Annotated in this window: 48 protein-coding genes, 1 pseudogene and 1 riboswitch (1 of these 50 running past the window's edge); of the genes and pseudogenes, 34 read left to right on the top strand and 15 right to left on the bottom strand. The window is 71.9% G+C overall.

Annotation, left to right across the window (positions count from 1 at the left end; all coding sequences use genetic code 11):
• From QT381_RS00245 to QT381_RS00200, 10 genes are all read left to right on the top strand, one after another.
• Nucleotides 1-663: the 3' portion of an ABC transporter ATP-binding protein gene (locus QT381_RS00245; RefSeq protein ID WP_289246563.1), read on the top strand. 60 nt of this gene lie to the left of the window's left edge; only the last 663 of its 723 coding nucleotides appear in the window; its start codon lies beyond the left edge, outside the window; the stop codon is at nucleotides 661-663.
• A 117-nt stretch (nucleotides 664-780) separates the two neighbouring features.
• Nucleotides 781-2298 (top strand): IMP dehydrogenase, encoded by a 1518-nt coding sequence (guaB, locus tag QT381_RS00240; RefSeq protein WP_289246562.1) that lies wholly within the window; start codon nucleotides 781-783, stop codon nucleotides 2296-2298.
• A gap of 195 nt (nucleotides 2299-2493) precedes the next feature.
• Nucleotides 2494-3423 carry a type IV toxin-antitoxin system AbiEi family antitoxin domain-containing protein gene (locus QT381_RS00235; protein WP_289246561.1) on the top strand — a complete coding sequence of 310 codons (930 nt, stop codon included), beginning with the start codon at nucleotides 2494-2496 and terminating at the stop codon, nucleotides 3421-3423.
• A 134-nt stretch (nucleotides 3424-3557) separates the two neighbouring features.
• Nucleotides 3558-4679 (top strand): GuaB3 family IMP dehydrogenase-related protein, encoded by a 1122-nt coding sequence (locus QT381_RS00230; protein ID WP_289246560.1) that lies wholly within the window; start codon nucleotides 3558-3560, stop codon nucleotides 4677-4679.
• A gap of 98 nt (nucleotides 4680-4777) precedes the next feature.
• The gene (locus tag QT381_RS00225) at nucleotides 4778-5305 is read left to right on the top strand and encodes a cation:proton antiporter regulatory subunit (RefSeq protein WP_289246559.1); all 528 of its coding nucleotides are present in this window, start codon (nucleotides 4778-4780) and stop codon (nucleotides 5303-5305) included.
• A 6-nt stretch (nucleotides 5306-5311) separates the two neighbouring features.
• Nucleotides 5312-6718, top strand: a complete 1407-nt coding sequence (locus QT381_RS00220) for a cation:proton antiporter (protein ID WP_289246557.1) — start codon at nucleotides 5312-5314, stop codon at nucleotides 6716-6718.
• A 16-nt stretch (nucleotides 6719-6734) separates the two neighbouring features.
• Nucleotides 6735-7637 (top strand): SURF1 family protein, encoded by a 903-nt coding sequence (locus tag QT381_RS00215; protein ID WP_289246556.1) that lies wholly within the window; start codon nucleotides 6735-6737, stop codon nucleotides 7635-7637.
• A 29-nt stretch (nucleotides 7638-7666) separates the two neighbouring features.
• The gene (locus tag QT381_RS00210) at nucleotides 7667-8116 is read left to right on the top strand and encodes a DUF3817 domain-containing protein (protein ID WP_289246554.1); all 450 of its coding nucleotides are present in this window, start codon (nucleotides 7667-7669) and stop codon (nucleotides 8114-8116) included.
• Complete coding sequence (gene guaA / locus QT381_RS00205; protein ID WP_289246553.1) at nucleotides 8113-9693, top strand: glutamine-hydrolyzing GMP synthase; 1581 nt, start codon at nucleotides 8113-8115, stop codon at nucleotides 9691-9693. The genes QT381_RS00210 and guaA overlap by 4 nt, the downstream gene beginning before the upstream one ends.
• Before the next feature lie 54 nt (nucleotides 9694-9747).
• Nucleotides 9748-10203, top strand: a complete 456-nt coding sequence (locus QT381_RS00200) for a nitroreductase/quinone reductase family protein (RefSeq protein WP_289246552.1) — start codon at nucleotides 9748-9750, stop codon at nucleotides 10201-10203.
• 19 nt (nucleotides 10204-10222) lie between these two features.
• Here QT381_RS00200 and QT381_RS00195 read toward each other — a convergent pair whose 3' ends face one another.
• Nucleotides 10223-11044: a Bax inhibitor-1/YccA family protein gene (locus tag QT381_RS00195; protein ID WP_289246550.1), complete on the bottom strand. Its 822-nt coding sequence runs from the start codon at nucleotides 11042-11044 to the stop codon at nucleotides 10223-10225.
• 115 nt (nucleotides 11045-11159) lie between these two features.
• Here QT381_RS00195 and QT381_RS00190 point away from each other — a divergent pair, with 115 nt between their 5' ends.
• The 6 genes from QT381_RS00190 to QT381_RS00165 all read left to right on the top strand — a co-directional run bounded on the left by QT381_RS00190 (nucleotide 11160) and on the right by QT381_RS00165 (nucleotide 18170).
• The gene (locus QT381_RS00190) at nucleotides 11160-12158 is read left to right on the top strand and encodes a glycerophosphodiester phosphodiesterase family protein (protein ID WP_289246548.1); all 999 of its coding nucleotides are present in this window, start codon (nucleotides 11160-11162) and stop codon (nucleotides 12156-12158) included.
• A 52-nt stretch (nucleotides 12159-12210) separates the two neighbouring features.
• On the top strand, nucleotides 12211-14628 hold the full coding sequence (locus tag QT381_RS00185) for an ATP-dependent helicase (RefSeq protein ID WP_289246546.1): 2418 nt from the start codon (nucleotides 12211-12213) through the stop codon (nucleotides 14626-14628).
• A 147-nt stretch (nucleotides 14629-14775) separates the two neighbouring features.
• Nucleotides 14776-15291: a hypothetical protein gene (locus QT381_RS00180; protein ID WP_289246544.1), complete on the top strand. Its 516-nt coding sequence runs from the start codon at nucleotides 14776-14778 to the stop codon at nucleotides 15289-15291.
• A gap of 138 nt (nucleotides 15292-15429) precedes the next feature.
• Nucleotides 15430-16593 (top strand): ADP-forming succinate--CoA ligase subunit beta, encoded by a 1164-nt coding sequence (sucC, locus tag QT381_RS00175; protein WP_289246541.1) that lies wholly within the window; start codon nucleotides 15430-15432, stop codon nucleotides 16591-16593.
• A 56-nt stretch (nucleotides 16594-16649) separates the two neighbouring features.
• Nucleotides 16650-17552: a succinate--CoA ligase subunit alpha gene (gene sucD, locus QT381_RS00170; protein ID WP_289246540.1), complete on the top strand. Its 903-nt coding sequence runs from the start codon at nucleotides 16650-16652 to the stop codon at nucleotides 17550-17552.
• Between the two features lie 57 nt (nucleotides 17553-17609).
• On the top strand, nucleotides 17610-18170 hold the full coding sequence (locus QT381_RS00165; RefSeq protein ID WP_289246539.1) for a GNAT family N-acetyltransferase: 561 nt from the start codon (nucleotides 17610-17612) through the stop codon (nucleotides 18168-18170).
• 102 nt (nucleotides 18171-18272) lie between these two features.
• Here the strand turns inward: QT381_RS00165 and glpK are convergent, their stop codons facing one another.
• From glpK to QT381_RS00150, 3 genes are all read right to left on the bottom strand, one after another.
• On the bottom strand, nucleotides 18273-19787 hold the full coding sequence (gene glpK, locus QT381_RS00160; protein ID WP_289246538.1) for a glycerol kinase GlpK: 1515 nt from the start codon (nucleotides 19785-19787) through the stop codon (nucleotides 18273-18275).
• Between the two features lie 89 nt (nucleotides 19788-19876).
• Entirely contained in the window at nucleotides 19877-20617 is a 741-nt protein-coding gene (locus QT381_RS00155; protein ID WP_289246536.1) for an MIP/aquaporin family protein, read from the bottom strand.
• A gap of 82 nt (nucleotides 20618-20699) precedes the next feature.
• On the bottom strand, nucleotides 20700-22424 hold the full coding sequence (locus QT381_RS00150) for a glycerol-3-phosphate dehydrogenase/oxidase (protein WP_289246535.1): 1725 nt from the start codon (nucleotides 22422-22424) through the stop codon (nucleotides 20700-20702).
• Nucleotides 22425-22574: 150 nt separating this feature from the next.
• Between QT381_RS00150 and QT381_RS00145 the strand changes: the two genes are divergently transcribed.
• Complete coding sequence (locus QT381_RS00145) at nucleotides 22575-23546, top strand: sugar-binding transcriptional regulator (protein WP_289246534.1); 972 nt, start codon at nucleotides 22575-22577, stop codon at nucleotides 23544-23546.
• An 81-nt stretch (nucleotides 23547-23627) separates the two neighbouring features.
• Here the strand turns inward: QT381_RS00145 and QT381_RS00140 are convergent, their stop codons facing one another.
• Together QT381_RS00140 and QT381_RS00135 are read right to left on the bottom strand one after the other, a co-directional pair.
• Nucleotides 23628-24416, bottom strand: coding sequence for an IclR family transcriptional regulator (locus QT381_RS00140; RefSeq protein ID WP_289246533.1), 789 nt, complete (start codon nucleotides 24414-24416; stop codon nucleotides 23628-23630).
• Nucleotides 24413-24586 (bottom strand): hypothetical protein, encoded by a 174-nt coding sequence (locus tag QT381_RS00135; RefSeq protein WP_289246532.1) that lies wholly within the window; start codon nucleotides 24584-24586, stop codon nucleotides 24413-24415. Before QT381_RS00135 ends, QT381_RS00140 begins: the two co-directional genes overlap by 4 nt.
• Before the next feature lie 41 nt (nucleotides 24587-24627).
• Here QT381_RS00135 and dhaK point away from each other — a divergent pair, with 41 nt between their 5' ends.
• From dhaK to QT381_RS00085, 10 genes are all read left to right on the top strand, one after another.
• Nucleotides 24628-25626: a dihydroxyacetone kinase subunit DhaK gene (gene dhaK, locus QT381_RS00130; protein ID WP_289246531.1), complete on the top strand. Its 999-nt coding sequence runs from the start codon at nucleotides 24628-24630 to the stop codon at nucleotides 25624-25626.
• 4 nt (nucleotides 25627-25630) lie between these two features.
• On the top strand, nucleotides 25631-26263 hold the full coding sequence (dhaL, locus tag QT381_RS00125; protein WP_289246530.1) for a dihydroxyacetone kinase subunit DhaL: 633 nt from the start codon (nucleotides 25631-25633) through the stop codon (nucleotides 26261-26263).
• On the top strand, nucleotides 26260-27066 hold the full coding sequence (dhaM, locus tag QT381_RS00120; RefSeq protein WP_289246529.1) for a dihydroxyacetone kinase phosphoryl donor subunit DhaM: 807 nt from the start codon (nucleotides 26260-26262) through the stop codon (nucleotides 27064-27066). The genes dhaL and dhaM overlap by 4 nt, the downstream gene beginning before the upstream one ends.
• A gap of 116 nt (nucleotides 27067-27182) precedes the next feature.
• Complete coding sequence (locus tag QT381_RS00115; RefSeq protein WP_289246528.1) at nucleotides 27183-28388, top strand: cell division protein PerM; 1206 nt, start codon at nucleotides 27183-27185, stop codon at nucleotides 28386-28388.
• A gap of 29 nt (nucleotides 28389-28417) precedes the next feature.
• Entirely contained in the window at nucleotides 28418-29056 is a 639-nt protein-coding gene (purN, locus tag QT381_RS00110; protein ID WP_289246526.1) for a phosphoribosylglycinamide formyltransferase, read from the top strand.
• A complete protein-coding gene (purH, locus tag QT381_RS00105; RefSeq protein WP_289246525.1) occupies nucleotides 29053-30639 on the top strand; it encodes a bifunctional phosphoribosylaminoimidazolecarboxamide formyltransferase/IMP cyclohydrolase in 1587 nt (528 codons plus the stop codon). The genes purN and purH overlap by 4 nt, the downstream gene beginning before the upstream one ends.
• Before the next feature lie 73 nt (nucleotides 30640-30712).
• Nucleotides 30713-31924 carry a dimethylargininase gene (gene ddaH / locus QT381_RS00100; protein WP_289246524.1) on the top strand — a complete coding sequence of 404 codons (1212 nt, stop codon included), beginning with the start codon at nucleotides 30713-30715 and terminating at the stop codon, nucleotides 31922-31924.
• Nucleotides 31925-32279: 355 nt separating this feature from the next.
• The gene (locus QT381_RS00095) at nucleotides 32280-32438 is read left to right on the top strand and encodes a hypothetical protein (RefSeq protein ID WP_289246522.1); all 159 of its coding nucleotides are present in this window, start codon (nucleotides 32280-32282) and stop codon (nucleotides 32436-32438) included.
• A gap of 236 nt (nucleotides 32439-32674) precedes the next feature.
• Complete coding sequence (locus tag QT381_RS00090) at nucleotides 32675-34372, top strand: ABC transporter ATP-binding protein (RefSeq protein WP_289246855.1); 1698 nt, start codon at nucleotides 32675-32677, stop codon at nucleotides 34370-34372.
• On the top strand, nucleotides 34369-36174 hold the full coding sequence (locus QT381_RS00085; RefSeq protein WP_289246521.1) for an ABC transporter ATP-binding protein: 1806 nt from the start codon (nucleotides 34369-34371) through the stop codon (nucleotides 36172-36174). Before QT381_RS00090 ends, QT381_RS00085 begins: the two co-directional genes overlap by 4 nt.
• A 451-nt stretch (nucleotides 36175-36625) precedes the next feature.
• Here the strand turns inward: QT381_RS00085 and QT381_RS00080 are convergent, their stop codons facing one another.
• Together QT381_RS00080 and QT381_RS00075 are read right to left on the bottom strand one after the other, a co-directional pair.
• A complete protein-coding gene (locus QT381_RS00080) occupies nucleotides 36626-37042 on the bottom strand; it encodes an MGMT family protein (RefSeq protein WP_289246520.1) in 417 nt (138 codons plus the stop codon).
• A complete protein-coding gene (locus QT381_RS00075) occupies nucleotides 37039-37491 on the bottom strand; it encodes a GNAT family N-acetyltransferase (protein ID WP_289246518.1) in 453 nt (150 codons plus the stop codon). Before QT381_RS00075 ends, QT381_RS00080 begins: the two co-directional genes overlap by 4 nt.
• A gap of 108 nt (nucleotides 37492-37599) precedes the next feature.
• Here QT381_RS00075 and QT381_RS00070 point away from each other — a divergent pair, with 108 nt between their 5' ends.
• Nucleotides 37600-38814 carry an NADP-dependent isocitrate dehydrogenase gene (locus tag QT381_RS00070; protein WP_289246516.1) on the top strand — a complete coding sequence of 405 codons (1215 nt, stop codon included), beginning with the start codon at nucleotides 37600-37602 and terminating at the stop codon, nucleotides 38812-38814.
• Nucleotides 38815-39085: 271 nt separating this feature from the next.
• Nucleotides 39086-43330, top strand: a complete 4245-nt coding sequence (locus QT381_RS00065) for a S8 family serine peptidase (RefSeq protein ID WP_289246515.1) — start codon at nucleotides 39086-39088, stop codon at nucleotides 43328-43330.
• A gap of 269 nt (nucleotides 43331-43599) precedes the next feature.
• On the opposite strand, the gene QT381_RS00060 is transcribed toward QT381_RS00065, so the two are convergent.
• From QT381_RS00060 to QT381_RS00050, 3 genes are read right to left on the bottom strand one after another with little or no spacing between them, the layout of a single operon-like run.
• Nucleotides 43600-45087: an FAD-dependent oxidoreductase gene (locus QT381_RS00060; protein ID WP_289246514.1), complete on the bottom strand. Its 1488-nt coding sequence runs from the start codon at nucleotides 45085-45087 to the stop codon at nucleotides 43600-43602.
• Entirely contained in the window at nucleotides 45084-46025 is a 942-nt protein-coding gene (locus tag QT381_RS00055; RefSeq protein ID WP_289246513.1) for an FAD:protein FMN transferase, read from the bottom strand. Before QT381_RS00055 ends, QT381_RS00060 begins: the two co-directional genes overlap by 4 nt.
• Nucleotides 45985-46452, bottom strand: coding sequence for a hypothetical protein (locus tag QT381_RS00050; protein ID WP_289246512.1), 468 nt, complete (start codon nucleotides 46450-46452; stop codon nucleotides 45985-45987). Before QT381_RS00050 ends, QT381_RS00055 begins: the two co-directional genes overlap by 41 nt.
• 163 nt (nucleotides 46453-46615) lie before the next feature.
• On the opposite strand from QT381_RS00050, the gene QT381_RS00045 reads away from it, so the two are divergent.
• Nucleotides 46616-47749, top strand: coding sequence for a Na+/H+ antiporter NhaA (locus QT381_RS00045; RefSeq protein ID WP_289246854.1), 1134 nt, complete (start codon nucleotides 46616-46618; stop codon nucleotides 47747-47749).
• A 113-nt stretch (nucleotides 47750-47862) separates the two neighbouring features.
• Nucleotides 47863-49002, top strand: a complete 1140-nt coding sequence (locus QT381_RS00040) for a carboxylate-amine ligase (RefSeq protein ID WP_289246511.1) — start codon at nucleotides 47863-47865, stop codon at nucleotides 49000-49002.
• Here the strand turns inward: QT381_RS00040 and nagA are convergent.
• Together nagA and purU are read right to left on the bottom strand one after the other, a co-directional pair.
• Nucleotides 48992-50140 carry an N-acetylglucosamine-6-phosphate deacetylase gene (gene nagA, locus QT381_RS00035; protein ID WP_289246510.1) on the bottom strand — a complete coding sequence of 383 codons (1149 nt, stop codon included), beginning with the start codon at nucleotides 50138-50140 and terminating at the stop codon, nucleotides 48992-48994. The two genes, QT381_RS00040 and nagA, sit on opposite strands and share 11 nt — an antisense overlap.
• Nucleotides 50137-51012 (bottom strand): formyltetrahydrofolate deformylase, encoded by an 876-nt coding sequence (gene purU / locus QT381_RS00030; protein WP_289246508.1) that lies wholly within the window; start codon nucleotides 51010-51012, stop codon nucleotides 50137-50139. The genes nagA and purU overlap by 4 nt, the downstream gene beginning before the upstream one ends.
• Before the next feature lie 104 nt (nucleotides 51013-51116).
• Between purU and QT381_RS00025 the strand changes: the two genes are divergently transcribed.
• The 3 genes from QT381_RS00025 to QT381_RS00015 all read left to right on the top strand — a co-directional run bounded on the left by QT381_RS00025 (nucleotide 51117) and on the right by QT381_RS00015 (nucleotide 54647).
• Nucleotides 51117-52337 carry an MFS transporter gene (locus QT381_RS00025; RefSeq protein ID WP_289246506.1) on the top strand — a complete coding sequence of 407 codons (1221 nt, stop codon included), beginning with the start codon at nucleotides 51117-51119 and terminating at the stop codon, nucleotides 52335-52337.
• Nucleotides 52335-52418: riboswitch (ZMP/ZTP riboswitch) on the top strand. Its footprint overlaps the gene before it by 3 nt.
• A gap of 34 nt (nucleotides 52419-52452) precedes the next feature.
• Entirely contained in the window at nucleotides 52453-53736 is a 1284-nt protein-coding gene (gene glyA, locus QT381_RS00020; protein ID WP_289246505.1) for a serine hydroxymethyltransferase, read from the top strand.
• A 2-nt stretch (nucleotides 53737-53738) separates the two neighbouring features.
• Nucleotides 53739-54647, top strand: a complete 909-nt coding sequence (locus QT381_RS00015) for a bifunctional methylenetetrahydrofolate dehydrogenase/methenyltetrahydrofolate cyclohydrolase (protein ID WP_289246503.1) — start codon at nucleotides 53739-53741, stop codon at nucleotides 54645-54647.
• A gap of 1138 nt (nucleotides 54648-55785) precedes the next feature.
• Here QT381_RS00015 and QT381_RS00010 read toward each other — a convergent pair.
• Together QT381_RS00010 and QT381_RS00005 are read right to left on the bottom strand one after the other, a co-directional pair.
• Nucleotides 55786-56524 (bottom strand): annotated as a pseudogene (locus QT381_RS00010) (ISL3 family transposase); the annotation flags it as partial.
• A 117-nt stretch (nucleotides 56525-56641) separates the two neighbouring features.
• Nucleotides 56642-57328 (bottom strand): hypothetical protein, encoded by a 687-nt coding sequence (locus QT381_RS00005; RefSeq protein WP_289246502.1) that lies wholly within the window; start codon nucleotides 57326-57328, stop codon nucleotides 56642-56644.
• Nucleotides 57329-57671 lie beyond the last annotated feature (343 nt).

Raw genomic sequence — 57671 nt, 5'->3', positions numbered from 1 at the left:
GACATCTCGTTCTCCGTCGAGCAGGGCACGATCACGACCCTCATCGGCGCGAACGGCGCGGGCAAGACCACGACGCTGAAGACCATCTCGGGGCTGCGAACGGTGCGCGCCGGCCGGATCGTGTTCGACGGCAGGGACATCACGCGCGCGCGCCCCGACGAGCGGGTGCGGATGGGCCTGACGCAGTCGCCCGAGGGACGCCGGTGCTTCCCCGGCATGACCGTGATGGAGAACCTCGACATGGGCGCGCTGCTGCGCACCGACCGGCGCACCGGCGGCGTCGCCCAGGACGTCGAGCGCGTGTTCACGCTCTTCCCGCGCCTCAAGGAGCGCTCCGGGCAGTACGCGGGCACGATGTCCGGCGGCGAGCAGCAGATGCTCGCCATCGGCCGGGCGCTCATGGCGAGGCCGAAGCTCGTGCTGCTCGACGAGCCGTCCATGGGTCTCGCGCCCAAGCTCATCCGTCAGATCTTCTCGATCATCGACGAGATCAAGGACCAGGGCACGACCGTGCTGCTCGTCGAGCAGAACGCGAACCAGGCGCTCAAGCGCTCGGATGTCGCGCACGTGCTCGAGACCGGCGAGATCGTGCGCAGCGGCACCGGCCCCGAGCTCGCGGTCGACCCCGCGGTCAAGGCGGCCTACCTCGGCGGCGACGTCTGACCCTCCCGCAGCGCGCGGAATCGTGACGGAGGGCGAGCGGAATAGCCGCTCGCCCTCCGCCGGTTAACATGGAGACCCGGGGCACGCCCGGCACGATTCGCCTGCGCGAGGGGACCCATGGATCAGTACGACGCGACCCAGTTCGACCCGTTCGGATTCGTCGGCCTCACCTACGACGACGTCATGCTGCTGCCCGGTCACACCGACGTCATCCCGAGCGAGGCGGACACCACCTCGCGCCTGACCAGGCGCATCCGGGTGAGCGCGCCGCTGCTCTCGGCCGCGATGGACTCCGTCACCGAGTCGCGGATGGCCATCGCGATGGCCCGCCAGGGCGGCATCGGCGTGCTGCACCGCAACCTCTCCATCGCCGACCAGGCCGCGCACGTCGACAAGGTCAAGCGCTCCGAGTCGGGCATGATCTCGAACCCGGTCACGACGACGCCCGACGCGACCGTCGCCGAGGTCGACGCGCTGTGCGGGCAGTTCCGCGTCTCGGGCCTGCCGGTCGTCGAGGGCGACGGCCGCCTCGTCGGCATCATCACCAACCGCGACATGCGCTTCGTCTCGCCGTTCGAGAAGTCGACCACGCTCGTGCGCGACGTCATGACCTCCGACGGGCTCATCACCGCGCCCGAGGGCATCGACCCGGATGCGGCGGTCGCCATCTTCGCGCAGCACAAGGTCGAGAAGCTGCCGCTCGTCGACGCCGCGGGGCGCCTCACGGGCCTCATCACGGTCAAGGACTTCGAGAAGACGGAGAAGTACCCGAACGCGACGAAGGACGACGAGGGCCGGCTGCGCGTCGCGGCCGCGATCGGGTTCTTCGGCGACGCCTGGGACCGTGCCAACGCGCTGCGTGAGGCGGGCGTCGACGTCATCGTCGTCGACACCGCGAACGGCGACTCGAAGGGCGTGCTCGACATGATCGAGCGCATCAAGGGCGACGCGGCGTTCGCGGCCGTCGACGTCATCGGCGGCAACGTCGCGACCCGCTCGGGCGCCGAGTCGCTCGCGAAGGCCGGCGCGGACGCGATCAAGGTCGGCGTCGGCCCGGGCTCGATCTGCACGACGCGGGTCGTCGCGGGCGTCGGCGTGCCGCAGGTCACGGCGGTCTGGGAGGCGTTCCAGGCGGCGCGCGAGCACGACGTTCCGGTCATCGCGGACGGGGGGCTGCAGTACTCGGGCGACATCGCCAAGGCGCTCGTCGCCGGCGCCGAGACCGTCATGCTCGGCTCGCTGCTCGCCGGCACCGACGAGAGCCCCGGCGACCTCATCTTCGTGGGCGGCAAGCAGTTCAAGACCTATCGCGGCATGGGCTCGCTCGGCGCGCTGCAGACCCGCGGCAAGAAGACCTCCTACTCGCGCGACCGCTACTTCCAGGCGGACGTGCCGAGCGACGAGCAGCTCATCGCCGAGGGCATCGAGGGCCAGGTGCCGTACCGCGGCCCGGTCGGCTCGGTCGTCTACCAGCTGCTCGGCGGGCTGCGCCAGTCGATGTTCTACACCGGCTCCCGCACCATCACCGACCTGCGCGCGAACGGCCGGTTCGTGCGCATCACGCCCGCCGGCCTGAAGGAGTCGCACCCGCACGACATCCAGATGGTCGTGGAGGCCCCGAACTACCGCCGCTGACCCGCGCCCCCCGCCCCCGCCCTCCCCTCCGGTTGGCGGTAGTTCGACGCACCATCGGACGGCGCTACCGCATCCGGACGCCGCTGCACCGCTGTCCGAGTGCAGTTAGTCCGTCCAATCCTCCCCAGGCCGACGGATGCCGTGGTTGTTCCATCGAGCCTCGCGGGCACCGCGGCGCGTGCGCATCATCCGCGCATGACGACATACCGAGAGCAGATCATCACCACGGCCGCCTTCGCGCGCGCCAACCCCGACACGCGGGCGCTCACGCGCGCCCTGGCACGCGGGGAGCTCGTCAAGCTGCGACGCGGTGCCTACGTCGCGCGCGAGGTCTGGGACGCCGCCGACGCGCGGGACCGCCACCTGCTGCGGGCCCACGCGGCGGCGAGTCAGATGCAGAGCGAACCGGTCCTGGCCGGATTCTCCGCCGCGGCCGTGTGGGGCATGCCGGTGTTCGAGCTCCCCGAGACCGTGACCCTCGCGGAGGCCTGGGGCGGCGGCGGCCGCTCGGCGCCGGGAGTGCGCCGCACCGCGGCCGCCTTCCCCACGACGGAGGTCGTGGAGCGCGACGGGCTGCGCGTGACGACCCTCGCTCGCACCGCCCTCGAACTGACGCGCGTCGAGCCGTTCGCCCGCGCAGTCGCCTCGATGGACTGGGCGCTCTGGCGTCGCAATCCGCTGCGCATCCCGATGGAGGAGCTGGCGGACGAGGCGGATCGGCTCACGGTGCGCTTCGGCATCGTGCGCGCCCGACACTGCGTCGCGTTCGCGTCGCACCTGTCCGACTCGTACGGAGAATCGCTGTGCCGCGCACTCATGCACGAGCTCGGGTTCGCGCCTCCGACGCTCCAGCTCGAACTGCGCGACGCTCGCGGGCGGATGCTGCCGGACTTCGCGTGGCGGCGCGAGCGGGTCCTGGCCGAGTTCGACGGCAAGGGGAAGTACTTGCGGGGGATGCGGGACGGCGAGGACCCGGGCGAGGTCGTCTGGCGCGAGAAGAAGCGCGAGGATCGACTGCGTGCCCTCGGCTGGTCGGTGGTGCGCGTGGTGTGGGCCGACCTGCTCGACCGCGACCGTCTCATCCGTCTGCTCGTCGACGCGGGGGTGCCGCGCGAGCGTCGTTGACGAGGGCACGGGCAACGGACGGCGCAACCGCACACGGATGCCGTCGCTGCGCCGTCCATGTGCGGTTACGCCGTCCGATGGTGCGGCGATCTACCGCCAACCGGCGGCCGGGCGGGGCTCGGTAGGCTGATCGCGTGAGCGACATCGAGATCGGACGGTCCAAGCGCGCCCGGCGGGTGTACGCCTTCGACGACGTCGCGATCGTGCCAAGCCGGCGCACGCGCGACCCGCGCGACGTGAGCGTGAGCTGGACGATCGACGCGTTCACGTTCGACATCCCCGTGCTCGCGGCGCCGATGGACTCCGTGGTCAGCCCCGCGACCGCGATCCGGATCGGGCAGCTCGGCGGCCTCGGCGTGCTCGACCTCGAGGGGCTGTGGACGCGGTACGACGACCCCGAGCCGGTGCTCGCCGAGATCCGCGCGCTGCCCGTCGAGACCGCGACCGCACGGATGCAGGAGCTGTACCGCGAGCCGGTCAAGCCCGCGCTCGTCACGCAGCGCCTCGCCGAGATCCGCGCCTCGGGGGTGCCGGTCGCCGGTGCGCTGAGCCCGCAGCGCACCCAGGAGCTGTACCAGACCGTCGTCGACGCGGGCGTCGACCTGTTCGTCATCCGCGGCACGACGGTGAGCGCCGAGCACGTCTCCAGGACGACCGAGCCGCTCAACCTGAAGGAGTTCATCTACGAGCTCGACGTGCCCGTGATCGTCGGCGGCGCGGCGACCTACACGGCCGCGCTGCACCTGATGCGCACGGGCGCCGCGGGCGTGCTCGTTGGCTTCGGCGGCGGGGCCGCGTCGACCACCCGCACGACCCTCGGCATCCACGCGCCGATGGCCACCGCGGTGGCGGATGTCGCGGGGGCGCGCCGCGACTACCTCGACGAGTCGGGCGGCCGCTACGTGCACGTCATCGCCGACGGCGGGCTCGGCACGTCGGGCGACATCGTCAAGGCGATCAGCGTCGGCGCCGACGCCGTCATGCTCGGCTCGACCCTGGCCCGTGCCAGCGAGGCGCCCGGCGGCGGGTTCCACTGGGGACCCGAGGCGCACCACCCGGAGCTGCCGCGCGGCAACCGCGTCGAGGTCGGCACGCTCGGCGGCCTCGAGGAGATCCTGTTCGGGCCGAGCGGCACGGCCGACGGCCGCTCGAACCTCATCGGCGCGCTCCGGCGCTCGATGGCGACGACGGGATACTCCGACCTCAAGGAGTTCCAGCGCGTCGAGGTCGTCGTGAGCGAGTACACGCCGAGTTAGCGACGGATGCCGGGCGCGCTCAGCCGTGAGCGGACGACCCGGTGCCGCACCCATCCGCTTCCTAGAATGGAGGCAGTCAAGAGAAGGCAGGTAGCCCGATGGTCGACGTGCGGCGCGTCAAGCTCCCCGGTGTCGGGGTGCTGCACACCTTCGTGACGGATGACGGCGGCAAGGTCGGCGTGATCACCCACCGCTCCGGCCACAGCGACCTCATCTCGTTCGCGGACGCCGACGACCAGGACCACGCCCGCAAGGTCTCGCTGCGCCTCGACGAGGATGAGGCGCACACGCTCGCCGAGCTGCTCGGCGGCACGAAGATCACCGAGTCGCTGTCGAGCCTCGACCAGATCCCGGGACTGTCCATCGACTGGTTCACGGTCGACTACGAGGACTACATCGCCGGCCAGCCGCTCGGCAACCTCGCGAGCAAGGGCGTCGTGGGTCTCACGGTCGTCGCGGTCGTGCGCGGGGACTCCGCGAACCCGGCGCCCGCCGCCGACTTCAAGGTCTTCCCGGGCGACACCCTCGTCGTCGCGGGCAGCCCGGAGAAGGTGGCGAGGGCGTTCTCGTTCTATCGCACCGGGGAGATGAAGAAGGCCCCCGTCGACGCCTCACCCGGAAGCTAGCCGCGCGTGGGCGAAGAACTCGTCATCCTCGGCGTCCTCTTCCTGATCGCCTGGGGCCTCGGTCGCCTCGGCAAGCTCATCGGGCTCCCGGCCATCCCGATCTACATGGTCGTGGGGCTGCTCGCGAGCCCGCACACCGGATGGTTCCCCCTCAACTACGAGGCGGCCGACGTCGAGCTCGTGGCCATCTTCGGCCTCATCCTGCTGCTGTTCAACCTGGGCCTGGAGTTCGACCAGGACGAGTTCTTCGGCAACGCCCGCACCCTCATCGTGTCCGGCGGAACCCGCCTCGTGATCAACCTCGCGACGAGCTTCGCGTTCGCCTGGCTGCTCGGCTGGGGCACGCGCGAGGCGATCGTCATCACGGGCATGATGGCGACCTCGTCGAGCGCGATCATCACGAAGCTGCTCATCGAGCTGCGCCGCCTCGCCAACCGCGAGACGCCGACGATCCTCGGCATCGCGGTCATCGAGGACGTCTTCGTGGCGATCTACCTGTCGATCGTCTCGGTCGTCGTGGGCGGCAAGACGGACGTCTGGCCCGTCGTGCTCGAGCTCACGATCTCGTTCGCGTTCCTCATCGCGATGTTCGCGATCGCCCGCTGGGGCGGGCGCATCGTGTCCCGGGTGTTCGACACGCGCGACGACGAGCTCTTCACGATCATGTTCTTCGGCCTCGCGGTCGCGTTCGGCGGCATCGGCGAGCTCATCGGGGTCTCGGACGCCATCGGCGCGTTCCTCATCGGCCTCGTGCTCGGCGCGAGCCGGTTCCGCAATCGCGTCGAACAGCTCGCGCTGCCGATGCGCGACGTGTTCGCGGCGTTCTTCTTCCTCAACTTCGGGCTCGCGCTCGACGTCTCGACGTTCGGGGCGGTCGTCGTGCCGGTCGCGGTCGCGATCGTGCTCACGCTCGTCGTGAACACGCTCGGCGGGCAGCTCATCGCGTGGCAGTCGGGCCTCACGAGGGCCGAGGGCTTCAACGTGAGCGCCATGCTGCAGACCCGCGGCGAGTTCGCGCTCATCCTCGCGACGCTCGCCGTCGGCGCGGGACTCGACAACCGCCTCGCGCCGTTCGCCGGGCTCTACGTGCTCATGATGGCGATCATCGGACCGGTGCTCGCCGTCAACTCGGAGCGCGCCGGCCAGCGGCTGTTCCGCCCGCGTGCGGTGCCGGTCCCCGCGGCCGTCGCGGCGGAGGAGGGCGAGCGCCGTCGCATCGAGGACGAGAACATCGCCCTCGTCGAGGCGGCTCTCGCCGGCGAGTCGGTTCCCGCCGAGGAGGGCGACGAGAACGACGAGGAGCCGCCGCCGCCGCCGAGCGGCATCGACCCGCTCGTCGAGCAGGCGATGGCGCAGTCCGACTCGGGCGAGGGCGCCGCCGAGTCACCCCGTCAGCGAGATCCCGAGTATTGACGGGCACACTGAACGGATGAACGCACCGGCATCCGTCGATCCGCGCGCCGCGACCGCCCCGGCCCCGCCGCACGCGTCGGTGTGGGCGCTCGCGCGCACGCCGCGCTGGATCCTCGCGCTCGTCGGCGCCCTCGCGGTCGCCTGCGTCTTCGGCGCCCTCGGCCAGTGGCAGATCTCCCGGGCGATCGCGACCGCGACGGTCGAGACCCGTCCGACCGAGGCGGTCGTGCCGCTCGACTCGATCGCGCGACCGCAGAGCGCCGTCACCAACGCCGAGAACGAGCGGATGGTGAGTGTGACGGCGGTCGACGAGGGCGACTACGCGCTGCTCGGCGGGCGCTACAACGGCGGCGAGAGGGGCTACTGGGTCGTCGCGCACTACCTCACCCGCGACGGCGTGAGCCTCGCGGTGGCGGCCGGCTGGACCGCCGATCGCTCGACGGCCGAGACTCTCGTCGCCTCGGGGGCCGCGGTGCGGGAGTCGCAGGGCAACCTGCCCGTCGAGCTCATCGGCCGCTATCTCGCGAGCGAGTCGCCCGTCGACGACGAGGACCCGGAGGCCGCCGAGCGCACCGCGCTGAGCGTTCCCACGCTCGTCAACCAGTGGGCCGAGCCCGCGACGCCCGTCTACGGCGGCTACCTCGTCGCGAGCGAGCCGACGCTGCGCGGGCTCACGGCGATCGACTCGCCGGTTCCCGAGGAGAACGCGACCCTCAACTGGCTCAACGTGTTCTACGCCGTCGAGTGGGCGGTGTTCGCGCTGCTCGCGTTCTACCTCTGGTACCGCCTGCTCCGGGACGCGCACGAGCGCGAGCTCGAGGACGCGGAGGACGCCGCCGCGGAGGAGGCCGAGGCCGCCGCCGCACGAGGGGCCGCGGCATCCGTCGCCTCCGTCGCGCCCGCGACCGGTCGCGAGTAGTGCGCAGCCCGCGCGAGTAGGCTGGAGTCATGCCCGCGCGCCCCAAGCTCAAGGACGTCCCGAGCATCCGCGGGGCCCTGAGGCTCTACCGCGTGACCTCGATCGTGACCGGCACGTTCCTGCTGCTGCTCGTGCTCATGATGATCTCGCGCTACGGGTTCGGCAACGACATCGGCTACGGCGGCACGTACGGCGGCTTCTACTTCCTGCCGCGCGACGTCATCACGGATGCCGGCGGCTTCAACATCTCGACGCTCATCCTCATCCTGCACGGCTGGTTCTACGTCGTGTACCTGTTCAGCGACTTCCGGCTGTGGAGCCTCATGCGCTGGAGCTTCGTGCGCTTCCTGCTCATCGCCGCCGGCGGCGTCGTGCCGTTCCTGTCCTTCATCGTCGAGCGCCACTACCACCGGACCGCCACGGCGCAGCTCGCGGCGCTCGAGACCGCATCCGTCCCCCAGGAGACCGCCGCCCCGTGAGCGAGACCGCCGCCCGTCCCGTGCTCGTCGTCGACTTCGGCGCCCAGTACGCCCAGCTCATCGCCCGCCGCGTGCGCGAGGCGAGCGTCTACTCCGAGATCGTGCCGCACACGATCACCGCCGAGGAGGTCGCCGCGAAGGCCCCGGCCGGCATCGTTCTCACCGGCGGCCCGTCGAGCGTCTACGAGGAGGGCGCGCCGAGCCTCGACCCCGGCATCCTGCAGCTCGGGCTGCCCGTGCTGGGCATCTGCTACGGCTTCCAGGTGATGGCGCAGCAGCTCGGCGGCGAGGTCGCGAAGACCGGCGAGCGCGAGTACGGATCGACGGATGTGGTGGTCGCCGACACGGACAACGTGCTGCTGCACGGTCAGCCCGACGCGCAGATCACCTGGATGTCGCACGGCGACTCGGTGACGCGCGCGCCGGAGGGCTTCGACGTGCTCGCGTCGTCGACCTCGACCCCCGTCGCGGCGTTCGCGAACGACGAGCGCCGGCTCTACGGCGTGCAGTGGCATCCCGAGGTGAAGCACTCGGAGTTCGGCCAGCGGGTCATCGAGAACTTCCTGCACGACGCGGCCGGCATCGATGCGTCCTGGAACGCGGGCAACGTCATCGCCGAGCAGGTCGAGCGCATCCGCGAGCAGGTCGGCGACGCGCGCGTCATCTGCGGCCTGTCCGGCGGCGTCGACTCGGCGGTCGCCGCGGCGCTCGTGCAGAAGGCGGTCGGCGACCAGCTGACCTGCATCTTCGTCGACCACGGCCTGCTGCGGCAGGGCGAGCGCGAGCAGGTCGAGCAGGACTTCGTCGCCTCGACGGGCGTGCGACTCGTGACGGTCGACGCGGTCGACCAGTTCCTCGACGCGCTCGCCGGGGTCACCGATCCGGAGACGAAGCGCAAGATCATCGGCCGCGAGTTCATCCGCTCGTTCGAGGGCGCCGCCGAGGCGCTGGTCCTGGAGGCGCGCGGCGACGAGGACGCGGCACCGGTCCGGTTCCTCGTGCAGGGCACGCTCTACCCGGATGTCGTCGAGTCCGGCGGCGGCACCGGCACCGCGAACATCAAGTCGCACCACAACGTCGGCGGACTGCCCGAGGACCTGCAGTTCGAGCTCGTCGAGCCGCTGCGCGCCCTGTTCAAGGACGAGGTGCGCGCGATCGGCCGGGAGCTCGGGCTGCCCGAGGTCATCGTCGGCCGCCAGCCGTTTCCGGGGCCCGGCCTCGGCATCCGCATCGTGGGCGAGGTCACCCGTGATCGCCTGGCTCTGCTCCGTTCCGCGGACGCGATCGCGCGCGAGGAGCTGACCGCCGCCGGGCTCGACGGCGAGATCTGGCAGTGCCCGGTCGTGCTGCTCGCCGACGTGCGGAGCGTGGGCGTGCAGGGGGACGGCCGCACCTACGGCCACCCGATCGTGCTGCGCCCGGTCAGCTCGGAGGATGCCATGACCGCCGACTGGACGCGCCTGCCCTACGACGTGCTCGCCCGCATCTCGAACCGCATCACGAACCAGGTGCCGGGGGTCAACCGCGTCGTGCTCGACGTCACGTCGAAGCCCCCGGGCACCATCGAGTGGGAGTGAACGGGTGACGCGACCCCCTCGCCGGGTCCGCGGCCGCGTGGTTGACTACCGGTCATGACCGAGCCGGTGCGCTTCATCCGCCCGACGCGCGTCGACGCCGTGTTCAACGGCGTGGTCGGCACGCTCACCCGGCTCGGGCTGCCGCTCGCGGGCAGCCGCGTGCTCGCGGTGCGGGGGCGGGCATCCGGCGAGTGGCGCACGACGCCCGTCAACCCGCTCCGGCTGCACGGCGAGCGCTACCTCGTGGCGCCGCGTGGCGAGGCGCAGTGGGTGCGCAACCTGCGCGTCGCCGGCACGGGCGAGCTGCGCGCCGGACGCCGGGCCGAGGCGTTCACCGCGTCCGAGGTCGCCGACGCCGACAAGCTCCCCGTCCTGCGGGAGTACCTGCGGGTCTGGGGCTGGGAGGTCGGCCGGTTCTTCGACGGCGTCACCGCGGATGCGGCCGACGACGAGCTCGTCGCCATCGCGCCGGGGTTCCCGGTGTTCCGGATCGTCGCGGCATCCGTCTGACCCGCGGTGCGACGGGGCGTCAGTTGCTGCGCGCGAGCCCGAGGATGCGGAGGATCTCGAGGTACAGCCAGACGACGGTGACCATGATGCCGAACGCGGCCTGCCAGCCGTAGACCCGCGGGGCGCCGCGGCGCACCCCGGTCTGCACCGAGTCGAAGTCGAGCACGAGCGAGTAGGCGGCGAGGATGACGATGAGCGGCGCGAGCACGAGGCCGAGCGGGATGCCGAAGATCGTGACGTCGCCGCGCAGGCCGAACATCGAGTCGGTCGTGCCGAACACCATGAGCCCGAGGTTGATGAGCGAGAACACCCCGTAGCCGACGAGCGCGACGAGGAAGATCTTCGTCGCGCGCGCCGAAGCGCGGATCCTGCCGCTCGCGAACAGCGCGAGCGTCACGCCGACGACGCCGAGCGTGCCGAACACGGCCTGCGGCACGATGCCGTCCCACTGCGTCGCGAACACGCCCGAGATGGCGCCGACGAACACGCCCTCGACCGCGGCGTAGGCGAGCACGAGCGCCGCCGACGGGCGCTTCTTGAACGTGTTGACGAGCGCGAGCGCGAACCCGACGATCGCCGCCGGGATCGCGAGCGGCCAGGCGAACCAGCCGATCGCCGCGCCCGCGACGAGCACGGCGAACGAGATGACCGTCTTGACGATGGTGTCCTCGTACGTCATCCGGTCCGTCTCGGCGGGGGTCGCGGAGGGGCGGCCGTACAGGTCGTCGAGCTGCTCGGCGCTCGGCGTCGCGACACTGGACGTCTGCAGACGCGACGCGACGGCGCGGCGGTCGGAGAACGCGGGGGAGTTCGAGAATGCGGGGTTGCTGTTGGCGGCCATGACGTCCTTCCAAGGGCGAGGTGGAACCGGAATGCCAGTGTATGGGCGGGTGCCGGGCGCGCGCCTGGGAGGGCGCTATGAGATTCGCGAGGAGGCGGGGCGATAGCGTGACCCCGTGAGCCGTCCCCTCGTCATCGGCCACCGCGGCGCATCCGGGTACCGCCCCGAGCACACCCGCGCCGCCTACGCGCTCGCGATCGCCCAGGGCGCGGATGCGATCGAGCCCGACATCGTCGCCACGCGAGACGGCGTGCTCGTCGTGCGGCACGAGAACGAGATCTCCGGCACGACGGATGTCGCGGCGCGCCCCGAGTTCGCCGGCCGCCGCACGACGAAGGAGGTCGACGGCCACCGGCTCACCGGCTGGTTCACCGAGGACTTCGACTGGGCGGAGCTCGCGGGCCTGCGCTGCCGGGAGCGCATCCCCGGGGTGCGGCCCGCGTCCGCCGCGCACGACGGCGCCGAGCCGATGCTCCGGCTCGGCGACGTGCTCGAGCTCGCGAGCGCGTCGGGCGTCGGCGTCGTCGCCGAGATCAAGCACCACAGCTACTTCGCGTCGATCGGCCTGCCGCTCGACGAGCTCGCGGCGCCCCTGCTCGCCGGGTTCGGCGGCCGCCTCTGGGTCGAGAGCTTCGAGCAGAGCGCGCTCGCCGCGCTGCGCGCCCGCGGACTCGACGCCCCGACGGTGTACCTCGTCGAGGCGCAGGGCGCCGCCTTCGACCTCGTCGCGCGGCACGGCTCGTCGGCGACGACGTACGCGGAGCAGCTGACGGATGCCGGTCTCGCCCGCCTCGCGACGGGCGCGGGGGCGGCATCCGTCGACGGCATCAGCGTGGACAAGTCGCTCCTGCTGGCCGGCCGGCGGGCGACGGACCTCGCCGGCCGCGCGCACAGCGCGGGCCTCTCCGTGTTCACCTGGACGCTCCGGCCGGAGAACCGGTTCCTGTCCGGGCCGTTCCGCGGCGGCGGCGGTGCCGCGGCGTTCGGCGACTGGCGCGGGGAGTGGGACGTCATCCTCTCCTGCCGCGTGGACGGGGTCTTCGCCGACCACCCGGACCTCGCCCGCGGGCTCGTCGACGCGCGCCGGCGGTCCGACGACCCGAACGGCGACTGAAGCGGGCGCGCCGACCCGGGCGTCGCAGGTCGCGCCTAGACTCGTTCGCGCCATGAGCCTGACCCCCCGGATCGTCGACGACAACGCCGGACCGTCGAGCGCGCCCGGTGCCGACCCGCTGCTCGACGGCCTCAACGAGCGACAGCTCGAGGCCGTCACGTACCGCGGCCGGGCGCTGCTCATCGTCGCGGGCGCGGGCTCCGGCAAGACGAGCGTGCTCACGCGCCGCATCGCGAGCCTGCTGCGGAACCGGGAGGCGTGGCCGAGCCAGATCCTCGCGATCACGTTCACGAACAAGGCCGCCGCCGAGATGCGCGAGCGCATCGGCGCGCTCGTCGGGCGCGAGAACGCCGACGGCATGTGGATCTCGACGTTCCACTCGGCGTGCGTGCGCATCCTGCGGCGCGAGGCCGAGGTGTTCGGGATGCGCAGCGGCTTCACGATCTACGACACCGCCGACAGCCGCGCGCTCATCAAGCGCATCGTCAAGGAGCTCGACGCCGACACCATGGGGCTGAGCGTCGCCGGTGTCGCCGGCCGCATCTCGCGCATCAAGAACGAGCTCGGCGACGTCGACACGACGGCGCGCCAGGTCAACTCGCGCGACCCGAAGGACGTGGCGTTCCTCGAGATCTTCCGGCGGTACACCGAGGGCCTGCGCCGCGCGAACGCGATGGACTTCGACGACCTCATCGGCGAGACCGTGCACCTGTTCCGCGCGTTCCCGAAGACGGCCGCGCTCTACCAGCGCCGCTTCCGGCACGTGTTCGTCGACGAGTACCAGGACACCAACGCGGCGCAGTACGCGCTCATCCGCGAGCTCGTCACGGGGGTGAGGGCGGATGACGTGCCCCCCGACACGCGCACCGCGCTCGAGCCCGACGGCTCGATCGCCCCCGCGACGCTCACCGTCGTGGGCGACAGCGACCAGTCGATCTACGCGTTCCGCGGCGCCGACATCCGCAACATCACCGACTTCGAGAAGGACTTCCCGGCGGCGCACGTCGTGCTGCTCGAGCAGAACTACCGCTCGACGCAGAACATCCTCGACGCGGCGAACGCCGTCATCGCGGGCAACTTCGACCGCAAGGACAAGAACCTCTTCACGACGATCGGCGCGGGCGAGCCGATCGTCGGCTTCACGGGCTACACGGCCTACGACGAGGCGCAGTTCGTGGCCGACGAGATCGACGCGCTGCACGCCCGGGGCATCGCGTACAGCGCGATGGCGATCTTCGTGCGCACCAACGCCCAGTCCCGCGCGCTGGAGGACATCCTCATCCGCTCCGGCATCCCGTACCGCTTCCCGGGCGGCACGAAGTTCTACGACCGCGCCGAGATCAAGGACATGATGGGCTACCTCATCCAGGTGGCCAACCCCGCGGACGACCTCGCCCTGCGCCGCATCATGAACTCGCCCAAGCGCGGCATCGGCCCGGCCACCGAGGCGGCGCTGCAGGCGTACGCCGACCGCACGGGCGTCACGCTGCGCGACGCGCTGACGGATGCCGCCCAGCTGGGACTCGGACCGAAGGTGACGAGAGCGATCACCGACCTCGGCGCGCTGCTCGACACCGTGACCGATCTCGCCGCACCCGTCGGCGTGGACGGCGTGCCGCGCCGCCCGGCGCCGCCCGCCGAGATCCTGCAGCGGCTCGTCGAGGGCTCCGGGTACGTGAAGGCGCTGCGCGCGACGGGCGACGCGCAGGACGAGGCGCGCGCGGAGAACGTCGAGGAGCTCCTCGCGCTCACCAAGGAGTACGGCCGCCGCAACCCCGACGGCACGCTCGTCGAGTTCCTCACCGAGGTCGCGCTCGTCGCGGCCGCCGACGAGATCGAGGACGAGTCGGGCACCGTCACGCTCATGACGCTGCACACCGCGAAGGGACTCGAGTACGACACCGTGTTCCTCACCGGGGTCGAGGAGGAGCTGCTGCCGCACCGGATGAGCGCGAACGAGCCCGGCGGCGTCGCCGAGGAGCGCCGGCTGTTCTACGTCGGCATCACGCGCGCGCGTCGTCGGCTCTACCTCTCGCTCGCGATGAGCCGCGCGCAGTTCGGCGACATCGGCGCGTCGGCGCCGAGCCGGTTCCTGCAGGAGATCCCCGCGGGCCTCGTCGACTGGCGGCAGGAGCCCGGGGCGCTCATGATCCGGCGCGGGCCGGGAGTGAGCAGGCCGCAGCGCGGATCGTCGCCGCGGTTCGACATCGGCGACTCGATGCGCGAGCTGCCGAAGCTGCCGCCCGCTCAGCGACCCAAGACCCAGTGGACGAGCCAGGTCACCGGAACCGTGCGCGACAACGGCGACCTGGAGCTCGCGGTCGGCGACCGCATCCGTCACGCCGATTTCGGCGAGGGGCGCGTCACGCAGGTCTCCGGCCAGGCCGCCAAGCGCATCGCCGAGGTGGTGTTCGACACCGCGGGGCGCAAGCGACTCCTCATCAAGATAGCTCCGATCGAGAAGCTGTGACTCCGTCCCACCCCCGGACGGGGGCCGGGGCTCCCGTTCGCCCGGGCGGCGCGGGCTGGTAACTTTCCACGGAAGGGCTCGACGATTGCGCGGGGGCGCACGGGCTTCAGGGGGCACATCGCGATGGCACGTCCATACCGTTCCGCGTTGACCGCGGCGCTCGTCGCCGGGGTGCTCGCATCCGCGCTCGCCGGATGCTCGGGCGACGACGGCGGCCTCTCGCTCGCCGACACCAAGGGCCCGGCGCAGCTGCTGCGCAACTCGGTCGCGGGCAAGATCCCGACCGACATGGTGGCGAGCCAGGGCGCGACGGAGGACGCCTCGCAGTCGTGCGGCGACAACGGCGTGAAGCGGTCGTGGCGCTCGAGCGTGCTGCTCAACATGACCCCGGACCACGGCTCGCAGGTCTTCGAGGTGCTCGAGAACCTGGGCCGGAACCTCGCCGACGAGGGCTGGACCGGCGAGGAGAGCTCGCCGAGCTCGAAGATCCACGAGCTCCTGCTCAAGAGCACGAAGTCGCAGAGCGTCGTGCGCCTGACCGCCACGCTCCCCGCCGACAGCGCGGGCAACGGCGCGGCGGTGCAGGTCGCCGTGAACGGTCCGTGCGTGGAGACCGACGGGCCCGACTCCGACGAGGTCAAGCACCTCGACGACTCCGACTGATCTCCCGGCGCTCGCGCGGCGGGTAGAGTGACGGTGGCCCCCACCTCTCTCGACATCGAGACAGTTCCCTCACCGTAGAACAGCTGGCTCGGCGTGGAGACGGCCGTCCTCCACTCCAACCACGACCAGGAGACGTACGTGGATCTTTTCGAGTATCAGGCCCGGGATCTGTTCGAGAGGTACGGCGTCCCCGTGCTCGCGGGCATCATCGCGGACACCCCCGCCGAGGCGAAGGCCGCGGCCGAGACGATCGGCGGCACCGTCGTCGTCAAGGCGCAGGTCAAGGCCGGCGGTCGCGGCAAGGCGGGCGGCGTGAAGGTCGTGCACGATCCGGACGCGGCTGCCGCCGCCGCGGAGCAGATCCTCGGCCTCGACATCAAGGGCCACGTGGTGCGCCGCGTCATGGTCGCCCAGGGCGCCCGCATTGCGCGCGAGTTCTACTTCTCGGTGCTGCTCGACCGCGCCAACCGCTCCTACCTGTCGCTGTGCAGCGTCGAGGGCGGCATGGAGATCGAGGAGCTCGCCGTCGAGCGCCCCGACGCCCTCGCCCGCGTCGAGGTCGACCCGGCCGAGGGCATCACGCTCGACAAGGCGCGCGAGATCGCGGCGGCTGGCCACTTCGACGCCGAGCTGATCGAGAAGGTCGCGCCCGTCATCCGGAAGCTCTACGACGTCTACACCGGCGAGGACGCGACGCTCGTCGAGGTCAACCCGCTCGTGCTCACCGAGGACGGCCAGGTGCTCGCCCTCGACGGCAAGGTCACCCTCGACGAGAACGCCGGCTTCCGCCACCCCGAGCACGCCGAGCTCGAGGACGCGGCATCCGCCGACCCGCTGGAGGCCGCGGCCAAGGAGAACGACCTCAACTACGTCAAGCTCGACGGCGAGGTCGGCATCATCGGCAACGGCGCCGGTCTCGTGATGAGCACCCTGGACGTCGTGGCCTACGCGGGCGAGAAGCACGGGGGCGTGAAGCCGGCCAACTTCCTCGACATCGGCGGCGGCGCGTCCGCGACCGTGATGGCCGCGGGACTCGACGTGATCCTCGGCGACAGCCAGGTGAAGAGCGTGTTCGTCAACGTCTTCGGCGGGATCACGTCGTGCGTCGCGGTCGCGAACGGCATCGTGCAGGCCCTCGAGATCCTCGGGGACGCGGCCACGAAGCCGCTCGTCGTGCGCCTCGACGGCAACCAGGTGGAGGAGGGGCGCGCGATCCTCGCCGCCGCGAACCATCCGCTCGTCACCATCGCCTCGTCGATGGACGACGGGGCCGACAAGGCCGCCGAGCTGGCCGCCGCCTGAGCGCGCCCTTCGACGAGCTCAGGGACCACGAGAAGCGCAGGGACAAGGATTCAAGAATGTCGATCTTCCTGAACAAGGACAGCAAGGTCATCGTGCAGGGCATCACGGGCGGCGAGGGCACCAAGCACACCGCGCTCATGCTCAAGGCGGGCACGCAGGTCGTCGGCGGCGTCAACGCGCGCAAGGCCGGCACCACCGTCTCGCACACGGACCGGGACGGCGCCCCCGTCGAGCTGCCGGTGTTCGCGACCGTCGCCGAGGCCATCGCGGCCACCGGAGCGGATGTGTCCATCGCCTTCGTGCCGCCGGCCTTCGCCAAGGACGCCATCATCGAGGCCATCGACGCCGAGATCCCGCTGCTCGTGGTGATCACCGAGGGCATCCCCGTGCAGGACTCGGCCGAGGCCTGGGCGCACGCGAAGGCGAAGGGCAACACGACGCGCATCATCGGCCCGAACTGCCCCGGCATCATCACGCCGGGGGAGTCGCTCGTCGGCATCACGCCGGCGACCATCGCGGGCGCGGGCCCGATCGGCCTGGTGTCGAAGTCGGGCACGCTGACCTACCAGATGATGTACGAGCTGCGCGAGTACGGCTTCTCGACCGCGATCGGCATCGGCGGCGACCCGATCATCGGCACGACCCACATCGACGCGCTCGCCGCGTTCGAGGCCGATCCCGAGACGAAGGCGATCGTCATGATCGGCGAGATCGGCGGCGACGCCGAGGAGCGCGCCGCCGACTTCATCAGGGCCAACGTGACGAAGCCCGTCGTCGGCTACGTCGCGGGGTTCACGGCCCCGGAGGGCAAGACGATGGGCCACGCCGGCGCGATCGTGTCCGGCTCGGCCGGCACCGCGCAGGCGAAGAAGGAGGCGCTCGAGGCAGCGGGCGTCCAGGTCGGCAAGACCCCGAGCGAGACGGCCGCGCTCATGAAGGCCATCATCGCCGCGCTGTAGCCCGCCGGCTGAGGAGGCCGTTGACGGCCCGCTCCCCGCCCGTCGTATCGTCGAGCGGTGCACTCCTTGACGACAGATCGCCTCACCCTGCGACCGTTCACGCCCGACGACGCCGACTTCGTGCTCGACACCTACTCGCGCTGGGAGGTGCAGCGCTACATCGGACGCGTGCCGCGCGTGCTCGCCGACCGCGAGGAGGCGCTCGGGCTCATCACCCGCTGGCGGGCGATCGGCGAGCACCCGGTGCACGGCGTCTGGCTCGCCGTCGACACCGCGTCCGGGGAGCGCCTGGGTACGCTGCTGCTCAAGGACATCCCGGCATCCGGCACCGACCGCGCGCCGTCGGGCGACACCGAGATCGGCTGGCACCTGCATCCGGATGCCTGGGGCCGCGGTATCGCGACGGAGGGCGCCCGCGCCGTGCTCGCGCGAGCGTTCGCGGGCGGGCTCGACCGCGTCGTGGCCGTCACGCACCCCGACAACCTCGCCTCGCAGCGGGTCGCCGAGCGCATCGGCCTGCGCTCGCTCGGGCTCTCCAGCGCCTACTACGACACGGAGTGCGCGCTCTTCGCCGCGGATCGCGCGGAGTCGGCGGCCGCATCCGGGGCTCCGGCGTAGCGCCGCGACGACGCAGCGCGACGACGCAGCGCGACGACGGAGCGAGACGACGGAGCGCCGGCCGGCGCCCACCACGGTGCCGACCGGCGCGTCGTCGGCCGGCTACTTCGTGTCGGCGTCCTCCCAGTCGAAGGTCTTCGTGACGGCCTTCTTCCAGTTGCGCAGCAGACGCTCGCGCTCGGCGTCGTCCATCTGCGGCTCCCAGCGGCTGTCCTCCTGCCAGTTGGCGCGGAGGTCGTCGAGGTTGCTCCACACGCCGACGGCGAGGCCGGCCGCGTAGGCCGCGCCGAGCGCCGTGGTCTCTGCGACGACCGGCCGGATGACCGGCACGCCGAGGATGTCCGCCTGGAACTGCATGAGCAGGTTGTTGGCGATCATGCCGCCGTCGACCTTGAGCTCGGTCAGCGGCACGCCCGAGTCGGCGTTGACCGCGTCGATGACCTCGCGGGTCTGGAACGCGGTCGCCTCGAGCACGGCCCGGGCGATGTGGCCCTTGTTCACGTAGCGGGTGAGGCCGACGAGGGCGCCGCGGGCGTCGGAGCGCCAGTACGGCGCGAACAGCCCCGAGAAGGCCGGCACGAAGTACGCTCCGCCGTTGTCGTCGACGGTCTCGGCGAGCCGCTCCACCTCCGGCGCGGACGAGATCAGCCCGAGGTTGTCGCGCAGCCACTGCACGAGCGAGCCGGTCACGGCGATCGAGCCCTCGAGCGCGTAGTGCGCCGGCTCGTCGCCGAGCTTGTAGCCGAGGGTCGTGAGCAGGCCGTTCTTCGAGTGGACGATCTCGGTGTCCGTGTTGAAGATGATGAAGTTGCCGGTGCCGTACGTGTTCTTGGCCTCGCCCTTGTCGTACGCGGCCTGGCCGAACGTCGCGGCCTGCTGGTCGCCGAGGATGCCCGCGATGGGCGTCTCGCGCAGCAGGCTGCGCGACTCGGCCGTGCCGTAGACCTCGGACGAGCTGCGGATCTCGGGCAGCATCGACCGCGGCACGCCGAACACCTCGAGGATGTCGTCGCGCCAGCTGAGCGTCTCGAGGTCCATGAACAGCGTGCGCGACGCGTTCGTCACGTCGGTGGCGTGCACGCCGCCGTCGACGCCGCCGGTGAGGTTCCAGAGCACCCAGGAGTCGGTCGTGCCGAACAGCAGGTCGCCGGCCTCGGCCTTCTCGCGCGCGCCCTCGACGTTCTCGAGGATCCACACGATCTTCGTGCCGGAGAAGTAGGTCGCGAGCGGGAGGCCGACGATGTCCTTGAACCGCTCGACACCGCCGTCGGCCGCGAGACGGTCGACGATGTCCTGGGTGCGGGTGTCCTGCCAGACGATCGCGTTGTACACCGGCTCACCCGTGGTCTTGTCCCACACCACCGCGGTCTCGCGCTGGTTCGTGATGCCGATCGCGGCGATGTCGTGCCGGGTCAGGTTCGCCTTCGAGAGCGCCTGGCCGATGACCTCGCGCACGTTGCGCCAGATCTCCTGGGGGTCGTGCTCGACCCAGCCGGCCCTCGGGAAGATCTGCTCGTGCTCGAGCTGCCCGGTCGAGACGATCGAGCCCTTCGTGTCGAAGATGATGGCACGCGAGCTCGTCGTGCCCTGATCGATGGCGATTACGTAGTCAGCCATGGTGACTTCCTTGTCTGTAGCGGGGGTGGATCTGGAGCGGGGTGGCGCCGGCGCGCGGCCGGCACCGGGTGCGGGGCGGCGCGGTCGCGTCAGCCGATGTTGAGGGCGAACGTCGACGCCCCGGCGGCGAGCAGACCGCCGACGAGCGGGCCGACGACCGGAACCCAGGAGTACGACCAGTCGCTAGATCCCTTGCCCTTGATCGGCAGGATGGCGTGCGCGATGCGCGGGCCGAGGTCACGGGCCGGGTTGATGGCGTACCCGGTCGGGCCACCGAGGGAGGCGCCGATGCCGACCACGAGCAGGGCGACCGCGAGGGCCGAGAGCGGGCCGAGCGCCGCGACCTCGCCGAAGTGGGCGTCGCTGAACGCGAGGATGCCGAACACGAGCACGAACGTCGCGATGATCTCCGTGATGAGGTTCCAGCCGTAGGAACGGATGGCGGGTCCCGTGGAGAAGACGGCGAGCTTGGCGCCCGGGTCGGGCTCCTCGTCGAAGTGGTTGCGGTACGACAGCCAGCACAGCACGGCGCCGAGGATCGCGCCGACGAGCTGGGCGAGCACGGCGATGAAGAACTGCGCGACCGTGATGTCGCCGAGCACGAGGAGCGCGATCGACACGGCGGGGTTCAGCTGCGCGCCCGAGTACTGCGACGCCACCACGCCCGCGAACACCGCGAGGCCCCAGCCGAAGTTGACGAGGAGGAAGCCCCCGCCGTTGCCCTTCGTCTTGGCGAGCAGCACGTTCGCGACGACGCCCGTTCCGAGCAGCAGCAGCAGTGCCGTGCCGACGACTTCGGACAGGAAATACAAACCGAGATTGGTGTCCACGTTGACCTTCCTTCTGTTCGATGGTGCGGGCCCCCACCGTGGCGGCCCCGTATCGGTCGGCCCGCGCGGCGGGCGGCCGCGCTCAGGTCAGCGCGAGCCTTTCGACCGTCACGTTGTGATCGCGCGCGAGCACCTCGACGGTGTCGGCGACTTCCTGTGCGCGGCGCGCGGCGTCCCAGCCGAGGCCCGCGCCGAGCGCGTCGGCGAGCTCCTCGAGCAGGTCGAGCGTGACGCCGCCGACGAACGCGGCGTTCGTGCGGCGCAGCACGACGTCCTGCAGGTGCACGGCCTGCTCGTGCTCGGCGAAGTAGGCCACCTCGCCGCGGGTGAGCTCCGGGTCGGTCGCGAGCGGGCGGTCCTCGATCTCGCCGAGGTAGTCGATGACCTCCTCGGCGCGCGTGCCGTAGCGGTCGAGCAGGCGATCGACGGCCGCCTTCGTGATGCCGTCGGCGTGCGCGGCGATCCACGTGGTTCGTTCGGCGTCGGTGCGCGGGAAGCCCTTGCCCCCGCCGATCGCGAGTCCCGCGGTGGACACCGTGCGGGGGCGCCCGAGCTTGCCGAGCACCTCGGTGGCCAGGTGCTCGCTGAGCGCGCGGAACGTCGTCCACTTGCCGCCGACGAGGCTGAGCACGTGCGTGCCGGCGAGGCCCGGGATGGCCGTGTCGACGATGCGGTAGTCGCGGCTCACGAAGCCCGGCGCGGTGTCCTCGTGGCGCGGCAGCGGGCGGATGCCGGCGTAGCTGTACACGATCTGGTCCTTCGACAGCGCGATGTCCGGGTAGACGTGGTGCACGAGGTCGAAGAAGTACTGCACGTCGTCGTCGGTCGCGGCCTGGGGCTCCCGCGGGTCGGCGTCGACATCCGTCGTCCCGATGAGCACGCGCCCCTTGAGCGGGTAGATGAGCACGATGCGCCCGTCGGAGTTCTCGAAGAAGATCTCGCGGCCCTTCGTGGCCTCGAGCAGCTCGGGGTTGTCGACGACGATGTGCGAGCCCTTCGTGCCGCCCATGAACGCCGTCTCGTCGCCGAGCGCGCCGTTCGTGAGGTCCGTCCACGGACCGGAGGCGTTCACGACGACGTCCGCGTGGAACACGAACTCGGTGCCGGTCTCGCGGTCGCGCAGCACGACGCCGCCGTCCCGCACGCCGGTCGCCTCGACGTAGTTCGCGGCGCGCGCGTTTCCGGTCGCGAGGGCATCTTTCAGCACGTCGAGCGCGAGTCGCTCGGGCTCGTGCACGGACGCGTCGAAGTACGTGCCCGTGTACTTGATGCCCTTGTTGAGCGCGGGCATGTCGGCGAGAGCGGCGCTGCGGCGGCGGAACCGGTGCCGCGGCACCTGGCCGCCGTCGCGCGAGAACGAGTCGTAGATCGACATGCCGATCTCGATGAGCGCGGCGCCGCGCTCCTTCGTCGAGCGCTGCCTGTGGGTCAGCATCCGCAGCGGAGCGTTCAGGATGCCGGAGAACGTGTGGAAGATCGGCATCGTGGTCTCGAGCGGCTTGACGTAGTGCGGGGCGATGCGGATGAGGCCGTTGCGCTCCTGCACGCTCTCGCGCACGAGCCGGAACTCGCCGTTCTCGAGGTAGCGGATGCCGCCGTGGATCATGTGGCTCGACGCGGCCGACGCGCCCGACGCGTAGTCGTTGCGCTCGACGAGGGCGACGTCGACGCCCTGCAGGGCGAGGTCGCGGAGCGTGCCGATGCCGTTGATGCCGCCGCCGATGATGAGCACGGCGGCGGTGGGCCGATCCGAGAGCGTCGTCACGGTCTCGCGGGGCGCGGGGGTGTTGTTCGCGGGCTTCGACATGCTGTGCTCCATCCATCCAGCCGTCCGCTCATCGGGCCGCCGGTGGTGTCGGAAGCGCATCGACGCGCCGACCGCGGGGTCGGTCGGGGCTATCGTGGACCGCACCGAAACAATGGGCAAGCCTGTTGCACAAACGTGCAGGGAGCATCGATGAGCGACGACGCCGAACCGCCGCTGCCCGCGCGCACGAGCGCCGCGCTGCGCGCCGCGCAGCTGTACTACATGCAGGACCTGACGATGGAGGCGATCGCCCGCGAGCTCGGGACCTCGCGGTCGTCGGTGTCCCGGCTGCTCACGTTCGCGCGCGACACGGGCCTCGTCGACATCCGGATCCGTTCGCCCCTCGAGGCCTCCACGGCCCTCGAGGGGCAGATCGCGAGGCGGTTCGACGTCGCCGCGCACATCGTGCCCGTGCCCGACCACACGAGCGACGTCGACCGGCTCGCTCGTGTCGCGCTGAGCACCGCACGCATGCTCGACCGCTTCGTCGACGCGACCATGACGGTGGGCATCGCCTGGGGCTCGACGATGAGCGCCATCAGCCGCGTGCTGGTGCCGCTGCAGCGCCCCGGCATCCGGGTCGTGCAGCTCAACGGGGCGGGCAACACGCGCACGACCGGCGTCGACTACGCGAGCGAGATCCTGCGCCGCTTCGGCGACGCGTTCGGCGCCAGCATCGAGCAGTTCCCCGTGCCGGCGTTCTTCGACGACCGCGCCACGAAGACCGCGATGTGGCGCGAGCGCTCCACCCGCCGCGTGCTCGACCTGCAGCGATCGATGGACGTCGCGCTCTTCTCCGTCGGATCCCCGCTCGCCCAGGTGCCGAGCCACGTCTACATGGGCGGCTACCTCGAACGGAGCGACTACGACAGCCTCGGCCGCGACCGCGTCGTCGGCGACGTCGCGACCGTGTTCTTCCGGGCCGACGGCAGCTGGCGCGACGTCGAGCTCAACGCGCGGGCGAGCGGGCCCGGCTTCGACGTGCTCGCGCGCGTTCCGCGGCGCGTGTGCGTCGTCTCGGGAGCCGCGAAGGCGCGCAGCCTGCGCGGCGCGCTCGCCGCGGGCGTCGTCACCGACCTCGTGCTCGACGAGGGCGCCGCGCGCGAGCTCGTCGCCCTCTGAGGTGCGGGGCACCGGGGCGCGGGGCGCCGGGGCGCGGAGCACGGGGCCATCGACGCGCGTCACCTTCCCAGTCCTCTCTGCTCAGCCCTCGTCGGGCCACTGCTCGTGCGTCCACGGTTCGACGCGCGGCGGCCAGGCCGGCGCGCCGAGCTCGCGGCTGATGTTGCGCGCGGTCTCGCGCAGTGCCGCCACGACGCCGGTCTCGGGCGGCCACTCGGCGGACGGCACGACGACGCCGACGGCCGCGACGACCGCGCCGCTGCGGTCGGCGACGGGCGCCGCGAGCCCGCTCTCGCCGATCACGGCCTCGTCCTCCTCGACCGCGTACCCGCGTGCCGCGATGTGCGCGAACTGCTCGGTGAGCAGCGCGGGGTCGGTGACGGTGTCGGCCGTGAGGGCGCGCAGCGGGCCGCCGAGCAGGTCGCGCGCCGCGCTCGGGTCGAAGGCGAGCAGCGCCTTGCCCATCGCCGAGGCGTGCGCGGGGATCGCGAGCCCGGTCTCGGGCATCTGCTCGGTGCCGTCCGGGCGGCCGTTGTGGTGGATGACGATGACCTCGTCGAACAGTGCCGCGCCCAGGTGCACGGCGAGTCCCGTGCGGCGGGACAGCTCGGCCGTCCAGCGCATCGCCCGCGCGCGCACGTCGAGCGTGTCGAGGTAGACGTTGGAGAGCTTGAGCAGCGCCGGTCCGAGCATGTACCGCGTCGAGTGCGGCTCGCGCGCGACGAGCCCGTGCGAGTGCAGCGACGCGACGATGCCGTGCACGGTCGAGGGCGGCAGGTCGAGCGCGGAGGCGAGCTCGGTGATGCCGAGGTGGCGCGCGCCGGAGAGCAGCTGCAGGATGCGGGCGGCGCGATCGATGGACTGGATCACGGCGCCTCCCTCGGCATCGGCACACGGCGGACCCGGTCGGGCTTGACGACCGCTCCGCTGCGGTGGATATTCGACATTATCGAATACCATTCGATCAGCGCCAGCACCGGTTCCGCACGATCCCGCGGGTCGAGCCGAATCGGATCGCGTCGGGCGCCGACCGTCGTCATGCAAAGGAGCAGACCATGTTCGAGAACCGCCGGAGCGAGCGATGAAGAAGCTCATCAACTCGCCGGACACCGTCCTCGCCGACACCCTCGCGGGCATCGCGGCCGCGCACCCGGAGCTGCGCGTCGACCTCGAGAATCGCGTCATCTACCGCGGTGAACCCACCCGACCGGGCAAGGTTGCCATCCTCTCGGGCGGCGGCTCCGGCCACGAGCCGCTGCACGGCGGGTTCGTCGGCCTCGGGATGCTCGACGCCGCGTGCGCGGGCGAGATGTTCACATCGCCCACGCCCGACCAGATGCAGGCCGCGACGCTCGCCGTCGACGCCGGGGCCGGCGTGCTGCACGTCGTGAAGAACTACACGGGCGACGTGATGAACTTCGAGATGGCGGCCGAGCTCGCCGGGCTCGAGAGCGGCGTCGAGGTCGCGACCGTCGTGACCGACGACGACGTCGCCGTGCAGGACTCGCTCTACACGGCCGGCCGCCGCGGCGTCGGCATCACGGTGCTGCTCGAGAAGATCGCGGGAGCCGCGGCCGAGGAGGGCGCACCCCTCGCCGAGGTCGCGCGCATCGCCGAGGAGGTCAACGCGAACGGGCGCTCGATGGGCATGGCGCTCACGAGCTGCACCGTCCCCGCGGCGGGTAAGCCGACCTTCGAGCTGCCGGACGACCAGATGGAGATCGGCATCGGCATCCACGGAGAGCCCGGCCGGGAGCGGGTGCCGCTCGCGCCCGCGGCCGACATCGCGGCACTGCTCGTCGAGCCCGTGCTCGCCGACCTCGACTTCACGGGCGGGCCGACGATCGTCATGCTCAACGGCATGGGCGGCTCGCCCCTGCACGAGCTCTACCTCATGTTCGGGGAGGTCAAGAAGCTGCTCGACGCGCACGGCGTGAGCGTCGCGCGCAGCCTCGTCGGCAACTACATCACGAGCCTCGACATGGCGGGCTGCTCGCTCACCGTACTGCGCGCGAGCGACGAGATGCTGCGGCTCTGGGACGCGCCCGTCAACACGGCCGGCCTGCGCTGGGGGGTCTAGGGGCATGGCGGACGACACCGTCGCGATCGACGGCCTCGTCGCATGGCTCGCGGGATTCCGCGACCGCGTGACCGAGAACCGGGCCTACCTCACCGAGCTCGACTCGGCGATCGGCGACGCCGACCACGGCGCCAACATGGCGCGCGGCATGGCGGCGGTCATGGACAAGCTCGACGGCGGCACGCCGGCGACCGTCGACGAGCTGTTCACGAGTGTCGGAATGACCCTCGTCACGACGGTCGGCGGGGCGAGCGGCCCGCTCTACGGCACCTTCTTCCTCCGGTTCGGCCGCGCCGCGGGCGCGGTGGACGAGCTCGACGCCGCCGCGCTCGGCGGCGCGCTGCGCGCCGGGTTCGAGGGCGTGCTCGCCCGTGGCAAGGCGGAGCCCGGCGACAAGACCATGGTCGACGCGATGGGGCCGGCCATCGACGCGTTCGACCAGGGGGTCGGCGCGGGAGCCGCGGCCGCCGCGCGCGCCGCCGCGACCGCCGCCGCCGAGGGGCGCGACGCGACGACTGCGCTCGTCGCCCGCAAGGGCCGCGCGAGCTACCTCGGCGAGCGCAGCGCCGGGCACCTCGACCCCGGCGCGATGAGCACGGCCTACCTCTTCGAGGCGCTCGCGGACGCGCTCCCGTGATCGGCATCGTCGTCGTCTCGCACAGCCCCGCGCTCGCCGAGGCCGCGGTCGCGCTCGCGGGCGAGATGGTGCGCGAGGGCGGGCCGGCGGTGCGCGTCGCCGCGGGCGCCGGCGACGACGTGACCGGCACCGACGCCACGCGCGTCGCCGACGCCATCCGCGCGGTCGCCGGCCCCGACGGCGTGCTCGTGCTCATGGACCTCGGCTCCGCGGTGCTGAGCGCCGAGCTCGCGCTCGAGCTCGCCGCCGACCTCGACGTGCCGGTGCGGCTGAGCGCCGCGCCGTTCGTCGAGGGACTCGTCGCCGCCGTGGTGCGCGCCGCCGGCGGGGCGAGCCTCGACGAGGTCGACGAGGAGGCCCGGATCGCGCTCGCGCCCAAGATCGCGGCGCTCGGCGAGCCGGGCGCACCGGATGCCGCATCCGCCCCAGGGGCGTCCGTCCCCGCCGCGTCCGCGGGCGCCGCGTCTGCGGGCGCGGCGTCTGCGGGCGCGGATGCTGCCGGAGAACCGGCGTCGAGCGCGGAGATCACGCTGCTGAACCCGTCCGGCCTGCACGCGCGGCCGGTCGCGGAGCTCGTGCGGCGGCTGTCGGCCTTCGACGCGCGCGTGACGGCGACGAACCCCCGCACCGGGCGCGGTCCGGTGCGCGCCGACAGCACGATCGCGCTGCTCACGCTCGGTGCCCAGCACGGCGACACGGTGCGCTTCGATGCGGCCGGCCCGCAGGCGGCCGAGGCGATCGACGCCGTGCGGCTCCTCGCCGCGAACGGGTTCGGCGAGGGCACCGTCCCGGACGACGGCTGACCCGGCCGCGGCGCTCCCCGCTCGCGGCGCTCCCGGCCCGGCCCTCCCGGCCGCTCCGGCGCGCGCGGCGGGGCGGCCCGGGGCGCGCCGGGGTCGCCGATAGGCTCGCGAGCGCCATGAACCGACCGCTCACCGCCGTGTTCGCCGCGCTCGAGGCGCTGCTCGTCGTCGGGGTCGGGGTCGGCATCCCGCTCGCGATGCTCACCATCGTGTGGGCCGTGCAGTTCGGCTTCGCGCTCGACTGGGGCGCGTTCTGGCGGGCGGGCGTCGACACCTGGCTCGTCGGCCACGGCGTCGACGTGAGCATCGCGCTCGACCCGGCCACGGCATCCGCGCTCGGACTCGCGGGGAGCGACGCGCGCTTCGCCGTCTCGATCGCCGCGCTCGGCTTCGCAGGGCTCACCCTCGCGCTCGCGGTGCGGGCCGGGCGGCGCGTGGCCGAGACGCGCTTCCGTGTGTTCGGGGAGGTCGTCGCGATCGGCACGTTCGCGGTGCTGAGCCTCGGCCTCGCGCTCACGGCGCAGCACCCCGCGGCCTCGACCGACATCGCCCAGGCCGTCATCGCCCCGACGCTCGTGTTCGCGGTCGGGGTCGTCGTCGGCTCGCTGCGCACCCGGCGCGCGGAGGGCGACGACAACGGCAGCTCGCTGCGCGACTGGGTCGCCGACTGGCGTCCGGAGACGCGCGACTCGTGGCGCGCGGTGCTCGCCGGCGGGGCGTTCGCGACGGCATCCGTCGTGCTCGTGGCCGCCCTGCTCGTGGCCGTGCTGCTCGTCGCCGGCTACGCGCGCATCATCACGCTCTACGAGTCGCTGCACGCCGAGGTGCTCGGCGGCATCGCCCTCACCCTCGGCCAGCTCGCGCTGCTGCCCGACCTCGTCGTCTGGGCCGCATCGTGGCTCGTCGGCCCCGGATTCGCGCTCGGCACCGGATCGACGGTGTCGCCCGTCGGCACGAGCCTCGGGCCGGTGCCCGCGATCCCCGTGCTCGGCGCGCTGCCCGAGGGCGCGCTCGCCTGGGGCTTCGTCGGGCTCGCGATCCCGGTCGTCGCGGCGTTCCTCGCGGGGCTCGTCGTGCACCCCCGGCTCGCCGAGCACGCCCCGCCCGCGCCGGGACGCATCGTCGCGGTCGGCCTCGGCATCGGCATCGTCGGCGGCGCGCTGCTCGGGCTGCTCGCCTGGCTCGCGAGCGGGTCCGTCGGGCCCGGGCGGCTCGCCGACGTCGGCCCGGACGCGTTCGCCGTCGGGGGCTTCGCGGCGCTCGAGTTCGCCGCGGCATCCGTCATCGCGCTCGCCGTCGCGTCGCGGCGCTCGCGGGGCTGAGCGCGCTCCCGCTCGGTAGGCTCGCTGTCGTGCTCTCGGTGGTCGTGCTCATCTCGGGTGGGGGATCGAACCTCCGCGCGCTGCTCGAGGCCGCCGAGCACCCGGACTTCCCGGCCCGCGTGGTCGCGATCGGCGCCGACCGCGACGCCGAGGGCTTCGACCACGCCGCGGACTTCGGCATCCCGACGTTCGCCGTCGCGCTGTCCAGCTTCGCCGACCGTGCCGCCTGGGGCGACGCGCTGCTCGAGCAGATCCTGGTCTGGGACCCCGACCTCGTCGTGCTCTCGGGATTCATGAAGCTGCTGCCCGAGCGCGTCGTCGAGCGGCTCGGCCCGCGCCTGATCAACACGCACCCGGCGTACCTGCCCGAGTTCCCGGGTGCGCACGGCGTGCGCGACGCGCTCGCCGCGGGCGTCGAGCAGACCGGCGCGAGCGTCATCGTCGTCGACGCCGGGGTCGACACCGGTCCGATCCTCGCCCAGGAGCGCATCCCGGTGCTGCCCGAGGACACCGAGGCGACGCTGCACGACCGCATCAAGCTCGTCGAGCGCCGCCTGCTCATCGAGACGGTCGCCGCGATCGCCACCGGCACCATCGACCTCGGGGCGTTCGGCCCCGATTCGCCCGACACCGATTCGCCCGACACCGAGGAGCTCTCGCCCGCATGAGCGGTCCCGCCATCGACCCCAGCCGCTACCGTCATCGCGACGTCGTGCCCATCCGGCGCGCGCTCGTCTCCGTGAGCGACAAGCACGGTCTCGTCGAACTCGCCGGAGCGCTCGCGGATGCCGGGGTCGAGATCGTCTCGACCGGCTCGACCGCGAACGTCATCCGCACCGCCGGCTACTCCGTGCTCGAGGTCGGCGAGGTCACCGGATATCCCGAGTCGCTCGACGGACGCGTGCGCACGCTGCACCCCACCATCCACTCCGGACTGCTCGCCGACCTGCGCCTCGAGTCGCACGAGGCCCAGCTCGCCGAGCAGGGGATCGCGCCGTTCGAGCTCGTCGTCTCCAACCTGTACCCGTTCGTCGAGACGGTCGCGTCGGGCGCCGTCGGCGACGCGGTCATCGAGCAGATCGACATCGGCGGGCCGGCCATGGTGCGCGCGAGCGCCAAGAACCACGCGAACGTCGCGATCGTGACCTCACCCGCGGACTACCCGCAGGTCGTCAAGGCGCTCACCCTCGGCGGCACGACCCTCGCGCAGCGCCAGCGCCTCGCCGCGAAGGCGTTCGCGCACACCGCGGCCTACGACGCCGCGGTCGCCGCGTGGTTCGCCGCCAACGTCGGGCTCACCGCCGACCCGGACGCGCTGCCCGACCGGCTGCTCGTCACGGCCGGCAAGCGCGCCGACCTGCGCTACGGCGAGAACGCCCACCAGCGCGCCGGCCTGTACCCGAGCGAGGGCGGCGCCGGCATCGCCCAGGCCGAGCAGCTGAACGGCAAGGAGATGTCGTACAACAACTACGTCGACGCGGATGCCGCGGTGCGGGCCGCCTACGACTTCGCCACCCCCGCGATCGCGATCATCAAGCACGCGAACCCGTGCGGCATCGCGACGGCCGACGACATCGCCGCGGCGCACGCCGCCGCGCACGCGTGCGACCCGGTCTCGGCCTACGGCGGCGTGATCGCCTCCAACCGCACGATCACGGCCGCAGCCGCCGAGTCGATCGCGCCGATCTTCACGGAGGTCGTCGTCGCGCCCGACTTCGAGCCCGAGGCGCTCGCGATCCTCACCGCCAAGAAGAACCTGCGCGTGCTGCGCCTGCCCGACGGCTTCGCGCGCACGAGCCTCGAGCTCAAGCAGCTCTCCGGCGGCTGGCTCGTGCAGGACGCGGACCAGCGGTTCACCCCGTTCGCCGACTGGACGCTCGTCGCCGGTCCCGCCGCGGACGAGGCGACCGCCGCCGACCTCGAGTTCGCCTGGCGGGCGTCGCGCGCCGTGAAGTCGAACGGCATCCTGCTCGCGTCGGGCGGGGCATCCGTCGGCGTCGGGATGGGCCAGGTCAACCGGGTGGACTCGTGCCGCCTGGCCGTGGAGCGCGCGGGTGACCGGGCCGCGGGCTCGGTCGCCGCATCCGACGCGTTCTTCCCGTTCGCCGACGGTGCGCAGATCCTGCTCGACGCGGGCGTGCGGGCGATCGTGCAGCCGGGCGGCTCGATCCGCGACGAGGAGGTCATCGCCGCGGCGCGCGCCGCGGGCGCCACGATGTACTTCACGGGCGAGCGGCACTTCTTCCACTGAGCCGCCGGCGGCCGAACCGAGCGCCGACGCGCTCTCGGCGTTCGCACGACCCGCGGTCCACTACCCTCGACTGGTGCCCGCACCCACGATCGCCCGCCGCATCATCGCGTCGCTCTCGAGCGCCGTCGCCATCGCGCTCACCGCCCACCTCGCCACGATCTTCGTGTTCGTGGTCGCCAACCAGCTGAGCTCGAACGCGCAGCTCATCCCGGCGGTGCACGACCGGTTCCTCGCGTCGAGCCTGCTGCTGCTCATCGCGCTGTTCGTGTTCGGGTTCATCGGCATCTTCCGCACCTGGTACGTCGCGCTCGTCACGGGACTGATCTTCGCCATCGCCTCGGCGCTCGGCGGCACCACCATCTACGCGGCCTCGAACGGCCAGGCCGCATCCGTGCTCGACCAGCTCGCGCTGCTCATCGGCGTCAACCTGCCGTTCGTCGTCGCCGCCACCCTCGGCGCCGTCTTCATCGGACCGCGGCTGACCCGCCGCGTGCTGCGTCCGACGGATGCCGCGGTCGCGATCGCGCGCCGGGTCGCCCTCGTGCGCGTGCCCGCCGACACGCTCGCCGACGGCATCGTCCGGTCCGCCGAGCGGCCGGCGATCGACCTGGACCTCGCGAACGACCAGTGGGACGCGTACGTGTCGGCCCTGCTCGAGAACGGCTGGAGCACGATCGAGGTCGAGCCGGCGAACACACTCGCCGACAGCGTCTTCGTCGAGGACGCCGCGGTCGTGTTCGGCGACACCGCGGTCGTCACGCGCCCCGGCGCCGCGTCGCGGCTCGCCGAGACCCCCGAGGTCGAGGCGTCGCTCGCCGAGCTCGGTCTGCGCATCGAGCGCATCGCCGAGCCGGGAACGCTCGACGGCGGCGACGTGCTCAAGGTCGGCCGCACCGTCTACGTCGGGCGCGGCGGTCGCACGAACGCGGAGGGCATCCGTCAGCTGCGCGCCCTGCTCGCCGACACCGGCCACCGCGTCGTCGCCGTGCCGGTGACGAAAGTGCTGCACCTGAAGAGCGCCGTCACGGCGCTGCCCGACGGTACCGTGCTCGGCCACCCGACCACGGTCGACGACCCGCGCGTGTTCGAGCGGTACCTCGAGGTGCCCGAGCCCGAGGGCGCGCACGTCGTCGTGCTCGCGGCGGATGCGGTGCTCATGGCCGCCTCGGCACCCCGCAGTGCCGAGCTCGTCGAGAGCCTCGGCTACCGCGTCGTGACGGTCGACGTCTCGGAGTTCGAGAAGCTCGACGGCTGCGTCACCTGCCTGTCGATCCGCATCCGCTGACGCGCTCCACTCCCCGCTGGTCGAGGAGCGCGCGACGGAGTCGCTTGTCCCTCCCGTTGGTCGAGGAGCGCGCGGCGGAGTCGCTTGTCCGCCCGCTGGTCGAGGAGCGCGCGACGCGAAGCGTCGCTCGCGTCTCGAGACCACCACGGATCTTCTCGGCGAGAGATGGTCTCGAGACGCCGGCTCGCTGCGCTCGCGGGCTCCTCGGCCAGCGGGGTGGTGGTTGCGCTCGCGGGCTCCTCGACCGAGAGGAGAGCGGCAAGCACCGTGCTGTTGCGCCGCGCGCGACGAGCGGCCTAGGCTGGAGGGCTGCGCCGCGCCCGCGACGTGGTCATCCAGCCACGAGGAGAGCACCATGACTGCCACCGTCACCACCCGTCGCCTCGTGGTCCTCAGCGCCGTGCGCTCGCGCGGTGCGGCGGGCACGAGTACTGCGGGCACGGATGCCGCGCGAACGAATACTGCGGGCACGGACGCGCCAGCGTCCCGGCGACCGCACCGCCGGGCGCGCTGACGCCCGGCCCCACGCGCATCCGTTCCGTGTCCCGCGGCTCAGGCCGCGCCCGTTCTCCGTTCTGCCCGGCGTCGCTCGACGCCCCCATCTGAAACCCGGGTTCTCCGTTGTCCTCGTCGACCCCTTCCCCTTCCCCTGATTCCCCTTCCCCCGACGGCTCGCAGCTCGGCGTCGTGCGCGCCATCGGGCGCCTGCTGCCGTTCGTGCGCCCTGCCCTGTCCCGCATCGTGCTCGGCATGGTGGCCGCCCTGTTCGCCGGCATCGTCGCGCTGCTCATCCCGCAGGTGCTGCGCGCGCTCGTCGACGGCCCGCTCTCCGACGGCGACGCGAGCGCCGTCTGGATCGCGTTCGTCGTCGTGCTCGCGCTCGGCATCGGCGAGGCGGTGATGATCGCGCTCCGGCGCTGGTTCGTGCTGACCCCCGGCACGCACGTCGAGGCCGCGATGCGCAACCGGCTGTACGCGCACCTGCAGAACCTGCCGGTCGCGTTCCACGACCGCTGGCCGAGCGGCCAGCTGCTGTCCCGCGCGGTGAGCGACCTCAACCTCATCCGTCGCTGGCTCTCGTTCGGGCTCGTGCTGCTCGTCGTCAACCTCGTCACGATCGTCGTCGGCATCGGCTTCCTGGTGAGCATCTCGCCGCTGCTCGGGCTCGTGTTCGTCGTGCTGTCCGTTCCCGTCGCGATGATCAGCTTCGCGTTCGAGAAGCGCTACCACGTCGTCGCGCGGCGCAGCCAGGACCAGCAGGGCGACCTCGCGACCGCGGTCGAGGAGAGCGTGCACGGCATCCGCGTGCTCAAGGCCTTCGGACGCGGCAAGCACGCGCTCGCGAGCTTCGCGCGCCAGGCCGAGGAACTGCGCGGCACCGAGATCGAGAAGGCGCGCGCCGTCGCGAACCTCTGGCTGTGGCTGCTGCTCGTGCCCGACGTCACGTGGGCGATCTGCCTGCTCATCGGCGTGCTGCAGGCCTCCGCGGGGCAGCTCACGATCGGCGAGCTCACCGCGTTCTTCGCCACGGCGACGGTGCTCCGCTTCCCCGTGGAGAGCATCGGCTTCCTGCTCTCGATGACGTTCGACACCCGCACGGCCGTCGACCGGCTCTTCGAGGTGCTCGACGAGCCCGACACGATCGTCGAGCCCGACGACCCGCAGACCATCGCCGAGCCGCACGGACGCCTCGCCTTCCGCGGCGTGCACTTCCGCTACCCGGATGCGCCCGCCGGCACGCGCGACCTCGTCGACGGCGTCGACCTCGACATCCGTGCCGGCGAGACCATGGCGCTCGTCGGCCTGACCGGCAGCGGCAAGTCGACGCTCACCGCCCTCACCACCCGGCTCTACGAGGTGACCGGCGGCTCGATCGAGATCGACGGCGTCGACATCCGGCGCCTGCGCCGCCACGAGCTGCGGGCGCGCATCGCGATGGCCTTCGAGGACGCGACGCTGTTCTCGGCATCCGTGCGCGAGAACGTGCTGCTCGGCCGCCCCGAGGGATCGCCGGCGGATGTGGACGAGGCGCTCGACATCGCGCAGGCCTCGTTCGCGCGCGAGCTGCCGCAGGGCCTCGACACGATCATCGGCGAGGAGGGGCTGTCGCTCTCCGGCGGCCAGCGCCAGCGGCTCGCGCTCGCCCGGGCGGTCGCGGCACGACCCGACATCCTCGTGCTCGACGACCCGCTGTCGGCGCTCGACGTCGACACCGAGGCGCTCGTCGAGGAGGCGCTGCGGCGCGTGCTCACGACGACCACAGCGCTCATCGTCGCGCACCGGCCGTCGACCGTCGCGCTCGCCGACCGGGTCGCCGTGCTGCGCGACGGCCGCATCGTCGCGGTCGGCCCGCACTCCGAGCTGATCGCGACGAACGAGCACTACCGGTTCGTCATCTCGAGTCTGGAAGCGGAGCGCGGGGACGCCCGCGAGGAGGTCGTGCGATGAGTCTCATCGGAGTGCAGGACGAGGAGCGCAGCGACCTCTCCCGGGCGGAGAGCCGCGCGATGCGCGACCGCTCGCTGCGGCTGCTCGGGTCCCTCGTGCGCCCGCTGCGCGGCCGGCTCGTGGTCACCGTCGTGGTCGTCGTGATCTCGACGGTGCTGCGCGTCGCGGGCCCGCTGCTCATCGCGTACGGCATCGACACCGGCCTGCCGGCGCTCACGGGCGGCGACCCGGTGCCCATCGCGATCGCGGTCGGCACGTTCGCCGCGGCATCCGTCGTCGGCGCGGTGCTCATGTACTCGTACCAGGTCTGGACGGCGCGCATCAGCCAGGCCGTGCTGCTCGAGCTGCGCACGCGCGTGTTCCGGCAGACGCAGCGGCTGTCGCTCGACTTCCACGAGAGCTACACGTCGGGCCGCATCATCGCGCGGCAGACGAGTGACCTGGACTCGATCCGCGAACTGCTCGACGGCGGCCTCAACAACCTCGTGCAGGGCGTGCTCTACATGGCGTTCACGGCCGTCGCGCTCGTCATCACCGACCCGACCGCGGGGCTCGTGCTGCTCGTCTCGCTCGTGCCGCTCGCGATCCTGTCGCGCTGGTTCCAGCGCAGCTCGCAGGTGCTGTTCCGCCGCTCGCGCGTGGCGAGCGCGAAGGTCATCGTGCACTTCGTCGAGACGATGACCGGCATCCGTGCGGTCAAGGCGTTCCGCAAGGAGAAGCGCAACGAGCGCGAGTTCGGCGACCTCGTCGAGGAGTACCGCGACGTCAACGCGAAGGTCATCGGCCTGTTCGGCGTCTTCGACCCGGGCCTCGTGCTCATCGGCAACGTCGCGCTCGCCGTCACGGTGCTCGTAGGCGGGCTCCGCGTGGCATCCGGGGCGCTCGCGATCGGCGCGCTGCTCGCGGTCGTGCTCTACGTGCGGCAGTTCTTCTCGCCCGCTCAGGACCTCGCGATGTTCTACAACGGCTACCAGTCCGCCGCCGCGGCGCTCGAGAAGATCTCGGGCGTGCTCGAGGAGAGCCCGACGGTCGCCGATCCGACGACGCCCATCGACCTCTGGCAGGCGAAGGGACACGTGCGGTTCGAGCGCGTGCACTTCGCGTACCGGGCGGATGCGGTGGTGCTGCCGCGCTTCGACCTCGACATCCCGGCGGGCCAGACGATCGCACTCGTCGGCTCGACGGGTGCCGGCAAGTCGACGCTCGCGAAGCTCATCTCGCGCTTCTACGACCCGACCGACGGGCGCGTGCTGCTCGACGGCGTGGACCTGCGCCAGCTGCACCCCAAGGACCTGCGCCGCGCGATCGTCATGGTCACGCAGGAGTCGTACCTGTTCTCCGGCTCGGTCGCCGAGAACATCGCGCTCGGCAACCCCGAGGCCACGCGGGAGCAGATCATCGAGGCCGCGAAGGCCGTCGGCGCGCACGCGTTCATCGAGCAGCTGCCGAACGGCTACGACACCGACGTGAACAAGCGCGGCGGGCGGGTCTCGGCCGGGCAGCGGCAGCTGCTCTCGTTCGCGCGGGCGTTCCTCGCGAACCCGCGCGTGCTCATCCTCGACGAGGCGACGGCGTCGCTCGACATCCCGAGCGAACGCCTCGTGCAGGAGGCGCTTCAGACCCTGCTCGCCGACCGCACCGCGGTGATCATCGCGCACCGGCTGTCGACGGTCGCGATCGCCGACCGCGTGCTCGTGATGGAGCACGGCCGGCTCGTCGAGGACGGCACGCCCGCGGAGCTCATCGCGGGCACCGGCCGCTTCGCCCAGTTGCACGCGGCTTGGCGCGACACTCTGGTGTGATCGAGCTGCTCGTCGTCCGGTGGTCGAGGAGCGCCCGAGCGGAGCGAGGTCGCGTCTCGAGACCACTCGTTCGGCCGAGGGAGTTGTGGTGGTCTCGAGACGCGGGCGACTTCGTCGCGCGCTCCTCGACCAGCGGGGGGTCGTCCTCCGCTTCGCTCGGTTGCACGCGGCTTGGCGCGACGCTCTGGTGTGATCGTGCTGCTCGTCGTCCGGTGGTCGAGGAGCGCCCGAGCGGAGCGAGGTCGCGTCTCGAGACCACTCGTCGTCCGTTGGTCGAGGAGTGCCCGAGCGGAGCGAGGTCGCGTCTCGAGACCACCGGGCTGATTCGTGGTGGTCTCGAGACGCGGGCGACTTCGTCGCGCGCTCCTCGACCGGCGGGGGGTCATCCTCTGCCTCGACCAGCGGGGGTGATCCAGCGGGGGTCATCCTCCGACGACGAGTCCCGGCGCGGTCAGTCGAACGGATCGACCGGGCGGTCGGGGTCGATCGACGCCTCGTCGTCGCCGCCGCCGGGGGACGACGCGTCGTCGGGCCACCAGCGCGCAGCGTCCAGGTCGACGCGGAACACCGTGCCGTCGCGCGACCAGCGCAGCGGGGTGCCCTCGGCGCGGTAGTACTCGAGCGCGATGTGCTCGTGGTCGACGGCGGGGTGCCCGCTCGCGCGCACGACGCGCCACCACGGATGCCCCGCGCCCCCGTACGCCATCACCTGGCCGACGCCGCGCGCCGCGCGCGATCCGATCGCGGCGGCGACGTCGCCGTACGCCATCGCCCGCCCCTCCGGGATGGCGTCGACGACCTCGAGCACGCGGGAGACGAAGTCGTCGCTCGCTCCCGCATCCGTCGCCGGACTGCGGCTCGGGCTCACAGAGCGATCGCGCCGATGCTCTCGCCGTACTGGGTCTCGCCGATGACGGTGAAGCCGACGCGGAGGAAGAACGCCTCCGGGCCCTCCTCGCCCGGCTCCCACAGCACGGTGAGCTGGTCGAAGCCGCGGCGGCGGGCCTCGTCGGCGACGGCCGCGACGACGAACCGGCCGACACCGGAGCCCTGGGCGTCCGCGGCGACGTTGATCCGCCAGATGCAGCAGCGGAACTCCTCCTGCGGGTTCTCCGCGTCGAAGTTGGCCCGGACGAATCCGACCACCCGGCCGTCGTCGACGACGACCCGCGGCCAGGTCGTGGCGGGGTTCACCGCGGCATCCGCGATCGCGTACGAGGTCGGCGTGACGAACTGCTCCTGGCCGGGACGCAGCGTCAGGCTGTTGGCCGCGACGATGTTCGCGGCGTTGAGGTCTTCGAGGCGCAGCTCCGACATACCCACAGGCTAACCGCCCCGCCCCGCGCAGATATCTCGATGTCGAGATATCTCGCCGAGGCGATAGGCTGAATCCCGGCTTTCTGGCGCGAACCGATGGAGGACAGCATGGCCAAGATCACGGTCGAGGGAACGGTCGTCGAGCTCGACGGCGACGAGATGACGCGCATCATCTGGCAGAAGATCAAGGACACCCTGATCCACCCGTACCTCGACATCGATCTCGAGTACTACGACCTCGGCATCGAGAACCGCGACGCGACGGATGACCAGGTCACCATCGACGCGGCGCATGCGATCCAGAGGCACGGCGTCGGCGTGAAGTGCGCCACGATCACGCCCGACGAGGCGCGCGTGACGGAGTTCGGGCTCAAGAAGATGTGGAAGAGCCCGAACGGCACGATCCGCAACATCCTCGGCGGTGTGATCTTCCGCGAGCCGATCATCATCAGCAACATCCCGCGCCTCGTGCCGGGCTGGAACAAGCCGATCATCGTCGGCCGCCACGCGTTCGGCGACCAGTACCGCGCCACCGACTTCGTGTTCAAGGGCAAGGGCAAGCTCACCGTCGAGTTCACCCCGGCCGACGGCAGCGAGCCGCTGAAGTTCGACGTGTACGACGCGCCCGACGACGGCATCGCGCAGGTGCAGTACAACCAGGATGCGTCGATCCGCGACTTCGCCCGCGCGAGCCTCAACTACGGCCTGCAGCGCAACTACCCGGTGTACCTGTCGACGAAGAACACGATCCTCAAGGCGTACGACGGCCGCTTCAAGGACATCTTCCAGGAGATCTTCGACGCCGAGTTCAAGGAGCAGTTCGACGCCGCCGGGCTCACCTACGAGCATCGGCTCATCGATGACATGGTCGCCTCCTCGCTCAAGTGGGAGGGCGGCTACGTCTGGGCGTGCAAGAACTACGACGGCGATGTGCAGAGCGACACGGTCGCGCAGGGCTTCGGCTCGCTCGGCCTCATGACGAGCGTGCTCACCACCCCCGACGGTGCGGTCGTCGAGGCGGAGGCGGCGCACGGCACGGTCACGCGTCACTACCGCCAGCACCAGGCGGGCAAGCCCACCTCGACGAACCCGATCGCGTCGATCTACGCGTGGACCCGCGGCCTGCTGCACCGGGCGAAGCTCGACGACAACGCGGCCCTCGCGGAGTTCGCGAACACGCTCGAGGACGTCGTCATCAAGGCCGTCGAGGGCGGTCACATGACGAAGGACCTCGCACTGCTCGTCGGCCCCGACCAGGCGTGGGAGACCACGGAGGAGTTCCTCGACACGCTCGACAAGGCCCTCGCCGCGCGCCTCGCGTAGTCCGCGGCGGCCGACCTGAACGGCCGGTGGCAGCATCCGCAGAGGATGCCGTCACCGGACGTTGGTCATCCGGCGCCGGGTCGCGGAAACATGCCCGTAACCCGAGCGGAGGTCGATCATTGCGTTCGGTCAAGCATCCGTTGCGCGCGATCGTGCGCGGCGCAAACTTCGTGCGATTCGGCGGCCCTCTCTTGGGGTGCAGAAGAGGCTGTCTATAGCCTGAGCGCACCCGTGGCTCTCGGGGTCGGACCACAACAGAACGAGGACATCCGTGCGCATTCCCGCCATCCGCGACCACGAGGGGAGGGGACGACGCACGATCGGACTGCTGGCCGCCGCTGCGTCCGCGGCGCTTATCGCGGCAACGGTCTCCGTGCCCGCGACCGCCGCGACGACGCCGTCGAGCAGCTCATCGCACCTCACCCCGTCGACGCCGCCGTCGGTGGGCGCGGCAGCGGCGACGGCGGCCGACATCAAGGCCGGCCTGCCGTCGTCCGGAACCCAGGCCTTCCTCGTGCAGCTCGACACCGCGTCGACGCTGCGCACCTTCACGTCGAAGCGGACGACGATGTCCGCCGCGAAGGCCGCCGCGGCCGCCAAGTCGCAGCTCGCGACGGTGACCGCCGCGCAGAAGGCGCTCATCGCACAGCTGCCCAAGCGCGCCTCGGTGCTCTACCGAACGCACAGCGTGCTCGCCGCCGTGGCGGTGACGACGGATGTCGCCGACTTCGACCTGCTGAGCGGGCTCAAGGGCGTTCGAGCGGTCTACCCGATCGTGCCGAAATCGCTCGACAACTCCTCCGCGGTTCCGCTGCAGGGCGCGCCGTCGGTGTGGCAGAACGTCGGCGTGCTCGGCGCGGGCGAGAAGATCGCCATCGTCGACACCGGCATCGACTACACGCACGCGAACTTCGGCGGCCCCGGCACCACGGCGGCCTACGACACCGCCCACGCCGCGGAGGCGTCGGCGGCCGATCCGGCCCTCTTCCCCAGCGCCAAGGTCATCGGCGGCTACGACCTCGTCGGCGACTCGTACGACGCCGATCCGGCGAGCGACACCTACCAGCCGACGCCGCATCCGGATCCGAACCCGCTCGACTGCAACGATCACGGATCTCACGTCGCCGGCTCGGCCGCGGGCTACGGCGAGAACGCGGACGGCTCCACGTACACGGGCTCCTACGGCACGGACACGCCGTTCGGCGACCTGAAGATCGGGCCCGGGATGGCTCCCGAGGCCTCGTTGCTCGCGTATCGCGTCTTCGGCTGCGACGGCAGCTCCGACGTCGTGGCCGAGGCCATCGACATGGCGGTCGACCCCAACGGGGACGGCGACCCGAGCGACCACGCCGACGTGATCAACATGTCGCTCGGCAGCGATTTCGGCTCGGCGCTCGAGGGCGACGCGGTCATCGCGAACGAGGCCGTCGCGCTCGGCGTCAACGTCGTGGTCGCGAGCGGGAACGCGGGCGACGCCACCGACATCGGCGGCTCCCCGGGCAACGCGAGCAAGGTCATCACGGTCGCGAACAGTCAGGACGCATCCAGCGTCATCGACGGCGTCCGGGTCACCATCGACGGGGCCGATCACACGTTCGGAGTGACCCGGTCCGTGCTCTACGACTGGGATGCCGACCCCGACCTCGCCGGCACGGTCGTTCTGCCGCCGGCGGACAACACGACGGCGTGCTCCGCCTATCCCGCGGGTACTTTCGCGTCGGACGAGATCCCGCTCATCACCTGGACGGACGACGCGCTCGAGTGCGGCTCGATCGCACGCGGCGCCAACCTGCGCGCCGCCGGCGCCGGAGGTTTCATCTTCGCGAACTCGAACGAGACCTTCTCCGCGGGCATCAGCGGTGACACCGAGATCCCCGGCGTGCTCGTCGTGAAATCCGGTGGCGACGCGATCCGTGCCGCGCTCGAGGACGACGAGACGGTGACGGTGAGCGGCACCTCCGTGAACACGGTCACGCAGGACTTCCCGCAGGACGACGACAAGATCAACTCGAGCTCGTCGCGCGGCGTGCACGCCGCGGGGAACGTCAAGCCCGACGTCTCGGCTGTCGGCACGAGCGTGTTCTCCTCGCTCAGCGGCAGCGGCGACGACGGGGCCTCGTTCACGGGCACCTCCATGGCGACCCCGATGGTCGCCGGGCTGACGGCGCTCGTGCGCGCCGCCCACCCCGGCTGGTCGGCGGAGCAGGTCAAGGCGGCCATCGTCACGACCGCGACGCAGGACATCTCGGAGAACGGCTCGGCGGCATCCGACCCGGGCGAGATCTACGCGCCGGCACGTGCCGGCGCCGGACGGATCGAGGCGGCCGCGGCCGTAGGCACCCAGGTGCTCGCGTACAGCGCGGACGACCCGTCGGTGGCGAGCATCTCGTTCGGCCCGGTCGAGGTGTCGAGTCCGGTGAGTCTCACGAAGGACATCACCGTCGAGAACACGGGAACGGATGCCGTCGCCTTCGACGTCGCGTACACGCCGATCACGACGGTGCCGGGTGCGGCGATCACGGCGACTCCCGCGACGATCACCGTCGCGCCGGGTGCCACCTCGACCGTCGCCGTGACCTTCGCCGTCGCCCAGCCGGCGACCCTCGCGAAGTCGTTCGACCCCACACGCGGGACGGTCGACGGCGACGTCGTCTACGACAACGTCTCGGGCGATGTGCTGCAGTACCTCGCGGAGGCGAGCGGTCGCGTCGACCTCGCACCGCAGGGCGACGGGTACCCGCTGCGGGTGCCGGTGTATGCCGCGCCGCGACCGACATCGAGCATGACGCAGCCCTCGGCGCTCAACATCACCGACGCCCCGACCCAGACGCTCTCGCTCCCGCTGACCGGAACGCCGGTGGCGTCGAGCGGAGCGCTCTCGACGCACACCGACGACGTCGCATCGATCGGCGGAGGCTTCGAGCTGCTCGGCACGGACGGCGAGGCACTGGTGTGCTCGGACGAGGTGACCGTCGACTGCGCGCTGACGCCCGACGACCGGGCGGGCGACATCGCGGCCGTCGGCTACGCGACCGACGGCGACCTCGGGTACTTCGCGATCCAGACCCACGGCGTCATGACGACCCCGGCCAACAAGTCGTACATCTTCGTCGACCTGGACACGGACGGCGACGGGCAGTACGACGCGTACCTGTACAACGGCCGGCTCACCGACGGCGGCGTCGACTCCGCCGACGTGTTCGTGTCGTGGCTGTGCACGAGCGCCGGGTGCAGCGGGCAGTACCTCAACGGGCTCGACGGCTCGATCGACACGGCGGTCTACGACACCGACACCATCGTGCTGCCGTTCTCGCTCGCCGCTCTCGCCGGGCTCGGGGTCGACGCATCGCACCCGCGGGTCTCCTGGGCGATCGAGTCGTACGGCCCGTCCGGCGCGCAGACCGTCGACACGATCTGGATCGATCCGGCGACGTTCGAGATGAGCGGCGGCCCCACCGTCGACCTGTTCGCCCCGGGAGTCTCGGTCGTCGACGCGGGCGGCTACGGTCCGCTCGTCTACGACCGGCCGAGCGCTCTCACGGTGAGCTACGACGCGGCCGCATACGCGGCCGACGACGCCGAGGGCGTCATGATGGTGCACCTCCACAACGCCGCCGGCGCGAAGACGCAGCTCGTCTCGCTCGAGCCGTACCCGGCGCCGACCGCGCCGGCCGCGACGACCGCGCCGACCATCTCGGGGACGTTCGTGGCGGGCGAGCCGTTGACGGCGGACCCCGGCGCGTGGACCGAGCCCGCCGCGCAGCTGACGTTCGCCTACCAGTGGCTGGGCAACGGCGACCCGATCGCCGGCGCCACCACTGCGACGTACACGCCGCCGCCGTCGTCGGTCGGCGAGTCGATCTCGGTGCGGGTCACGGCGACGTCGACGGCATCCGGATTGTCGGGCACCGCGACGTCCGCCGCGCAGTCGATCTCGGCCACCATGCCGGCGCTCGCGAACACCGCGCTCCCGACGATCACGGGAACCCGTTCGCCCGGGCACCAGCTGCGCGCGACCACGGGCACCTGGAACATCGGCGCCCCGCCGCTCACGTTCACGTACCAGTGGACGAGGAACGGCGCGGCGATCCCCGCGGCGACCGGATCCAGCTTCACGGTGCCCATCTCCGCCGTGGGCACATCGATCGGCGTGGTCGTGACGGCGCACCTGGCGGATGCGGCGGTGTCGGCCGCATCCGTCCGGGTCGTGCCGAAGTGGAACAGTCGCACGACGATCTCGATCAAGGATGCGACGCTCACGACCCGGCAGAAGGCGAAGGTCACCGTGAAGGTCAACGCCGCGGGCTCCGGCAAGGAGACCGGGACGGTCGTGCTGCACTACGGCGGCAAGACCAAGAAGGTGGTGCTGCACGCGCGCAACAAGGGCAAGCACGTCTTCACCCTGCCCAAGCTCAAGAAGGGCAGCTACACGGTCTGGGCGGAGTACCGCGGTTCGAGCACGGTGGCCGCGGACAACTCGATCAAGAAGAAGCTGAAGGTGCGCCGGGTGCGGTGACCCCGCGCGGCCCGGTCCGCGCGGACGGTGGCGCTCCCAAAACGAAGGAGATCCCAAACCGGTGGCGTTCCCAAAACGAAGGAGATCCCAAACCGGTGGCGCTCCCAAAACGAAGGAGATCCCGGCGGATGCGGGCCGCCGCGGGCGATTCGGCGGCGATCCGGCTCGGATCTCCTTCGTTTTGGGTGCCGATGCCGGTGCCGGTGCCGGTGCCGATGCGGGTGCCGGTGCCGGTGCCGGTGCCGGTGGGGGCGGGGGCCGGGCGCGGGTCAGTAGCCCGTGAAGGCGTCCGTCGTGATGCGGCGGACGCCGACCGCGCGGAGCTCGCGGCGCACGTCGGCGACGAACGACGGCGGGCCGGAGACGAAGGCGCGACGGCGTGCGGCATCCGGCACGTGCTCCGCGAGCGTGGCGCGCGAGAGCCGGGCCGGGCCCGCGTAGACCCAGCCCGGCGGCAGCGCCTCGGGCTGGGCCGGCGCGACGACGACGACGCGCGCACCGCTGCGCTCGAGCACCTCGCGGTAAGCGAGTCCGGCGGCGCTCGCCGCGTAGACGACCGTGATGTCGCGACCCGGGGGCAGCGCGGCGAGCTGGCTCGCGAAGGGCGTGACGCCGATGCCGCCGGCGACGAGCAGCACCGGGGTGTCATCCGCCGGCAGCGCGAAGTCGCCCGCGACGCCCGTCGCGCGCACGACCGCGCCCGGTTCCAGGGCGAACAGCGCCCGCTTGAAGCTCGACACCGGGTCGCGATACGTCATGGCGACGGTGATCGTGCCGTCCGCGGGCGCGGAGGAGATGCTGAACACCCGGCGCCGGCCGCGCACGTCGGGCGCGCGGTGCGGCAGGTCGAGCTCGACGTACTGCCCGGGGCGGAAGCGCACCGGCCGGACCGGCCGGAACACGAGCTCGCGCGTGCCCGGCACGAGCTCGCGCTGCTCCACGACCTCGAGCCGCACGGCGCGGCGCTGGCCGAACGCGAAGCCGATGACGTTGCCGACGACGAGGGCCAGCTGCGGCGTCGAGTGGAGCGGCCCGAGCGAGAACGGGATCGCGAACAGCGCCGCCACGACGACCGCGACGAGCAGCCGCTGCCAGCGCAGCGGCGGCAGCGTGAGCGGCTCCGAGAGCATGAAGCCCGCGAAGAACACGAGCGGCAGCGACAGGAAGACGATGCCCAGCGCATCCGGTGCGGGCGAGCCCGGCAGGAAGCGCACGAGCTCGAGACCCGCGGCCACGACGACGAACCCCGCGCCGAGCGCGAGCCGACGGATGCGACACAGCACGACGAGCGCGCCGAGCGCGACGACCGGGAACAGGTACGGCGTCGCGACCCACCATCCGCTCGGGGTGAGTCCGGTCACCGTCACGACGAGCGCGCCGGTCGCGGCCGGGTTCAGCACGTGACGCCCGCGCGCGGCGACGAGGAACTTCGAGGCGCTCGCGATCACCCCCGCGAGCGCGACGACCGCGAGCTGATCGGGGTCGACCGTCGGCAGCAGGATGAAGAACAGCAGCAGCGCCGTGATGATGCTCGAGTCGAGGTGCGGACGCGCCCGGAACGGCAGCGCGATGAGCCGAGCGGAGCCGATCGTCGCGACGAGCGCGACGGCGAGGCTCGCGAGCAGCTGCAGCCAGCCGTAGGCGAGCTGCCCGGTCGCGGCGAGCACGAGCGCGACGACGGCGATCGCCCCGAGCACGATCGCGACCTGGCGGTACACGCCGATGCGGCCCAGCACGGCGTCGAACCCGGCCATCATGCGAACAGCTCCCCCCTCGATCCGTCGCGCAGGTCGGCGGACGCCTCGAGGCGTCCGCCGGCGAGCACGCGCACCCACGCGAACTCCCCGAGCGCGCCGCCGAGGCGCCGGTCCAGGGTGCCCCCGTCGGCGAAGAACAGCGCGGTCGCGAGACCGTCGGCGACGAGCGCGGTCGGCGCGATCGCCCAGGTCGCGAGCACGCGAGCGGCAGGCAGGCCGGTCGTCGCGTCGAGCACGTGGTGCAGCCCGGCGCCCCAGCGCCGCCGGTTGCCCGCCGACGCGCAGATCGCCTCGTCGCCGAGCCCGACGACGCCGATGGCGCGCGTCGCGTCGCCGGGGTGCTCGAGGCCGACCCGGATGCGGCCGGAGCCTCGCCGCCGGATGTCGCCCCCGGCATCCACGATCGCAGCGGTCACGCCCGCCCGAGCGAGCTCATCGAGCACGAGGTCGACGAGCTGCCCCTTGCCGGCGGCGCCGACGTCGAGCAGGGTCGGCCGCACGGTCGTGAGGGTCGCGCCGTCCCAGGCGACGGCATCCTCCCAGCGCGGGGCGGCGAGCGGCGGGCCGCCCGGACGCAGCGAGTACGCGCGGTCGTAGCCGAGGGCCTCGAGCGAGCGTCCGACGAGCGGCGAGACCGCGCCGTCGGTCGCGGCGTACAGGGCCCGATAGACCTCGAGCAGGTCGCCCGCCTCGGCCGGCAGCGCGTACGATCCGGGTGCCGTCGCGATGCGCGCGACGAGGGAGTCCTCCCGGAACCGGGACCAGGCGCGGTCGTAGACGGCGATGCGCTCGGTCACGCGCTGCCGCACGGCGGGGGCGAGCGGCGCATCCGTGTCGATCTGCCAGAGCGTGCCGATCGCCTCGAACCGCCAGGCGGTCGGGCCGGCACCGGCGGCGTCAGGCAGCGGCCTGGGTCTTGATGTCGTCGATGGCCGCATCGAATCCGCCGCTCGTGAGGGAGCTGCCCGCGACCTTCGACACCGCGATGTCGTCGAGGCTCTTGCCGACCACGAGCGCGTCGATCCCGGCCTCGAACTGGCCCTGGTAGTGCTCGGCATCGGGGGTGGACGGCTCGCCGGTCACGGTCACGGCGCTCACGACGCCGTCGGCGAGCGTGAGGTCGACCGTGATCGTCTCGGTGCCGCCGGGGGACTGGTAGCTGCCGTCGGCGGTGTACTCGCCGTCCCGGTAGGAGCCCGACGCGCCGGTGCCGGCGGCGCCGCCCGTTTCGGCGGTGCCGGCGGTGCCGCCCGTGTCCGGGCCCGAGCCGCCCGCGACGGCGGTGGCGCACCCGGCGAGCGTCCCCGCGAGCGAGAGCGCGCCGAGGGCGACGGCGGCGGAGCGGATCGGTGCGGTGCGGGTCATGGCGCGGGGTCATCCTCGGTCGGTCGAAAGCTGTCGGTACCAGCATGGGGCAGCGCGAGCCCCGCGTGTCTATGCGGCGTCTGGCAAGCGCCTGAGAGCGGCGGCGGGGCATGCGCGAGGGCTGGGGCGCGGGGTGGGCCGTAGGCTCGGGGGCGTGCAACGGATGGGGGCGGCGCTGCGGTCCGAGCGGCTCGCGGCCGTCGTGCTCGTCGCCGCCGCGCTCGTGGGCCTCGCGCTCGCGAACTCCCCGCTCGCGACCGGGTTCGCGGCCGTGCTGCACGCACGGTGGGGTCCGGTCCCGGGACTCGAGCTCTCGACCGAGCACTGGATCAGCGACGGGCTGCTCGCCGCATTCTTCCTCGTCGCGGCCATCGAGCTGAAGCACGAGCTCGCGCGCGGCGAGCTGAGCTCGCCGGCGAAGGCCGCGCGTCCGCTCATCGCGGCGGTGTGCGGTGTCGCGACGCCCGCGCTCGTCTACCTCGCGATCGCCGGCCCGGCCGGGTTCGGCGCCGGCTGGCCGATCCCCACCGCGACGGACGTCGCGTTCGCGCTCGGCGTGCTCGCCCTCGTCGGACGCGGTCTGCCGAGCCGCATTCGGGTGTTCCTGCTCGCGCTCGCGGTCATCGACGACCTCATCGCGATCGTGCTCATCGCCGTGTTCTTCACGGCAGCCGTCGACCTCGTGTCGCTCGCGCTCGCGGTCGTGTGCGTCATCGGCTTCGGGGTGCTCGTGCGCATCCCCGAGTTCTGGGTGCAGCCGATCTCGGTCGCGCTCGCCGGTCTCGCCTGGTGGTTCGTGCTGCAGTCGGGCGTGCATGCGACGATCGCGGGCGTCGCGCTCGGCCTCGCGCTGCCCGTCGCATCCGGGGGGCGCCTGCGGCACGCGCTCGAGCCGTGGGTGAACGGCGTCGTGCTGCCGCTGTTCGCGCTCGCGGCCGCGGCGGTCGCGATCCCGGCGGTCAGCCCGGGCCAGCTCTCCCCGGTGTTCTGGGCCGTGCTCGTGGCGCTGCCGGTCGGCAAGATCGTGGGCATCGGGATCGGCGGATGGGTCGGCGCGGTCGTCGAGCAGCGCCGCTGGCGCGGGCCGTCGCCGCTCGAGCTCGCGGCGCTCGGCGCCCTCGGCGGCATCGGGTTCACGGTGTCGCTGCTCATGAACGAGCTGGCGTTCCGCGGCCGGGAGGAGCTCGCGACGGAGGGCACCCTCGCCGTGCTCGCCGGGTCGGCGGTGTCGGTGGTGGCGGCATCCGTGCTCGTGTCGCTGCTGTCCCGGCGGCATCGGGCGCGCGCCGCCGGCTGAGGTCGCGTGCGTGCGGCCGGGTGGGCGCGCGGGCGGGTGGGCGCGCGCGACGAAACCCGGGCATCCGGGGGAAATCCGGGACACGGAGGCCCGTCCCGGTCGATACTCGTGCTGTGCGCACCGTGGGAGTCGAAGAGGAGTTCCTGCTGCTCGATCCGTCGAGCGGGCAGCCGGTCGCCGCGTCCCTGCGCGTGCGCAGCGCGGATGCCGACGGGGACCCGGGCGACGACGAGGCCCTGCAGTTCGAGCTGCAGCAGGAGATGATCGAGGCCGCGACGAGCCCGTGCACGACCCTCGACGAGGTGCGCGCGCACGTCGGCGACGGACGACGGCGAGCGGATGCGGCCGCCCGGTCCGCGGGCGCGCGCGCCGCCGCGCTCGCCATGTCCCCGCTGCCGGTGCAGCCGCACCTCACGCCGACCTCGCGCTACGGGGAGATGATGCGGCGCTACGGGCGCATCGCCGCGCGGAGCCTGTCCTGCGGCATGCACGTGCACGTGCGGATCGAGTCGCGCGAGGAGGGCGTGGCGATCATGGACCGCATCCGGGTCTGGCTGCCGGTGCTGCTCGCGCTCAGCGCGAACTCGCCGTTCGAGGGGGGCGCGGACACCGGCATCGCCAGTTACCGCCGGGTCGCCTGGACGATGTGGCCGTCGTCGGGTCCGCTCGAGGTGCTCGGCAGCGTCGACGCGCTCGACCGGCTGGAGCGCGAGCTGCTCGCGACCGGCACCCTGCTCGACGCCGGCATGCTCTACTTCGACGCCCGCCTGTCGCGCGCGCACCCGACGATCGAGGTGCGCATCGCGGACGTCTGCCTCGACGCGGACGACGCCGTGACCATCGCGGGTCTCGTGCGCGGGCTCGTCGAGCACGCGGTGACCTCGTGGCGGAACGGCGTGCCGCCGCCGGCCGTGTCCGGTTCGGCGCTGCGGCTGGCGTCGTGGCAGGCCGCGCGCTACGGGGTGCACGCGGCGCTCGTGCACCCGATCACGGGGGCGGCCGCCGACGCGTCGATCGTGCTCGCGGACCTCGTCGCGACGGTCGCGGGGGCCGTCGGGCCCGCGGACCGGGACCGCATCGCGGCGGGCGTGGACCGCATCGCGACGCGCGGCTCGGGCGCGGACTGGCAGCGGATGCGCTACGCCGAGACCGGGAGCCTGGCGCGCGTCGCGCAGCTCGCCACCGACGCCACGCAGCGCGGCATCGGCGAGGCCGAGCCGCCGCGCGCCGGGGTTCCCGCGCTCAGCCGCTGATCCGGCGGCCGTCGGCCCACACGCCGCGCACGTGCCAGGAGCCGTCCAGGCGCACGGCGTCGGCGACGCGTCCGGCCGCGAGCAGGCCGAGGTCGTCGCGGCCGAGCGCGCGCGCCGGCACGGCGGTGAGCGCCGCGATCGCCGCGACCGGGTCGATGCCGGCCAGCGTGATCGCGACCCGGAGGGCGACATCGAGCGTGAGCGTGGACCCCGCGATCGTCGTCGTGCCGCGCAGCATCGCGACGCCGTCGCGCACGGTCACGTTGAGCAGGCCGAGCCGGTAGTCCCCGTCGGCGGCGCCGGCGGCGGCCATCGCATCCGTCACGAGGGCGACGCGTCCGCCGGACGCCGCGAACGCGAGCCGCGCGACGCCCGGGTCGACGTGGTGCCCGTCGAGGATGAGCTCGAGCGCGACGCGCTCGTCGTCGAACGCGGCGACCACGGGACCGGGCGCACGGTGCTGGATGTCGGGCATCGCGTTGAACGCGTGCGTCAGCAGCCGCGCCCCGCGGTCGAACGCGGCGCGCGTCGTCGCGTAGTCCGCGGCGGTGTGGCCGACCGCGACCGTCGCGCCCGACTCGACGAACCGCTCGACGAGGTGGAGAGCGCCCGGCAGCTCGGGCGCGAGCGTGACCTGCGTGAGGGCGCCCCGCGCGGCGTCGATCAGGCGGTCGGCGATCTCGGCGTTCGGCTCGCGCAGGAACGCGGGATCGTGCGCGCCGCGCCGGTCGTGCGCGAGGAACGGTCCCTCGAGGTGCGCGCCGAGCACGAGCGGGTCGTCCGCGGCGATCGACGCGACCGTGTCGAGGCACGCCTCGAGCTGCACGAGCGGCGCCGTCACGAGGCTGATCACCGACCGGGTCGTGCCGCCCGCGCGGTGGGGCGCGAGGCCCGCGGAGATCGCCGCCGCATCCCGCAGCAGCGTGTCGTACTCGAACGCGTGCTCGGCCCCGCCGTGACAGTGCAGGTCGATGAAGCCCGGGGCGAGCCAGTCGCCGTCGAGGTCGACCGTCTCGTCGGCTCGCGGCGGCAGACCCGTGCCCGTCGCGGCGATGACGCCGTCGTCGACGAGCATCCAGAAGTCGTCGACGATCCCCGCGGCGTCGATCTTGCGACCGCCCGCGAACAGCGCGCTCATCGGAACACGATCGTGCGGGCGCCGTCGAGGAGCACGCGATCCTCGCTGAACCACTGCACGGCCTGGGTGAGCGTACGGCTCTCCTCGTCCTGGCCGATCGCGCGCAGCCGCTGCCACGACGCCGAGTGGTCGACGCGCACGACGTTCTGCTCGATGATCGGCCCCTCGTCGAGGTCGCTCGTGACGAAGTGGGCCGTCGCGCCGATGAGCTTCACGCCGCGCGCGTGCGCCTGGCGGTACGGGTTCGCGCCCTTGAAGCCCGGCAGGAACGAGTGGTGGATGTTGATCGCCCGCCCCTCGAGCGCGGCGCACAGCCCGGGCGACAGGATCTGCATGTAGCGCGCGAGCACGACGAGCTCGATGCGCTGGGCCTCGACCACCTCGAGCACGCGCCGCTCGAAGGCGGCCTTGCTCGCGGCATCCGTCACCGGCTGGTGCTCGAACGGGATGCCGTAGAAGTCGGCGAGCGGCGCGAGCTGCCCGTGGTTGGACAGCACGAGCGGCACCTCGATGCCGAGCTGGCCGGCGCGCTGCCGGTAGAGCAGGTCGTTGAGGCAGTGCCCCGCGGTCGAGACGAGCACGAGCGTGCGCGTCGGCCGGCCGACGGTGTCGAGCGTCGACGTCATCGCGTAGCGCTCGACGATCGGCGCGAGCTCGCTCTCGAAGGTCTGCCGGTCGGCGCCGGTCTCGACCTGCAGGCGCATGAAGAAGGTGCCGGTCTCGTCGCTCGAGAACTGCTGCGACTCGGTGATGTTGCCCCCGGCCGCGACGATCGCGCCGCTGATGGCGTGCACGATGCCGGGCCGGTCCTCGCAGACGAGCGTGAGGATCCAGTGCCCCGCGGAGGTCGTGGAGGATGGCGCGTCGGTCACGCTCCCCAGGCTATCGGCGACGTCCGTATGATCGGATGCGGTGACGGCAGACGCGTCACCCCGCGGCCGGCGTCCGAGCCATCTCCACCTCCCCAGGACCCCCGTTGCCCTCCTCCGCCCCCGCCTTCCCCTGGATCGGCCTGCTCACCCTGAGCGGCGCGATCTTCGTCTCGGTCTCGAGCGAGTTCCTGCCCACCGGGCTCATCCCCGAGATGGCGCGCGACCTCGGCGCGAGCGTGGCCGTCGTCGGCCAGCTCGTCACGATCTTCGCCGGCACCGTCGTCGTCGCGACGACCCCGCTCGCGCTCCTCACCCGGCGCTTCTCCCGCAAGCGGCTCGTCGTCGTCGTGCTGTTCGTCATCGCGCTCGCCAACGTGCTCGCGGCGCTCGCGCCGACGTTCCAGCTGCTCGCCGGCGCCCGCGTGCTCGGCGGTCTCGCGCACGGCCTGTTCTGGGCCGTCGTGGCCGCGTACTCGGCGCACCTCGTGCCGCCGCAGCAGCTCGGCCGCGCGACCGCCATCTCGGCCGGCGGCGGCTCGGCCGCGTTCGTGCTCGGCGTGCCCGTCGGCACGGCCATCGGCCAGGCGCTCGGCTGGCGGATGGCGTTCGTCGTGTTCGCGGCGGTGGTCGTCATGCTCGCGGTGCTCGTCATCCGTTTCCTGCCCGCGATCGACCACCGGGTGCCGCTGACGACGGGCGAGATCGTGCTGCCCGTGCGACGCGACGCGAGCCTCGTGCGCATCGTGCTGCTCTGCGTCGTGATCCTCGCGGTCGTCACGGGCCTCAACACGTTCACGACGTATCAGGCGCCGTGGCTCATCGACGTCGCGGGCTTCCCGGAGGACTCGAAGGCCCTCGTGCTGTTCCTGTTCGGCGGCGCCGGCGCGATCGGCCTCGTGGTCGCGGGACTCGTGACCGACCGCGCGCCGCGGCGCGCCTTCGTCGTCGCGATGTCGTGCGTGATCGCGATGATCGGCGCCCTCGCGCTCGCGGCCCAGGCGGGCTCGGCATCCGTCGTCGTGATCGCGGGCGTGCTCATGAACGTCGCGTGGGGCGGCGCCCCGGCGATGCTGCAGACCCGGATGATGCGGACCGCGTCGTTCCGGATGCGGAGCCTCGCGGCGGCGCTGCAGACGACGGCGTTCAACGTCGGCATCGGCGGCGGCGCCGTCGTGGGCGGCCTCGTCGTCGCGGGCATCGGGCTTCCCGCGATCGCCGGAGTGTCGATCGGCATCATCGCGCTCGGCATCGTTCTGGTCGTCGTGTGGGACGCGTCGATCCTCGCGCGGATGCGACGCACGCGCCGGGCGGTCGCGGTAGAGTGAGCGGGTCGCGACTGGCGTTCAGGTGGGGGACCACCGGGGAGCGATCTCACTCGTTATCGGCCGCACGCCTGGGCCGAGCGGATACCGTTTCGTGCGTACCCGTGGAGGAGTCCCCATGTCGCAGTTCACCGATCCGCTCGCGGTCGTCGACCCGGAGGTCGCCGAGGCCCTCGCCCTCGAGCTCGACCGTCAGCGCACCACCCTCGAGATGATCGCGAGCGAGAACTTCGTTCCGCGTGCCGTGCTCGAGGCGCAGGGCAGCGTGCTGACGAACAAGTACGCCGAGGGCTACCCGGGCCGTCGCTACTACGGCGGATGCGAGTTCGTCGACATCGTCGAGAACCTCGCGATCGAGCGCGCCAAGTCCCTGTTCGGCGCCGCGTTCGCGAACGTGCAGTCGCACTCGGGCGCGTCGGCGAACGCGGCCGTGCTCGGCGCGATCGCGCAGCCCGGCGACCGCATCCTGGGTCTCGAGCTCGCCCACGGCGGCCACCTGACGCACGGCATGAGGCTCAACTTCTCCGGCAAGCTCTACGAGGCGCACGCCTACGGCCTCGACCCGGAGACGGAGCGCATCGACCTCGAGCAGGTCCGCCAGAAGGCGCTCGAGGTGAAGCCGGCCGTGCTCATCGCCGGCTGGTCGGCCTACACCCGCCAGCTCGACTTCGCGGCGTTCCGCGCGATCGCCGACGAGGTCGGGGCGAAGCTCTGGGTCGACATGGCCCACTTCGCCGGACTCGTCGCCGCGGGCCTGCACCCGTCGCCCGTGCCGCACGCGCACGTGGTGTCGTCGACCGTGCACAAGACGATCGGCGGACCCCGTTCCGGCTTCATCCTGACGAACGACCCCGACATCGCGAAGAAGATCAACTCGAACGTCTTCCCCGGTCAGCAGGGCGGTCCGCTCATGCACGTGATCGCCGCGAAGGCGACGGCGTTCAAGCTCGCGGCCGAGCCGGAGTTCCGCGACCGCCAGGAGCGCACGCTCCGCGGCGCCGCGATCCTCGCGTCCCGGTTGACCCAGCCCGACGCGAAGGCTGCGGGCATCGACGTGCTGACCGGCGGCACCGAGGTGCACCTCGTGCTCGTCGATCTGCGCACGTCGGAGTTCAGCGGCAAGGAGGCGGAGGACCGCCTGCACGAGGTCGGCATCACGGTGAACAAGAACGCCGTGCCGAACGACCCGCGCCCGCCGATGGTCACGTCGGGCGTGCGCATCGGCACGCCGGCGCTCGCGACGCGCGGCTTCGGCGACGCGGAGTTCACCGAGGTCGCCGACGTCATCGCGCTCGCGCTGCGGTCGGATGCCGACATCCCGGCCCTGCGCGCCCGCGTCGCCGAGCTCGCCGGCCGCTTCCCGCTGTACGAGGGACTGACGTCCCCGACGACCTGGGCCTGAGCGTGACCCTTCGACCGGCCCAGGACGGCGCGGCCATCCGTCTCGACGGGGTCGCCACGGCGTCCGCGATCAAGGCCGAGCTCGCCGAGCGCGTCGCGGCGCTCGCCGCGGCCGGTCGCGGCGTCGGCCTCGGCACGCTGCTCGTCGGCGACGACCCCGGATCGCTCAGCTACGTCGGCGGCAAGCACCGGGACAGCGCCGAGGTCGGCATCCGCTCGATCCGGGTCGACCTCGCGGCGTCCGCGACGCCCGACGAGGTGTTCGGCGCGATCGCCCGGCTCAACGCCGACCCCGAGGTCACCGGCTACATCGTGCAGCTGCCGCTGCCCGCGGGCATCGACGAGCACGCGGCGCTGCTCGCGATCGACCCCGCGAAGGACGCCGACGGCCTGCACCCGCAGAACCTCGGCGAGCTCGTGCTCGGGGTGAACGGGGGCCTCGCAACGCCAGTGCCCTGCACGCCCGCGGGCATCGTCGAGCTGCTCACGCGCTACGACGTGCCGCTCGCCGGCAAGCACGTCACCGTCATCGGCCGTGGCCTCACGGTCGGCCGCCCGCTCGGCCTGCTGCTCACGCAGAAGGGCATCGACGCGACGGTCACGCTCACGCACTCCCGCACGCCCGACATCGCGGCGGAGGTGCGGCGGGCGGATGTCGTGGTCGCCGCCGTCGGCGTGCCGCACCTCGTGAAGCCCGAGTGGGTGAAGCCGGGAGCCGCCGTGCTCGACGTCGGCGTCACGCGCGTCGGCACGACGGAGAGTGGCAGGGCGAAGCTCGCGGGCGACGTCGACCCCGGCGTGTGGGACGTGGCCGGCTGGCTCTCCCCGAACCCCGGCGGCGTCGGCCCGATGACGCGCGCACTGCTGCTCAAGAACGTCGTCGACGCCGCCGAGCGCGCGCACCGCCGCTGAGCGTGCGACGTCGGCGCTGCCCCACGTTGGTCGAGGAGCGCGCGACGTAGTCGCTCGCGTCTCGAGACCACCACGGATGCGTTGAGCGCGGGTGTGGTCTCGAGACGCCGACTCGCTGCGCTCGCGGGCTCCTTGACCAGCGGGTTGCCTCGCGGGTTCCTCGACCATTTCAAGCTTACTCAAACCGTCTCCAAGAGAAGACGGGACACGGAGCCCATCAGAAGATGACAGAGCCCTCTCCTTACGGAGGGGGCGCCTTTCCCGTGTGGGGCTGTCGCCGCGGGCTTGCAGGCGTAGCTCGCGGACGTGCTCGTGCGCTATCCCGTTGGCTTTGACCTGGTCCTTCATGTCCATCTCGACGTGAGTGAAGAGGGCTTCGATGAGTATGCGGCGAGTCAGTCATCGGCACGCTCGTACAAGTCGCCTGGGTGCTCGAGCAGGTCGAGATAGGTCGAGATCGCTTTGAGCCCGGCGTCAGTGGTCTTCAGGCGAGCCTGAATCGCTCCGCGTTCGATGGAGATCTTCTCCAGTCGAGAGCGGAGTCGGGGCGAGCCCAGGCCGCCGTCGGCAGCCAGATCGAGAAGACGCTCTTCTTGGCTGTCGAGCTTCGTGCGCTGCGCGGCGAGCGTGGCCCGAACCTGACGGTCATCTTCCCAGTAGCCGTCGACCGTAGCTCGCACATCGTCGAGAAGCCTGTTCTTTTCGTCGGATGGATCGACTGTGCAGCCATTTTGCGGGCCATTGCGGCTTCCACTTCGGCAACCGGAAATGATGGGAGGTCACACACGTGCTCTTGGCGACCGCGGCAAATGAAGCACCAATAGCTTGCGCCATTCCCCTTTGCTTCCGTGAGCACGAGGCGACTGGATCGGCCCGCTTCCGCGCAGCGTCGGCATCGGAGCAGCCCCTCGAACGCGTGGTGATGCACCCGGTCTCGTTGACTGCGACGCGCCCGCTCCGAGAGCACGTCTTGCACCGACAGGAACAGCGCCCTGGAGATGAGGGGCTCGCGCCGCCGGGGGAGATCTTGCTCTTGAAGCGGAGGACACCGGTGTAACCCGGATCCCGAAGGATCACGTCCAACTGGCTGTCGGCGAGCGGGCGGGCCGGTCGCGTCGGCGTCGGTCGCGTTGTCAGGAGGGAGGGCTTCGGCCGCGGCGGTCTTGAACCCGGTGAACCCATCCATCGCGACCACCTTGATGCCGTCCCGGAACGCCAGCGGCTGCGCCTCCAGCCAGGTGCGGAACACGGCCTTGGAACGGCCTGGGGCCATGTCGAGCAGCCGGGCCGGACCACGACGCTCTCTGACCGGGGTGAGGGCGATGATCACGGTCACGTAGCGATCGCCGAGCCGGGTGTGCCGCCAGGCGTGCTCGTCGACGCCGATCACCGTGACGCCGTCGAAGCGGTGCGGGTCACCGATCAGCAGCCGGCGCCCCTCGTCCAACACCGCGGTGTTCGCGGTGTGCCAGCTGACACCGAGGCCGGCCGCGACCCGGCTGATCGTGAGGTGATCGATGACCAGCGCCTCCAGCGCCCACTGGATCGCGCCCGGGGAGAGCCTCGCCTTCGGCGCCGCGGCCAGCGAGGTGTCCTGCTTCCAGAACCGGTCGCAGCCCGAGCACCGGTAACGACGCACTCGCACCAGCAGCACCGTCGGCCGATGCCCGAACGGCTCGTGCGCCAGGCGCCTGGTCACCGTCCCGCGCGGCACGCCCTGCGCACCGCAGACCCGGCAGAAGTCATCCGGTTCCACGACCCGGCACTCGATCACCACCCGATGAGGCTCGATCGACTGCCCCGCGGCGACGAGCCCGAGCTCGTCGAGACGGCAGAACATAGTCAGGTCAGCAAGGGCCGAAGGTAGCGTGAGCCAAGTCGGGGTCTTTCCGATGGACGGCCTAGGAACCTCCATCGTCGGAAGACCCCGACCCCGCTCATGGCACCGACGCGCCCACCACAGCTACACCGCTAACTACGAAGAGCCGCTTTGCCTAGTCGTTCCGCTGATCGTCAACCTCAAGGCGCTTGTTTAAGCGTATGTCCTTGGTGCCAACGCGAACGTGGCCGCTCGCGCTCTTGTACACGACCCCACCCTTGCCTACATCTGTGAATCGAACGGCGTGTACCCGACGGACTGCGACTGTCAGTGCATAGCTCCCGTCCGCGGCTGTCTTCACTCGCTTGTAGAAGCGCGAGCCGTCGGCGCGAGTGCCTTCCACCTCCACCAATATGCGAATCGGCGCGCCCGCGGCGTTGTGCACCGACCCCTTGATCACCGCGGTAGAGCTGGTTGTAGCCGTGTGGACCTCCTTGTCCAGCCGGTAGTCACCCGTGCCCACGGCGACATGCCCGCGCTTTTCGTCGTAACGGCGGCCATCTGTACTGCTGCCACCACCGGTCCCATTGACGAACGCGATTGCATACTTGGTATTCGGATGCACCGTCACCGAATATCTGCCCGTGCTGGTGGTTTGCTCCGCCTTCGAGAGCGCTGCGTCGCCCGCCATCGAGGTGACCTTTATGACCAGCCCGCTGACGGGGCGACCGTTTTCGTCGAGCACGTGTCCTTTGATATGCGCTAGGGGTGCAGCGTCTGCGGTCAGTGTCGGGCTAGCGACGATGGCCAACAACGCGAAGATCGGTACCATGCCTGTTCGCACAGCGTTACCCAGGTTCATGGCGTGACCCTAGAGGGCGAAGAGCACCCCGTCGCTTGGGTGAGGGTTATTCACAGCTTCGGCGCCGTGGATCACGATCTCGCTGTCCGAGGTAGACGTCAGTGTCGCTTCCCCGATAAGGGGCTCTTCGGACATTCGGTGGGGGTGGGGCTCGCTGGGTGATGGTCGGCGGGTAGGGGTCGAGGTCTCCGAGGATCAGTAGCGCCAACCGCTGATTCCGGACCGAGGACCTCGACGTGTCTCACCGTAGTTCGGGGTGCGTTGACGCGCGCTCTGTTGCCTCCCCGTGTTCTGGCTGCGACCTGCTGCTCGGTCTCGAAGGAGTCCATGTCGAGCGCGTCGA

Origin of the sequence: Galbitalea sp. SE-J8, assembly GCF_030345695.1 — a bacterium.
In the GTDB taxonomy this organism is placed as follows: domain Bacteria; phylum Actinomycetota; class Actinomycetes; order Actinomycetales; family Microbacteriaceae; genus JAUASV01.
This window is presented reverse-complemented; position numbering and strand designations above follow the sequence as displayed.

Bases quoted from the DNA above. Each gene is read 5' to 3' on its own strand.
- dhaK (WP_289246531.1), top strand. From the start codon at position 24,628: ATGAAGAAGCTCATCAACTCGCCGGACACCGTCCTCGCCGACACCCTC.
- QT381_RS00090 (WP_289246855.1), top strand. From the start codon at position 32,675: ATGGTGGCCGCCCTGTTCGCCGGCATCGTCGCGCTGCTCATCCCGCAG.
- QT381_RS00145 (WP_289246534.1), top strand. From the start codon at position 22,575: ATGAGCGACGACGCCGAACCGCCGCTGCCCGCGCGCACGAGCGCCGCG.
- nagA (WP_289246510.1), bottom strand. From the start codon at position 50,140: ATGAGCGCGCTGTTCGCGGGCGGTCGCAAGATCGACGCCGCGGGGATC.
- sucD (WP_289246540.1), top strand. From the start codon at position 16,650: ATGTCGATCTTCCTGAACAAGGACAGCAAGGTCATCGTGCAGGGCATC.
- QT381_RS00225 (WP_289246559.1), top strand. From the start codon at position 4,778: ATGGTCGACGTGCGGCGCGTCAAGCTCCCCGGTGTCGGGGTGCTGCAC.
- QT381_RS00150 (WP_289246535.1), bottom strand. From the start codon at position 22,424: ATGTCGAAGCCCGCGAACAACACCCCCGCGCCCCGCGAGACCGTGACG.
- purH (WP_289246525.1), top strand. From the start codon at position 29,053: ATGAGCGGTCCCGCCATCGACCCCAGCCGCTACCGTCATCGCGACGTC.
- QT381_RS00185 (WP_289246546.1), top strand. From the start codon at position 12,211: ATGAGCCTGACCCCCCGGATCGTCGACGACAACGCCGGACCGTCGAGC.
- guaB (WP_289246562.1), top strand. From the start codon at position 781: ATGGATCAGTACGACGCGACCCAGTTCGACCCGTTCGGATTCGTCGGC.
- QT381_RS00070 (WP_289246516.1), top strand. From the start codon at position 37,600: ATGGCCAAGATCACGGTCGAGGGAACGGTCGTCGAGCTCGACGGCGAC.
- QT381_RS00195 (WP_289246550.1), bottom strand. From the start codon at position 11,044: ATGGCCGCCAACAGCAACCCCGCATTCTCGAACTCCCCCGCGTTCTCC.
- QT381_RS00045 (WP_289246854.1), top strand. From the start codon at position 46,616: ATGGGGGCGGCGCTGCGGTCCGAGCGGCTCGCGGCCGTCGTGCTCGTC.
- QT381_RS00215 (WP_289246556.1), top strand. From the start codon at position 6,735: ATGAACGCACCGGCATCCGTCGATCCGCGCGCCGCGACCGCCCCGGCC.
- QT381_RS00115 (WP_289246528.1), top strand. From the start codon at position 27,183: ATGAACCGACCGCTCACCGCCGTGTTCGCCGCGCTCGAGGCGCTGCTC.
- QT381_RS00060 (WP_289246514.1), bottom strand. From the start codon at position 45,087: ATGATGGCCGGGTTCGACGCCGTGCTGGGCCGCATCGGCGTGTACCGC.
- glyA (WP_289246505.1), top strand. From the start codon at position 52,453: ATGTCGCAGTTCACCGATCCGCTCGCGGTCGTCGACCCGGAGGTCGCC.
- QT381_RS00005 (WP_289246502.1), bottom strand. From the start codon at position 57,328: ATGAACCTGGGTAACGCTGTGCGAACAGGCATGGTACCGATCTTCGCG.
- QT381_RS00235 (WP_289246561.1), top strand. From the start codon at position 2,494: ATGACGACATACCGAGAGCAGATCATCACCACGGCCGCCTTCGCGCGC.
- QT381_RS00050 (WP_289246512.1), bottom strand. From the start codon at position 46,452: ATGACCCGCACCGCACCGATCCGCTCCGCCGCCGTCGCCCTCGGCGCG.
- glpK (WP_289246538.1), bottom strand. From the start codon at position 19,787: ATGGCTGACTACGTAATCGCCATCGATCAGGGCACGACGAGCTCGCGT.
- QT381_RS00200 (WP_289246552.1), top strand. From the start codon at position 9,748: ATGACCGAGCCGGTGCGCTTCATCCGCCCGACGCGCGTCGACGCCGTG.
- dhaL (WP_289246530.1), top strand. From the start codon at position 25,631: ATGGCGGACGACACCGTCGCGATCGACGGCCTCGTCGCATGGCTCGCG.
- QT381_RS00075 (WP_289246518.1), bottom strand. From the start codon at position 37,491: ATGTCGGAGCTGCGCCTCGAAGACCTCAACGCCGCGAACATCGTCGCG.
- QT381_RS00055 (WP_289246513.1), bottom strand. From the start codon at position 46,025: ATGCGGCCATCGACGACATCAAGACCCAGGCCGCTGCCTGACGCCGCC.
- QT381_RS00085 (WP_289246521.1), top strand. From the start codon at position 34,369: ATGAGTCTCATCGGAGTGCAGGACGAGGAGCGCAGCGACCTCTCCCGG.
- QT381_RS00210 (WP_289246554.1), top strand. From the start codon at position 7,667: ATGCCCGCGCGCCCCAAGCTCAAGGACGTCCCGAGCATCCGCGGGGCC.
- QT381_RS00135 (WP_289246532.1), bottom strand. From the start codon at position 24,586: ATGACGACGGTCGGCGCCCGACGCGATCCGATTCGGCTCGACCCGCGG.
- QT381_RS00095 (WP_289246522.1), top strand. From the start codon at position 32,280: ATGACTGCCACCGTCACCACCCGTCGCCTCGTGGTCCTCAGCGCCGTG.